Consider the following 56,000-nt stretch of genomic DNA (forward strand, 5'->3'; position numbering starts at 1 on the left):
GCGGCTCGGGCGAGGCGGCCAGCGCGGCGAGCAAGTCGCCGCGAATCGCCTCGAATGCAGAGCGGGCCGCGTCCGATCGCAGTGCGCGCATCCGCCCGCTGGTCCATCCCTCGACCCGCTCGGCCGTGGCCTCGGGATCGGCAAAACCCAGCTTCGCCACGGTCTCGGCCAAGGGTTCGGCGCTCCGGGTGCGGCCGCAATCGGTGGCGGCATGGGCATGGATCAGCCCATCGTAAAGGTCGCCCACCCGCGCGGTGATCGCCGCCACTTGCGCCACCAGCGCCGCGCCATCGGGCAGCCCGTCCAGCCGGGCGACATTGTCCAGCGCCTCGGCGGTCGCGGGCAGGGCGTGGGTCTGCTGGTCCTGCACCATCTGCAACCGGTGCTCGATCGTGCGCAGGCGATCATAGCTTTCGCCCAGCAGCAGCGCGGTGTCCGCGCCGATCAGGCCCGCCTGCGCCAGCGCGTCCAGCGTCGCGCGCGTGCCCCGCAGCCGCAAGTCGGGGTTGCGGCCGCCGTGGATCAGCTGGTGGATCTGCGCGTAGAACTCGATCTCGCGGATGCCGCCGCGCCCCTTCTTGAGGTCGAACCATGGGCCCGCCTCGGCCATGCCGCGCGCGCTGTCGCGGATACGCAGGGTGAGACGGCCAATATCCGCGATCGCGCCGAAATCCAGGCTGCGCCGCCACACGAACGGGCGAATCGCATCCAGGAAGCGCTGGCCCGCCCCGATGTCTCCCGCGCAGGCCCGTGCCCGGATGAAGGCCGCCCGCTCCCACGCGAGCGCGGAGGTCTCGTAATGAGTCAGTGCGGCATCGACCGAAATCGCCAGCGGGCTGACTTCAGAGGCGGGGCGCAGCCGCAGGTCGACGCGAAAGACGTAGCCTTCGGCGGTGACGCTGGAGAGTGTTTCCACCACGGTGCGCGCCACCCGCTGCGCCGCTTCGCCCGGCTCGTCCCGTTCGCGCCGGGGGAGGAGAGCGGGATCGTAAAGCAGGATCGGATCGATGTCCGAACTGTAATTAAGTTCGCGCGCGCCGTGCTTGCCCAGCGTCAACGCCAGAAAGCCGGTGGGCTGCGCGGTGGGATCGAAGTCAGGCGCGCGGCGGCGGATGCCCGCGGTGATCGCGGCATCCAGCGCACGGTCGGCAAAGTCGGACAGGGCGCCGGTCACCTGCAGGAGCGGGAACGCCCCCGCCAGGTCGCCGATCGCCAGCGCCAGCGCCAGCGCCTGCTTTTCACGCCGCAGCGCGGTGGCAACATCGCTCGCGCCGTCGCCCGCCGACTTGGCCCAGGTCAGCGCGGCCTCGCCCTCACCGGAGGCGAGCAACGCCGTAAGATTCGGCAAGCGGTCCAGCGCGCGCGACAAATACGGCGCATGGGCATGGGCGCGGGCAAGGGCGCCGGTCCAGTCATGGGCGGAGGGCGGCGTCTGGTTCATCGTTCCCCGTGTCGCACGATCCGCGCGAACAGTGCTAGAGGCGCCGGACGAAAACCCTCGTCAAAGCGATGTCGCATTCCTTTCGCGCCGGCCAAACAAAAACCCGGCCATCGCTGACCGGGTTCTCGAGATACGGTTGTGATCTGCGGATCAGAGCTTGCTTGTCAGCTCCGGCACGATCGTGAACAGATCGCCCACCAGGCCGATGTCTGCCACCTGGAAGATCGGTGCGTCCTCGTCCTTGTTGATGGCGATGATGGTCTTGGAATCCTTCATGCCGGCCAAGTGCTGGATCGCGCCGGAGATGCCCACGGCGATGTAGATTTCGGGAGCGACGATCTTGCCGGTCTGGCCGACCTGATAATCGTTGGGGGCAAAGCCTGCGTCCACCGCGGCGCGGCTGGCGCCGACGGCGGCGTGCAGCTTGTCCGCCAGCGGGAAGATGGTTGCCTGGAAGGTGTCCGCATCCTTGAGGGCGCGGCCGCCAGAGACGATGATCTTGGCGCTGGTCAGTTCAGGACGCTCGTTCTTGGCAAGTTCGGCGCCCACGAAGCTGGACAGGCCAGCATCGCCGGTGCCCGAGATCGCCTCGACCGCGGCCGAACCACCGGTGCTGGCGGCCTTTTCGAACGCGGTGCCGCGCACGGTGATCACCAGCTTGGCGTCGCTGCTTTCCACCGTGGCGATGGCGTTGCCGGCATAGATGGGGCGCGTGAAGGTCTTCTCACCCTCGACCGAGAGGATGTCGGAGATCTGCATCACGTCCAGCAGCGCGGCGACGCGCGGAGCGATGTTCTTGCCGTTGGTGGTGGCGGGTGCGAGGAACGCGTCGTGATCACCCATCAGCTGGGCGATCAGCGGCGCCACGTTCTCAGCCAGGTTGTTGGCATAGGCCGCGCCGTCCGCCAGGTGAACCTTGGCGACGCCCGCGATCTGCGCGGCGGCATCGGCGGCGGCTTGCGCGCCCTGGCCAACGACCAGCAGGTGAACTTCACCCAGCTTGGCGGCGGCGGTGACGGTGGAAAGCGTGGCGTCCTTGACGGAGGCGTTGTCGTGCTCGACCCAGACTAGCGTCTTCATTGTCTTGTCCTTTCAGCCCTCACCGTTCGGTCTTTCGCGTGGCCCGGCCCTGGTCTGCGAGGGCCCGATCCGAACGGGAGGAGATATCAGAGGAACCGGCCTTAGTTGGCGATGCCCATGTCCTTGAGCTTGGCGACCAGCGTGTCGACGTCGGGCACCTTGATGCCGGCGCTGCGCACCGCAGGCTCCGTGACCTTGAGGGTCTTGAGGCGCGGGGCGGTGTCGACGCCGTAATCGGCGGCGCTCTTGGTATCGAGCGGCTTCTTCTTCGCCTTCATGATGTTGGGCAGCGAAGCGTAGCGCGGCTCGTTCAGGCGCAAGTCGGTGGTGACGATCGCGGGCAGCGAGAGCTTCACCGTCTCCAGGCCGCCATCGACCTCGCGCGTGACAGAAACCGAATCGCCCTCGATCTCGACCTTGCTGGCGAAAGTGCCCTGCGGACGGCCGAGCAGCGCGGCGAGCATCTGGCCGGTCTGGTTCGAATCGTCATCGATCGCCTGCTTGCCCAGGATCACCAGGCCGGGGTTCTCCGCCTCGACGATTCCCTTTAGGATCTTGGCGACGGCCAACGGCTCAACCTCGGTCTCGCTTTCCACCAGGATCGCGCGATCGGCGCCCATGGCGAGCGCGGTGCGCAGCGTTTCTTGCGCCTTGGCCGGACCGACCGAAACCGCGATGATTTCCTCGGCCTTGCCCGCTTCCTTCAGGCGAATGGCTTCTTCGACTGCGATCTCGTCGAAGGGGTTCATGCTCATCTTGACGTTCGACAGGTCGACACCGGTGCCGTCCGCCTTGACGCGCGGCTTGACGTTATAATCGATCACCCGCTTCACGGGGACGAGGATCTTCATGTGGTTCGGTCCTCTTTCTGCGGCGGCGCGGCATCGCAAGAGCCACGCGGATAAACGGTTTTGTGCCGCCGCCATTGCGCTCCTTGTGCGCTGCGTCAAGCCCTGCAAAAGGGCGGGAGGGCCGCATCGGCACCGCCAGCCACACTCCAAAAAGCGCGCAAAAAGAAAGGGGGCCGCCGTTTCCGGCGCACCCCCATTCCGTCACTTCGCATTCGTGATGTTGATCAGGCGACCGCCTTGACCTCCGCCACGATCTTCTTCGCCGCATCGCCCAGGTCGTTGGCGGGCACGATTGCCAGGCCGGAATTGGCCAGGATCTGCTTGCCCTGCTCGACGTTGGTGCCTTCGAGGCGCACGACGAGGGGAACCTGCAGGTTCACTTCCTTGGCCGCCGCGACGATACCGTCGGCGATGATGTCGCACTTCATGATGCCGCCGAAGATGTTGACCAGGATGCCCTTCACGTTGGGATCGCCCAGGATGATCTTGAACGCCGCGGTCACCTTTTCCTTGTTGGCGCCGCCGCCCACGTCGAGGAAATTGGCCGGGAAGCTGCCGTTCAGCTTGATGATGTCCATCGTCGCCATGGCCAGGCCCGCGCCGTTGACCATGCAGCCGATGTCACCGTCCAGCTTGATGTAGGCCAGGTCGTACTTGCTGGCTTCCAGCTCGGCCGGGTCTTCCTCGGTCTCGTCGCGCAGGGCCATCACTTCGGGGTGACGATAGAGCGCGTTCGAATCGAAGCTCATCTTGGTGTCGAGCACCAGCAGGTTGCCGTCCTTGGTCTCGACCAGCGGGTTGATCTCCACCATGTCGCAATCGAGGTCGAGGAACGCGGTGTACAGCTGCTTGGCCAGGGTCTGCGCCTGCTTGTTCAGCTCACCGGTAAGGTTGAGGCCGAACGCCACGGCGCGGCCGTGGTGCGGCTGGAAGCCTTCTGCCGGATCGATCGTGATGGTGTGGATCTTCTCGGGCGTGGAGTGGGCGACTTCCTCGATGTCCATGCCGCCTTCGGTCGAGACGATCATGGCGACGCGGCCGGTCGAGCGGTCGACCAGCATCGAGAGGTAGTATTCCTTCTCGATGTCGACGCCGTCGGTCACGTACAGGCGGTTCACCTGCTTGCCGGCATCGCCGGTCTGGATGGTGACCAGGGTGTTGCCCAGCATTTCCTTGGCATTCGCCTCGACCTCTTCGATCGACTTGGAAAGGCGCACGCCGCCCTTGGCATCTTGGCCCAGTTCCTTGAACTTGCCCTTGCCGCGACCACCTGCGTGGATCTGCGCCTTCACCACGTAGAGCGGCCCGGGCAGCTGCTTGGCGCCGGCGATCGCTTCTTCCACGGTCAGTGCGGCATGGCCGGCGGGGATCTTCACGCCGTACTTCGCGAGCAGTTCCTTGGCCTGGTATTCATGGATGTTCATCTGCGGTCGCTTTCTACATGGAGTTGCGAATGACAGGCGCGAGCAGGCCCGCGCGGGGAGGAATCCTTTTGCAGTGCCGCATAAGCACATCGGGGGCGCTTGAAAAGGGCCGTGGGGTGGTCGATTAAAGGTAGCGTGCCCGCTTTATCCTTATCTCGATGATTGATCGCGCTCGCCTGGAAGCCATCGTCCGCGAGGGCGGGCGCATCGCGCTCGATTCCTGGCCGGGTGACGGACACGCCTGCGAGGTGTGGGACAAGGCCGATACCAGCCCGGTTTCGGCGGCCGACATCGCGGTGGATACCTTCCTCAAGCGTGAGTTGAAGGCGCTGCTGCCCTCCGCCGGCTGGCTGTCGGAAGAGACGGCGGACAGCAGCGCCCGGATCGAGCGTTCGCTGACCTGGCTGGTCGATCCGATCGACGGCACCCGCGATTATGTGCGCGGAAGGCCGGGCTGGGCGATTTCGGTGGCGCTGGTCAGCGCTTCGCGACCGCTGCTCGCCTGCCTCTATGCCCCGGCCCGCCGGCGGGAGGAGGGCGGGGAGATCTGGCACGCCGAGGCGGGGCAGGGCGCGTGGCGCAATGGGGAACGGCTGCGCGCCAGCCACCGCCAGGCGCTGCCCGGCGCGCGGGTGCCCGCCAACGCGTTGATGAAGGAGGACGCCGACCTTACGCGAGTCGACCAGCCCAATTCGATCGCGCTGCGCATCGCCATGGTCGCGGCCGACGAAGCGGATCTCCTGGCGACGCTGCGATGGGGGTACGAATGGGACATCGCCGCCGCCGGACTGATCGCGCGCGAGGCTGGCGCGGCCGTGACGGATGCGTTCGGCAAGCCGCTGAACTACAACAAGCGCGATCCCCGGGCCTTCGGCGTGCTGGTGACCTCCGCCGCCATCCACACCGCCGCCGTGGAGCGCCTGGCCGAGCGGGCGAAACGGCTGGCCTAGACCGAGACGGGCGTGGTTTTCTGAGGGGATGAGCGGCAGACGTGCGCCGTCGCCCGCTGGCGAGCGCGGGATAACGCCAGGTTTGTTCAAGGCAGGCGTTGCGGCCGGCGCTGGCCTGGCGCGACAGGCTTGGCTCAGCATTCCATCGTGCGACCGGCGAGTGGGGGAACGCGAAAGCAGCACCACACGCTCGGCTTTCAACGTGCAAGACAACCGATGGGAAAAGCTCGCAAAAGCCCGCCGGCCCCATTTCCGGCGCTCGTGCCGGCGGGTTGAAGTCTTGCATCGCGGTGCAGGCGCCCGTCTTGAGCACCGGCCGCTTGGTGCGGAACGTCTGACGCCAGCTACGCGCCTTCCGCACCCGCCATGTCGGTCCATCTTGGGATTGATCCGACGGGTGGGGCGTATAACCCATATGGTTCTAAATGTCAAGGTTGCCAGAGCCGCGATAGACTCGTCACACGCACCTTCGCGGAAAATAACGAGGTTTCCGGCTACGATGCCGAGCGCAGAGTGCCGAATGCCGCGCGACACCTTGGTAAGACGAAGCGCAGGCAATCGCCCGCACCCGGCCACGAAAAAGGGCGGCACTCGCGCGCCGCCCTTTTCCTTCAACTCTTCGTACGAAAATCAGCGGGCGCGCTGGACGTCGTCCTGCGAAACCGGGGTGATCTTCACTTCGACGCGGCGGTTCTTGGCGCGGCCTTCTGCCGTCGCGTTGTCGGCCACCGGATAGTTCTTGCCCATGCCCTGCGTCTGGATGCGGGCCGAGGAGACACCGCGACCGATCAGGTAACGAGCCACCGCGTCAGCGCGGCGCTTGGACAAGTCCATGTTGTACTGCGCCGAACCGGTTGAATCGGTGTGGCCGTAAACGTCGATCAGGCTGTCCGGATACTGCACCATGCTCTGTGCCACGCGGTCCAGCGACGCCTGGAACGAGGGGCTGATCTCGGTCGAATCCACCGCGAAGGTCACGTCCGGCAGGTTGACCAGGATGCCGTCACCGCTGTCGGACACGTCGATGCCCGAACCGGCGGTCGATTCGCGCAGTTCGCGGATCTGTTTGTCCTTCTGGTAGCCGATCGCGCCGCCTGCGACGCCGCCGATGCCCGCACCGACGATGCGCGCGGTGCGCCCGCCGATCACGCTGCCCAGCAGATAGCCCAGGCCCGCACCGCCGACGCCGCCGATCGCGGTGCGCGAAACCTTGCGCTCACCGGTGTTGGGATCGGTGACACAGGCGGAAACCGTGACGAGGGAGAGGATTGCGGCAGCGGAAGTAAGCAAGCGGGAGGTCTTCATGGCAGGCCCTTTCTATTTTCCGGCGTGCGCCCTGTTGCGTCAGTCCCATGCAAACGCCGTCTTGGAACGATAGGCGCGGAACGGATTGCCTTGCGTAAGGTTCCAAACGCTGCGTGCAAAGGTGCACGTAGAAGTTGCGCTTCGCGTGTGCGGTATAGTCTGCTAGCTCTGGATCATTGTGACGCCGTTTCCCTGGACTGATCTCCTCATCATTGCCGCACTGATCCTGGTGAACGGCCTGTTTTCCATGTCGGAGTTGGCGATTGTCTCCGCCAAGCCCGCACGCCTGCGCATGGCGGCGGACAAGGGCAGCAAGGCCGCGCGCACTGCGATGGCCCTGGCGGAGGACCCCGGCCGCTTCCTGTCCACCGTGCAGATCGGCATCACGCTGATCGGCATCGTTGCGGGCGCCTACTCCGGCTCCAGCCTGGGCGGTCCGGTGGGAGAGCGGCTGACGGCGCTGGGCCTGCCGCCGCGCTACGCCGGTGAGGCGGGCTTCACCCTGGTGATCATCGCCACGACCTACGCCAGCGTGGTGGTGGGCGAACTGGTGCCCAAGCAACTGGCGTTGCGCACGGCGGAGCCGGTGGCGCTGCTGATGGCGCTGCCGATGGCGCTGCTGGCGCGGATCATGGGGCCGTTCGTCTGGCTGCTCGACAATTCCTCGGCGCTGATCCTCAGGCTGCTCTCGGTGCGGCGCGGCGGTGAAGATCAACTGACGGCGGAAGAGCTGCACATGATCTTCGCCGAAGCCACGCGTTCCGGCGTGATCGAGGAGGGAGAGCGGGCGATGATGGCGGGCGTGATGCGCCTGGCGGACCGCCCGATCCGCGAATTGATGACGCCCCGGCCCGAGATCCACTGGATCGACGCCGCCGCCACGCAGGAACAACTCCTCGCCCGGATCAAGGACACGCCGCACGCGCTGTTGCCGGTGGCGGAGGGTTCGCCCGACAACGTGGTGGGCGTGCTGCGCGTGCGCGAAGTGCTGGCCGCCATCGTCGAGGGCCGCCCGGCGGACATCACCGGCCTGATGCGCCGGCCCGAGGTGATCCCCGACCAGATCGACGCGATGGACGCGCTCAAGGTGCTGCAACGCGCCGAAGTGCCGATGGCGATGGTGCGGGACGAATATGGCCACCTTGAAGGCCTCGTCACCCCCAGTGACGTGCTGGCGGCTATCGCGGGCGATTTCGTCAGCCACCAGGACATCGGCGATCACCCGATGGTGGTGGAGCGCGAGGATGGCTCGCTGCTGATTTCCGGTGCGATGCCCGCGGATACGCTGGCCGATCGGCTGGGCATCGACCTGCCCGAAGACCGCGAATTCGCGACCGCGGCGGGCTATGTGCTGGCCGTGCTCAAGCACGTGCCGCAAGAGGGCGAGCACTTCGTCGAGCAGAGCTGGCGCTTCGAGGTGGTCGACATGGACGGCCTTCGGATCGACAAGCTGCTGGTATCGAACGAGAATGCCGACGATGAAGGCGATGGCGTAACCGGGGACGAGTAGGTCCGGGTTGCAACCGACTTCCCAGTTCCCAGCCCAAATCCGTTCGTGTCGAGCGAAGTCGAGACACGCAAACACGGCGCTGACGTATCTCGACTTCGCTCGACACGAACGTATCTGAGGTATCGTGCCTTAATCTCCCCTCCCGCTTGCGGGAAGGGGACTCATCGGTTCAGGCCCCGACCGAGGCCTGGGCATCGCGGCCGTCGCCCTCGGGCGCGGACAGGATCTGCTGGGTCACGCGGCCCTTGGCGACGGTGTGGGTCGCGGTGTCGCCCACGGTGGAGCGGATCGACGGGTCGGACTGGCCGGCCATGCTGAGCGCGTTGCTCTCCACGTCGCTGCGCTGTGCCGGGCCGCCGAACAGCGCGTCCAGCGTCTGGCCCTGAAGCGAATCGTCGGTGGGGCGGGGCACGCCCTGCTGCGGCGGCTTCAGCGCGAAATCGGGCGGCACCACCAGCGGCGACTGGCGCTGCACCGCGAATTCGTCCGGACGGCCACGGTTGAACAGGCCGCCGCTGGAGCAGCCCGCCAGCATCGATGCGCCCAGGCCCACGAGAGCCAGCTTCGCCAGGTTCGACTTCATCAATTCAACTCTCCGGAAGCGGGTGTCGCCTCGTCAGCCTGCGGCTTTTCGCGCGAAAGCAGGGAGCGGGCAAGGATTATCAGGACGCCGATGGTGATCGCGGCATCGGCGAAATTAAAGATCAGGAAGGGGCGGAACTCACCGAAGTGCAAGTCCGCATAGTCGACCACGAAACCGTGGTTCCAGCGATCGAGGATGTTGCCTGCCGCGCCGCCCAGCACCAGTGCCAGTGGCGCGATATCGGCCAGCAGGCGCTCCCGCAGCATCCACACCGCCACGAACAGCGCGATCGCGCTGGTCATCAGCATCAGCAGGAAGCGCATTTCCACCGAGCCCGCGGTCAACAGCCCCAGGGAGACGCCGTAGTTTTCGGTCCAGCGGAAATCGAAGAACGGCAGGACTTCCACCACGCGCACGTTGTAGAGGTTGAGGCCCCGGTCCACCCAGATCTTGATGCCCTGGTCAATCGCGAAGACCAGCAGCGCGATCAGGATGCCGATGCCCCGGCGGCGCCAGGCCAGCTTGCTGTCCACGGTCATGCTCATGCCGATGCTTCCAGCGTGCTCACCACATCCTCGCAGCGGGCGCAGAGGGCGCCATCGTCCTGAACCTCAGGGAGATGACGCCAGCAACGGCCGCATTTGTTCATCTCGGTGGGCGCGACCGCCACGCCCGCGCCTTGGCCGCGCGTGACTGTCGCCGTGATGAACAGTTCGGCCAGATCAGCGTCCGGCGCATCATCGGGCACGGTGACTTCGGCGGCGAGGCTGGAGCCGACGATCTTTTCGCGGCGCAGCGGCTCGATCGCTTCGGTGACTTGCTGGCGCAGTGCGCGCAAAGCTTCCCAGCGGGCGAGGTCGGCCTGCGCGGCGGGCACTTCGGGCCATTCGAGCAGGTGGACGCTGTCGGCGCCGGGATAGCGGCTTTGCCATACTTCCTCGGAGGTGAAGACCAGCACCGGCGCGGCATAGCGGATCAGCGCCTGGAACAGCGTGTCCAGAACGGTGCGATAGGCGCGGCGCTTCGGGTCCGAAGGCGCATCGCAGTAAAGGCTGTCCTTGCGGATATCGAAGAAGAACGCCGACAAGTCCTCGTTGCAAAAGTCGATCAGCGCGCGGACGTAGGTGTTGAAATCGAAGTCGGCGACGGCTGTACGCAGCGTGGCGTCCAGCCGCTCGAGCAGCGCCAGCACATAGCGCTCCAGCTCCGGCATCTCGGCCACGTCCACCGCTTCGGCGGGATCGTAGTCGGCCAGCGCGCCCAGCATGTAGCGGAAGGTGTTGCGCAGCTTGCGGTACTGGTCGGCCACGCCCTTCAGGATCTCGTCGCCGATGCGGTGATCCTCGGTGTAGTCGACCGAGAGCGCCCACAGGCGGATGATATCCGCCCCGTTGGTCTCCATCACCTTCAACGGGCTGACCGTGTTGCCCAGCGATTTCGACATCTTGAGGCCCTTGGCGTCCATCGTGAAGCCGTGGGTCAGGACCGCCTTGTACGGCGCGTGGCCGCGCGTGGCGCACGATTCCAGCAGCGAGGACTGGAACCAGCCGCGATGCTGGTCCGAGCCTTCGAGGTAGAGGTCGGCCGGCCATTGCAGCTCGGGCCAGCGCCCGCTTTCCAGCACGAAGGCGTGGGTGGAGCCGGAATCGAACCAGACGTCGAGGATGTCGGTGACGCGCTCGTAGTCGTCTGCCTGGTACTCGTCGCCGAGGTACTCCTGCGCGCGGGCATCGCTCCACGCGTCGACGCCCTCCTGCTTGACGGCGGCGATGATGCGGGCGTTGACCTCCGGGTCGACGAGGTACTGGCCGGACTTGCGATCGACGAACAGCGTGATCGGCACGCCCCATGCGCGCTGGCGGCTGAGCACCCAGTCAGGCCGCCCCTCCACCATCGCGCCGATGCGGTTGCGGCCCTTCTCGGGGATGAAACGCGTGTCGGCGATGGCCTTCAGCGCGGTGTCGCGGAGAGTGCGCTGCGAAGTCGAGACACGCTGCCCCATCTCCCGATCCATCGGCACGAACCACTGCGGCGTGCAGCGGTAGATCACCTTCGCCTTGGAGCGCCACGAGTGCGGATACGAATGCTTGTAGTCCGCGCTCGCCGCCAGCAGTCCGCCGGCCTCGCGCAAGTCCGAACAGATCGGCCCGTCGGGCGCGTTGAACTTGGGGTTGATGACCGAACCCTGCCCACCGAGCCAGGGCCAGTCGGCGCGGTACTTGCCGTCGGCCTCGACCACGAACTTGGGGCCGATGCCGTGCGCCTTGCACAAGTCGAAGTCGTCCTCGCCATGGTCGGGCGCCATGTGGACGAGGCCGGTGCCGCTGTCGGTGGTGACGAAATCGCCGGGTAGCAGCGGACGCGGCTCGGCGAAGAAGCCGCCGAGGTGGCGCATCGGGTGGCGGACCATGGTGCCGGCGAGATCGGAGCCTTTACCGCGCCAAAGTTCATCGGAACGGCAGATTGCAACTTCGTTTATCGACCGACGACCAAATCTCGATGCGGTAGTTCGTTGCAGAAATTCGCGCCAGCGATCAGGGTTCAATAGAACTTTTAGACTGGACCTATCGTCGAATCCTATATCGACCAAGACGTATTCAACCTCAGGCCCATACGCGAGCGCCTGATTCACCGGGATCGTCCAGGGCGTCGTCGTCCAGATCACCGCATGCGCGCCGACCAGTTCCGGGATCGGGCTCTCGATGATCTCGAACGCCACGTCGATCTGCGTCGAGACGATGTCCTCGTATTCGACTTCCGCCTCGGCCAGCGCGGTCTTTTCGACGGGCGACCACATCACCGGCTTGGCGCCGCGATAGAGCTGGCCGCTCTCCGCGAACTTGAGCAGTTCGGACACGATCGTGCCTTCGGCCTGCGGGTCCATCGTCAGGTAGGGCTTGTCCCAATCGCCGTTGATGCCCAGGCGCTTCAGCTGCTCGCGCTGGACGTTCACCCAGTTGGCGGCATAGGCGCGGCATTCGGCGCGGAACTCGACCGGGTCGACCTGGTCCTTGTCCAGCTTCTTCTTGCGGTACTGCTCCTCGACCTTCCACTCGATCGGCAGGCCGTGGCAGTCCCAACCGGGTACGTAGGGCGCGTCCTTGCCCAGCAGGGTCTGGGTGCGCACCACCATGTCCTTGAGGATGTGGTTCAGCGCGTGGCCGATGTGCATGTCGCCATTGGCGTAGGGCGGGCCGTCGTGAAGGATGAACTTTTCACGACCGGCGCGGGCGGCGCGCGTCTTCTCGTACAGGCCGGCTTCCTGCCAGCGCGCCAGGATAGCCGGCTCCTTCTGGGGAAGGCCTGCCTTCATCGGGAAGTCCGTCTTCGGCAGGAAGACAGTGGCTCGGTAATCGCGCTCTTGGGTCATGACCTGCGGCCCTTAGCGGGGCGTGCAGCTTGGCGCAATTTCTGGTTCATGCTGAGGCCGGCGACGGGGGAAGGAAGATTGTTTCGCGCAGAGGGCGCAAAGGCGCAGAGAAAAAGAAGAGGCGATCCTCTTGGCCGTCAGGCCCTTGCGTGGTGGTAGGTTGCAATTGGTGGGATTGTCGAGTCGATAGGCGGCTTCGCCGCGGAAGCCGGTTCTCTGCGCCTCTGCGAACTCTGCGCGAAACAAACTTCCCTTCTCATCCGCATGTAACCGATCAGGGCGCAACCGCCATGTTGTCGATCAACCGCGCCTTGCCGATCCGTGCCGCAACCAGCAAGCGCATCGGCTTGTCGGAGCGGGCGGGCAGGACGCTAAGGTCCGCCGCATCGCACAGCTCGGCATAGTCGACCGACAGGAAGCCCCCCGCCAGCAACGCGCGCGCCAGCGCTGACAGCGCATCGCCTACCGGCACTCCGCCCTCGATCTCGGCGATCGCCGCGCGCATCGCGGTCGGCAGGGCGACGGCGGCGGCGCGTTGCTCGCGCGTGAGGTAGGCATTGCGCGAACTCATCGCCAGGCCATCCGCCTCGCGCACCGTCGGCACGCCCAGGATCGCGTCGGCATGGGGGCGGGTGAGGTCCAGGTCGCGCGCCATGCGGCGGATGACGGCGAGCTGCTGCCAGTCCTTCTCCCCGAACAGGGCGACATCGGGCAGGACCTGGTTGAACAGCTTGCACACCACCGTCGCCACGCCATCGAAGTGGCCGGGCCGGGCCGCGCCGTCCAATCCCTCGCTGACGCCCGAGACCGAGATGTTGGTGGCGAACCCGGCCGGGTACATCGTCTCCACCTTTGGCGCCCACACCACCGCCACGCCTTCTGCCTCCAGCAGCGCGCAATCGCGTTCCAGCTGGCGGGGATAGGCGTCCAGATCCTCGTTCGCTCCGAACTGGAGCGGGTTGACGAAGATCGACACCACTACATGCGCCGCCTTGGCCTTTGCCTCGCGCACCAGCGTCAAATGGCCGTCATGCAAGGCTCCCATGGTGGGCACCAGGGCGATCGCGCCATCAGCGCGCAAGGCGTCGATCGCGCTTCGTAGTGGATCAAGGGCGTGGATCAATTGCATTGGAGGGGCGCGCTCCGATATGATGGGCCGTACCAGTTTGGGGTGCCGCGCGGGACTAGCCGTGCAAAGGCGCTTCGGGCAATAATTTTACGGCCAAAAGAACCGAGGGAACGACCGTGACAGCGCATCGCATCGTCTTCGCCAACGAGAAGGGCGGCACCGGCAAGTCCACCACTGCGGTCCACGTGGCGATCGCGCTGGCGTATCAGGGCGCGCAAGTCGCCTGCATCGATCTCGACCACCGCCAGCGCACGCTGTTCCGCTACATGGAAAACCGGCTCGATACCGAAAAGCGGCGCGGCATCAGCCTGCCTGGCACCCGCTTCACCTATTACGATGGCGACAGCGTGGACGAGCTGGAGGAAATCGCGGCGGAAATCGGAGAGGGGCAGGACTTCCTGCTGTTCGACACGCCCGGCAAGGACGATCCGCTGGCCCGGCACGTCGCCACCACCGCCGATACGCTGGTGACGCCGCTGAACGACAGCTTCGTCGATTTCGACCTGATCGGGCAGGTGGAGGGAGAGACCTTCAAGGTGAAGAAGCTCTCCTTTTATGCCGAGCTGATGTGGGAAGCGCGCAAGAAGCGCGCCCACTCCACCATCAACGATCAGCGGCGCGAGCTGGACTGGGTGGTGGTGCGCAACCGCACGCAGCAGCTGCAGGCGCGCAACATGAAGCGCCTGGACGGCGCGCTGCACGAATTGTCCAAGCGCGTGGGCTTCCGCGTCGCGGGCGGCTTGTCAGAGCGCGTGATCTTCCGTGAGCTGTTCCCCTCGGGCCTGACCCTGCTGGACAAGGGGCACCTGGGCGATCTGGGCACCAGCCACCTCGTGGCCCGGCAGGAGCTGCGCGGCCTCGTCGCGGGGCTGAACCTGCCGGTGCCGAGCCGGGCCGCTCCGGTGCAGGACTCCTCGGTGCAGGACGGGCCAGAGATGGCCATCGCCGCCGAGTGATCAAGCTTATCGTATTGCTGGCGCTGGCCGCCGTCGTCTGGAAGATGGCGATGGGCCGGTGGCCATGGCAACCGAAGATCGGCTCGGCGCGTTCAGCGGTGCGGCAGCAGGCACGCGCGCTGCTGGGCGTCGCCCCCGAAGCCGGGCGTCAGGATATCATAGAGGCGCATCGCCGTCTCATCGCCACGGTTCATCCGGACCGGGGCGGCAGCAACGAACTGGTTCACGAGGCTAACGCCGCGAGGGATGTCCTTCTCGCCGATCTGCCTCTTCATGTGCAGGAGTGACGATGAGCTACACCTTCGACCCCACGGTACTTCGCGAATACGACATCCGTGGCATCATCGGCGAGACGCTGAGCATCGATGATGCGCACGCCATCGGTCGCGGCTTCGGCACGCTGCTGGCGCGCGAAGGGGGCAAGAAGGTGGCGATCGGTTACGACGGCCGCGTCAGCTCGCCCATGCTGGAGAAGGGCCTGATCGACGGGCTGACGGCTTGCGGCCTGGACGTGGTCAGCGTCGGCATGGGACCCACGCCGATGCTGTATTACGCCGAAGCCTCAATGGAAGATGTGCAGGGCGGCATTCAGATAACTGGCAGCCACAATCCCGCCAATTACAATGGCTTCAAGATGGTATTTATGGGTCGGCCGTTCTTCGGTGCGGACATCCAGAAGATCGGCACGATGGCCGCTGAAGGGGACTGGGACGAGGCGGCCGCCCCCGGCACCAGCAGCCAGGTCGATATCCTGAACGAATACGTCACCCGCATGCTCAAGGGGCTGGACGGGTTGCCCGCCGACAAGCTCGACGGCCTGCGCATCGGCTGGGACGCCGGCAACGGCGCCGCCGGACCCGCCCTGGAATTGCTGACCAGCCGCATGCCCGGAGAGCATCACCTGCTGTTCACCGAAGTCGACGGAAACTTTCCCAACCATCATCCTGATCCTACCGAGGAAAAGAATCTCGCAGACCTGAAGGCGCTCGTCGCGGAGAAGAACCTCGACTTTGGCATCGCTTTTGACGGAGATGCTGACCGGATCGGCGCTATCGATGGCGAAGGCCGTGTGATTTGGGGCGATCAGCTGCTCTCGATCTACGCCGAGGATCTGCTGAAAGTGGTGCCAGGCGCCACCATCATCGCCGACGTCAAGGCCAGCCGTGCGCTGTTCGACAGCGTCAAGCAGCATGGCGGCGAACCGCTGATGTGGAAGACCGGCCACTCGCTGATCAAGTCCAAGATGAAGGAAACCGGCTCGCCGCTGGCCGGCGAGATGAGCGGCCACGTGTTCTTCAAGCACGAATATTACGGCTTCGACGATGCCCTGTATGCCGCGATCCGGCTGATCGCCGCCTCGATCCGCCTGGGCAAATCGGTCACGCAGCTGCGTGGAGAAATGCCGCAGATGCTGAACACGCCGGAGATGCGCTTTCAGGTGGACGAGAGCCGCAAGTTCGCTGCGATCGAGGAAGTGAAGGAGCGCCTGGCCAAGACCGACGCCGATGTGATCGGCATCGACGGCGTACGCGTCAACACGCCCGACGGCTGGTGGCTGCTGCGCGCCTCCAACACCCAGGACGTCCTCGTCGCCCGCGCCGAAAGCGAGACGCAGGACGGTCTCAACCGCCTGATGGCCCAGATCGACGAGCAACTGAAGCTCTCCGGCCTGGAACGCGGCCCGCAAGCCGGACACTGATCACCCAAAGCGGCGGCGGCTGGACAACCGGCCGCCGCTGCGTGTGATGATCCTGGTGAGCGACGGGTCTCTGACTTGGCGGTCTCAGCCCGCCGCCAAAAAAAGGGGAGCCATCAAGGCTCCCCTTTTCCGTTTGTCCTGATGTTAGCGATCAGGAGGTCTTGTCGGTAGTCCGGGTCGTGCTGGCCGAACCGATGCCGCTGGTCGTGCTGGCGCCCGTGGTGGCCGTGCCCGATGTTCCGGTGCTGGCCGAGCCCAGCGCGGACGAGCTCGCCGTGCTTCCGGTGCCCGACAGTGCGCTGGTGCTGGAAGAGCCCGGCGTTGCCGCGCCGGTGGTCGAGCCGGTATTCCAGCTGTTCGTACCCGATGATGCGCCATAGCCGGTGCTGCCCTGCCGTTCCTGAACCCGCAGGTTGTTCTGCACGTGCTTCACGCCCGAGATATGCTCGACCGCATCTTCGGCACGGCGCTTGGCGTCGCGGCTGTCGACCTTGCCGTCCAGGGTCACTTCGCCGTCCTTTACGCTGACGGTAATATCCGTGGCGTCGACGCGATGGTCATGCGTCAGCCGATCGTTGGCGTCCTCGCGGATGCGATCGTCCGAGCGGGTGTAGCCCGACGGGCCGCGGCCGCGATGGCCAAGCTGTTCCTGCCGATCATCATAGCGCTGATCCTGCTCCCGGCGGCGTGAGGCGTCCTCGTCACCGAACCAGCTGGCGATCTCGTCGCCGGCGCGCTGCAGGAAGCCCCGGCTCTCGCCGTAATGGCGCCAGCTGCCATAGTCCTCGCGCGACGTGTTGCGATTGCGGTCGCTGCGGCTGTCGTTGTCATCGCGGCCCCAGCTGCCGGGGCCGTAGCTGGGACGATAAGATTCGCTGGAACGCGCGCCGCCCGAAAGGCCGCTGCCGCCCCGGTTGGAGAAATCCCGGCCGCCGAAGTCTTCGCTGGTGAAGTTGCCGAAATCGTTGCCGCCGCTGGCGTCATAATCGCGGCCGGCATACGCGCTGGCCGAGCCGCTGGCGCCGTAGCGGTTGCGATCGCCCCGGTTTTCATACTGTCCATAGCCGCGCTGGCCGCGATTGTCGCCAAAGCCGCGATCCGACGATCCGCGATCGTAGGCGCCATAGCGACCTTCGTCCTGGCGCGCCGCATAGCCACCCTGGCCGTAGCTGCTGGACTGGCCGTAGCTGCCGCTGCCGGACCGGCCATAGCTCTGCGAGCCGCCGCGATCGTAATCGTAATTTGATCCCTGGCCCGAACTCTGGCCGGAGAAGCGATAATCGTGGGAATAATCATCCGAGCCATGCGCGCGCTGGCTGGAATCCTGCTGCCAATCGCCGCCTTGCTGGCTGCTGTCGTTTTGCCATTGATTGGCCTGGCGCGGCGAATCGTAGTTCTGTCCGTAGCGGCCACTGCCTTGCTGCGTGTTGCGGTCATATGGGTTTTGACGGTCACGATCACTCATCGGGATCTCTCCATTTCGCAGATGGGACGACGGCTGGTTTCGCCGCTGCCTGTGCATGATCAACGTGCTTTGGGCGCCTAACGGTCCACCGCCGGGCGCAGGCCGCGTTCGCTCCGGCGCAACATCGGTCAGGCTGGTTCGCCGTCGCGTCTTTGGGGAGCAGGGGGGCTGGGCGGCATCGCGCGCCTTGTGGACGTGCCGATCACTCGCCACCTTGCGTCCATGTCCAGCGCCACCGGCATACCTTCCGAGATCGATGCCTGGTTCGCGGGCCGTGGCTGGTCTCCCCGCAGCCATCAGCGCGAAATGCTGGCCGCCGCCGACGCCGGGCTGCACGCGATGCTGGTGGCGGACACGGGCGCGGGCAAGACGCTGGCCGGTTTCCTGCCGACCCTGGCCGCCTTCTGCCCCTCCCGGCTGGACGGCGCCGCCCCGCCCGATGGCCTGCACACCCTTTATGTCTCGCCGCTAAAGGCGCTGGCGCATGACGTGCAGCGCAATCTGCTCACCCCGGTGGAGGAGATGGGCCTGCCGCTGCGGATCGAGACGCGCAGCGGTGATACGCCGTCCGATCGCAAGGCCCGCCAGCGCGCCAGGCCGCCGCATGTATTGCTGACCACGCCCGAATCGCTCTCGCTGTTGCTGAGCTATCCCGAGGCGGCAACGCTGTTCGCCGGGCTGCAACGCGTGGTGATCGATGAGGTGCATGCCTTCGCCACGGGCAAGCGCGGCGATCTGCTGGCACTGGCGCTGTCCCGCCTGCAGGCGATTGCGCCCGCGATGCAGCGCGCGGCGCTTTCCGCCACCGTTGCCGATCCCGAGGAGTTTCGCGGCTGGCTGGCGCCGTGGGGCGATGTCGATAGCGTGGCGCTGGTGCAGGGCGAGCAGGGCGCGCAGCCCCACGTCGGGCTATTGCTGCCTACCGAAGAGCGCATTCCATGGAGCGGCCACGCCGCCACCTGGGCCATCCCGCAATTATACGAACAGATCGCCGCCCACCGCACCACGCTGATCTTCACCAACACCCGCTTTCTGGCGGAGTACATCTTTCAGTGGCTGTGGGACGCCAATGAGCTGACGCTGCCGATCGGCATCCACCACGGCTCGCTTTCCAAAGAGGCGCGACGCAAGGTGGAAGGGGCGATGGCGCGGGGCGAGTTGCGGGCTTTGGTCTGCACCGCCAGCCTCGACCTAGGCGTCGATTGGGGCGATATCGATCTGGTGGTGCAGATGGGGGCGCCCAAGGGGTCGTCACGCCTTTTGCAGCGGATCGGGCGCGCCAATCACCGGCTCGATCAACCCAGCAAGGCGCTGCTGGTGCCGGGCAACCGCTTCGAGTTCATCGAGGCGATCGCGGCGCAGGAGGCGGTGGAGCTGGGCGTGCGCGATGGGGAGGATTTTCGACCCGGCGGGCTCGACGTGCTGGCCCAGCATGTGATGGGGTGCGCCTGCGCCGGGCCGTTCCGCGAGGCGGAGCTGCTGGACGAAGTGCGCAGCTCGCTCCCCTACGCCTGGGTGGACGAGGAGATCTTCGCCCGCGTGCTCGATTTCGTGGCGACCGGCGGCTACGCGTTGCGTTCCTACGAGCGGTTCAAGCGGATCGTGAAGGACAAGGACGGCACTTGGCGGCTGGCCCACCCCGAACATGCCGCGCGGCATCGCCTGAACGCCGGGATCATCGTCGATAACGAAATGCTGGAAGTGCGCTTCCGCAATGGCCGGTCGCTGGGCAAGGTAGAGGAGATGTTCGGCGCGGGGCTGAAGACAGGCGATACCTTCCGCTTCGCCGGGATCGACCTGGAAGTGGAATCGATCAAGGACCTGGAACTGATCGTGCGCGCCGCGCGCAAGTCCGCTTCGATCCCCAGCTACTCCGGCCTGCGCCTGCCGATCACCGGCACTCTGGCGCAGCGCGTGCGCGAGATGATCGCCGATCGTGCGGGCTGGGCGCGTTTTCCGGACGATGTGCGCGAATGGCTGGAAGTGCAGGACTATCGCTCTCACCTGCCGGTGCCTGGCCGCCTGCTGGTGGAAAGCTTTCCGCACCGCGGGCTGGAATACACCACCTATTACACCTTCGAAGGGTGGAACGCGAACCAGTCGCTGGGCATGTTGCTGACCCGCCGGATGGAGGAGCGGGGGCTGGGGCCGCTGGGCTTTGTCGCCACGGATTACACTCTGGCGGTGTGGGGCGTGAAGCCGGTGGAGGACCCGGTGGCGTTGCTTTCTCCCGATATCCTGACGCACGAATTCGTGGACTGGGTGCAACAGTCGCACTTGCTGCGCCGGGCCTTTCGCGAAGTGGCGGTGATCTCCGGACTGGTCGAGCGCCAGCAGCCGGGCAAGCGCAAATCCGGCAAGCAGGTCACCTTCTCGACCGACCTGATCTATGACGTGTTGCGCAAGTATGAGCCCGATCACCTGCTGATCCAGGCGGCCTGGGCCGACGCTCGCCAGCGCATGACCGACGTGGGCCGCGTGGGCGACGTGCTGGACCGCGCCGCGCGGGAGATCGATCATGTGCAACTGGATCGGATCAGCCCGCTATCGGTGCCGGTAATCTCGATGGTCGGGCGCGAAAACCTGCCTTCCGGCGCGGCGGACGATGACTTGCTGCTGGAAGCGGAAAGCCTGGCATCCCTGGCCATGCGGGTGGAACCGCTGGAGGATGTGGGAGGGGACTGAGTGGGCCGGACGATTGGTTTGGCGCTGAAGTGTCTCGACTTCGCTCGACACGAGCGGGGGAGGGGCGAATTGCGTGATCCAACGCTCGTCGCGGATCTCCTAGCCGGCCCATGGAGATGGACGGCTTGCGCCCCTGCAAGATGGCGGCGGCTCGGCCGGCGAGGACAGGCGGATGGAGAGCGCGATCCTGGTTTGGCGAGGCGAAGGCCGTGGCATCGGTTTGTCGCAGCTACCTTCCGGTCTCATCCGGTGGCAGGCAGCTCAGACGAATCTGGCTGATCGCCCCTCATCCCCGAACAATTTATCGATCGTCCGGTGTACGCGCCGCTGCGCGCCGACAAAAAAGGGGCGGATCGCTCCGCCCCTTTCGAACCCTTGCGGGTAGTTTGCTGCCGGTCAGCTTACTTGCTGAACTCGGAGTATTGCTCGTTGCCGACAAAGCCGAACTTGGTGACCTGCGAAGCCTTGATGATCTGCAGCACCTTTGCCGACAGATCGTAGCTGGCTGCGCCGTCGGGCTGGAACTGAAGTTCCGGCTCGTTGGCGTAGGTCAGCGACTCCTTCAGGTTGTTCGCCAGCGTCGGGCCGTCGATCTGGGTGCCGTTCCAGAGCAGCTTGTCATCAGGAGTGATGACGAGCTTGTTCTTGATCGGGTCCACCGGCGGCGGCGGGCTGCTGGGCGGGGTCGCGACAGGCAGATCGATGTCGATCGAGTGCGTCGCGACGGGGATGGTGATGATGAACATGATGAGCAGCACGAGCATGACGTCGATCAACGGCGTCGTGTTCATCTCCATCATCGGCGAGCCGTCGTCCTTGCCGCCTGACATTGCCATGGGAATGGTCTCCTAAAATCGTGTCGGGAGCGGCCGTTAGCCGTTCGGATCGGTGGGGTTCGAGATGAAGCCCACAGTCGGATAGCCCGAGACCTGCACGTTATAGATGGCACCCGCGATGCAGCGCCAGGGAGCCTGGACGTCGCCACGGATGTGAACCTGCGGGATCGCGTCGGGGTTGTTCTTCAGCGCCTCCGGGCCGCCCTCGCGCTTGACGATGTCGTCGAGGCGCTTGAACGCACGGTCACGCAGCTCTTCCGAGCTGACGGGTGTGACGTTGTTGAAATAGACCCGGCACTCGCCGTTGCGCGATGCGCCTTCGAAGCCTGGCTCGCCGGCCGAACGGCCGCCCGCATCGGTGGTCGAGACGGTGAGGAGCAGGTTTTCGACCTTGTCCTTCGATTCGACCGATTCGATGATCGGGATACGTAGCTTCTCGATTGTCTGGATCGCGACCGGAACCGCGATCAAAAAGATGATCAGGAGCACCAGCATAACGTCGACGAGCGGCGTCGTGTTGATGTCGGACATCGGTGTATCTGCACCGCCTCCGCCCGTAGAAATCGCCATAGTCTTGTCCTAGTTCCTAGCCCTGGGCCTCAAGCCCAAATCCCCGAGGGAGCCCCCAGGGGCGAGAGCGGTGGATGCGCATGCCCACCCACCGCTTCGCGTGGTCGTCTTACGACTTGACCGGGGCGGCAGGCTTCGCCGGGGCAGCGGCAGGCTTGGCGGCGACAGCAGCGACCGCAGGCTTCACCGCACCACGCGAGGTGATGTTGGCGAGCACGTCGTTCGAGAAGCCGGTCAGCAGCTCGGCGATGCGCTTGTTGCGTGCCTGCAGGAAGTTGTAGGCCAGAACGGCGGGAACGGCGACGAGCAGACCAAGCGCGGTCATGATCAGAGCTTCACCGACCGGACCGGCGACCTTGTCGATCGAGGCCGAACCAGCAAGGCCGATGTTGATCAGAGCGCGATAGATGCCGACCACGGTACCGAACAGACCGATGAATGGCGAGGTCGCACCCACGGTGGCGAGGAACGGCAGACCCGACGCGAGACGGGCATTGACGGTCGCTTCCGAGCGAGCGAGCGAGCTGTGCATCCAGTCGTGCGCTTCCAGAGCGTCGGTCATCTTGGCGTGCTGTTCTTCAGCCGACAGGCCATCGTCCACGATCTGGCGCCATGCGCTGTTCTTCTCCAGCTTCGAGGTGCCTTCACGCAGGGTGGCGGCCCGCCAGAAGTTCGTGCGGATGGTGTTGTACTGGCGCAGGATCTTGGCCTGCTCGAAGTACTTCGTGAACAGGATGTAGAACGAGCCGAACGACATGATGCCCAGGATCACGACGGTAGCATAAGCGATGAAGCCGCCCTGCTGCAGTGCTTCAGCGAAACCGAACTTGTTCTGCGGCGCGCCCTGACCGGCGGCGGCGAGGAGGTTGATAAGCATGCGGTTAAGTCCTCTTGAAACAGAATAACGAAGAAAGATGGCGCAGGCGGTCCCACGCCGAAGAGATCACTCTGGCAATACCCACCGGATGCGGCTGGAGAACGAGCCTGCGACAGGCGTACCGTTCTGCACCGCCGGCTTGAAGCGGGCACGGCGTGACACCAGCTTGCAGGTGGCATCATCCAGTTCAGGCGAGCCGCTTGACGATGTGACCGTACAACCCGTCACGCGGCCATCCGGGCCGACGCTGAGGTTGAATCCGGTGGTACCCTGAGCTTCCTTGCGGATAGCAGCCTGGGGATAGTCGTCATTGGTCGCCCAGCTGGCGGGGCTGCCCTTGGGCTGCGCGCCGGAAGTGGGACCCGTGGGAGCCGGCGGGGCCGGAGGGGCCACGATCGGCGCAGGTGCGGCCAGGACAACAGGCGGAGCCGGCGGCGGGGCCGTCGTCACCGTCTGAATCTGCGGCGGTGTCGTCGCAACGTTGATCTTTACCGGGGGAGCGACCGGCGGAGGCGGAGCCTCAACCTTCTTCTCCGGAGGTGGCGGTGGCTCCTCCTTCTTCGGTTCCTCTTCCTTGATGTCGACGGTCGTCACCTTTTCGACGGCCTTCTTATATGCCTCATAGGCAAGACCGGTGACGAGCGCGTAACCAATGAAGACATGTATCAGCGCAACAATGACGATAGCGGTAACCTTGTTACCACTCATCGATTGGTCAGCGTAAGCCATTCAGATACATCACTCCATATAACAGGGCCCGGGCCTAAACCCGGGGGAGCCCATGATCGCCGCGCGAGCCGCAACCATGAAAAAACAGTTCATACCCACCCTGACGACTGACAGCCCAACCATTCCGGACCGGTGGCCGGAAAGGGCGGGCCATTGGGGAAATTTTATTATCATCCCCGCTTTTGTGCAATTCTTAGCGGCGATGCCGTACCCGTGCAACGCCCTATCTCAGCCATGGGTCTGTTAACCTTCGATTCACGGCTATGGAAGCGTAAGATGACAGCCGTTTGGCGTTCCCCTGCCGCCGTGGCATGAGGGTCGGGCTGCCGTTTCATGGAGATCGCACGAGATGTATCCGCTGCCTCGCCGCCTGCCGGTCATGCTGCTCGCCGCGCTGATGCCGCTGACCGGGTCGGTTCCCGCTATGGCACAACTGATCCCCGCGGCGAATCCCCCCAGCGGCTATGGCGCGCCGAAAGGCGCGGGGCAGGCAGCAGACGGTCCGACTTATGCCGATCTGGTCGCGCTCGCCGATTCGGCTCCGCTGGTCGTCCATGCCCGCATCCGCAAGATGGCGCGGGTGGAGGATCCGCGGATGCGGCCACCTGCCGCCGGCACGGGCCGCTTCTATATCCAGGCGGAGACTCGCGCGCTGATCACCGGACGCTCGGCCATCGGGCAGTCTTTCGCGTATCTGGTCGACTTGCCGCTGGACGCGAAGGGCAGGCCCCGCGCGCGCAAGAAGGATGAGGTGATCGTGTTCGCCCGCGCCGTGCCGCAGCGCCCGGAGGAGGTCCAGCTGGTGCGGCCCGATGCGCAGATCGCCTGGAGCCCCGAGGTGGAGGGGCGGCTGAAGCCCATCATCACCGCGCTGCTGGCGCCCGATGCGCCGGGCAAGATTACCGGCGTGCGCGAGATGAGCTACGTGCCCGGCAATCTGGCGGGGGAGGGGGAAACGCAGATATTCCTCAACACCGCAGACAACAGCGCCGCCAGCGTGACCGTGCGCCATCAGCCGGGGCAGCCGCCGCAATGGGGCGCGTCGTTCTCGGAACTGGTCGCCCAAGTCGGCAGGCCACCCGCGCCCGAGACGCTGGAATGGTACCGCCTCGCCTGCGGGCTTCCGCCGACGCCGGCAGGCGCCACCAATGGCTCCGATGGTCCGGCGGCGCAGGCGATGGCCGAAGCGGACTATCGCTTCGTGATCGAGGCTCTGGGGCCGTGCCGCCGATCTTCGTGATCGCGCCTTCGCCGGTTCAAATTGTTGGGCTGGCAATGTCAGGGAGGCTCGCTTAGGGCGCGGTCCCGAAAGGGAGTTTCATGGCAGAACCGCTGAACATCGCCCTCGCCGGGCTGGGCACCGTGGGCGCAGGCGTCGTGCGCCTGATCGAGACCAATGCGGAGCTGATCGCCCGCCGCGCCCGCCGTCCGATCCGCATCGCCGCCGTCAGCGCGCGCGATCGCAGCAAGGATCGCGGCGTCGATCTTTCGCCTTACCGCTGGCTGGACGATCCCGCCGAAGTGGCCACCCAGCCCGATATCGACGTGGTGGTGGAGATGGTCGGCGGTTCGGACGGGCCGGCGCTGGCTCTCGCCCGCAAGGCGATTTCGGGCGGCAAGTCGTTCGTCACCGCCAACAAGGCGATGATCGCGCACCATGGCCTGGAACTGGCGGCGGCGGCGGAAGCCGCAGGCGTGGCACTGAAGTTCGAGGCGGCGGTGGCGGGCGGTATCCCGGTCATCAAGGGCCTGAGCGAGGGCGCGGCGGCCAATGCGATCGAGCGGGTCTATGGCATCCTCAACGGCACCTGCAACTACATCCTCTCGACCATGGAAGACACCGGCCGCGACTTTGCCGACGTCTTGGGCGACGCGCAGCGGCTGGGCTATGCCGAGGCGGACCCGACGTTCGACGTCGAGGGAATCGATGCCGCGCACAAGCTGGCGATCCTGGCGGGAATCGCCTTCGGTACCCGCCTGCGCTTTGATGCGGTGGAAACCACCGGCATCACCGGCGTGATGGCGGCCGACATCGCGCAGGCGCGGGCGCTGGGCTACGTGATTCGCCTGATCGGCACGGCGGAGATCGACCGGGGCGGCGCCTCACCGGGCTTGTTCCAGCGCGTGCGGCCGCACCTGATCCATTGCGATCATCCTCTGGCGAGCGTGGACGGCGCGACCAATGCGGTCGTCGCCGAGGGCAATTTCATGGGCCGCCTGCTGTTCCAGGGCGCGGGCGCGGGCGCGGGGCCGACCGCCAGCGCGGTGGTCGCCGATCTGATCGACATCGCCCGGGGTGAAAAGGGCGCGGCGTTCTCCATGCCCTCGCACGAACTCGAATCGCTGGAGCCGGCGCAGTCCGGCCATCGCGTGGGCCGCTCGTATCTGCGCTTCATCGTGCCGGATCGTCCGGGCGTGCTGGCCGAGATCACTGCGGCGATGCGCGATGCCGGGGTCTCGATCGAAAGCTTCATCCAGAAGGGCCGGGGCGGCGACGCGGGCGAAGTGATCGTCGCGCTGGTCACGCATGAGGGGCCCGAATCCGGCGTCACCGAAGCGCTGAAAATCCTGGACGGCTCGGACAGCGTGGCCAGGCCGCCGCTGGTGATGCAGATCATCGGCGGGTGAGGTCACCTTCCCTCCCCCACGCCGGGGGGGGGAGGGCGAGCGCCTATCTAGGGCGCCCGGATCTCACCCTTGGCGATCTTGTCGGCATCGGAACCGACGGGCGCTTCGGGAATGGACTTGAGGTCGATCATATAGACCGGTGCCTTGGCGCAGGGCGGGATCAGGCACATGCCGCCCATCGTCGCCTTGCCCTTGAAGATGCCGTTGCCGGAGACATCCGGCGGGGTAAGCCGGCCATCGTTGGTGCCCGCCTTCCCCGTCGGGTCTTCGGCGCTGCTGGACTGGGCGCGAAACTGATCGTTGTTGCGCGCGCACACGACGATATCGTTGCCCTTGGGCGCCTCGCAGCGCGGCCGCGCCGGCGGGGCCAGCTTGCCCACCTTGAGCATCAGGCCCCGTGCCACTTCACGATCCGCCTCGGACACATCCTGCGCCGCGGCGGGCCACGATGTGAGTGATGCCAAGATCAGCGCAAGAGGTGCAGTGCATCGTCTCGACAATCCCTGTTCCTCTGTCTAAGCGCTTCGAGCGTAATTCATACCTATTCGCATTTACCCCGGAGTGAACATGCAGAACAAGTCGACTCCTGCCAGTCAAGTCCTCGATCGTGTTCTTGTTCTGGAAATGGTTCGCGTGACAGAGGCGGCCGCCATCGCCGCTTCCGAACTGATCGGTCGTGGTGACGAGAAGGCCGCCGATCATGCCGCGGTCGAAGCGATGCGCAAGGCGTTCGACGAACTTTACATGGACGGCACCGTGGTGATCGGTGAAGGCGAGCGTGACGAAGCGCCGATGCTGTTCATCGGCGAAAAGGTGGGCGGCGCGCCCGGCACCGGCCCCAAGATCGATATCGCGCTCGATCCGCTGGAAGGCACCACGATCTGCGCCAAGGCCGGCCCGAACTCGCTGGCCGTCCTCGCCGCCGGTGAGGAAGGCTGCCTGCTGAACGCGCCCGACGTCTATATGGACAAGCTGGCGGTCGGCCCGGGCTACCCCGAAGGCATCATCTCGCTGGACAAGAGCGTGACGCAGAACGTCGAGGCGGTGGCTGCCGCCAAGGGCGTCCAGCCCAAGGACATCATCGTCTGCGTGCTCGATCGTCCGCGTCACGAAGCGCTGATCGCTGAACTGCGCGGCATCGGCTGCGGCATCGTGCTGATCGGCGATGGCGACGTGGCCGGCGTGATCGCGGTGACGGATGAGAACACCACGATCGACATGTACATGGGTTCGGGCGGTGCGCCTGAAGGCGTGCTGGCGGCTGCGGCGCTGCGCTGTGTCGGTGGCCAGTTCAACGGCCGCCTGCTGTTCCGCAACGATGACGAGCGTGGCCGCGCCCGCAAGTGGGGCATCGAGGATCTGGACCGGATCTACACCCGCGACGATCTGGTGAAGGGTGACTGCATCTTCGCTGCCACCGGCGTCACCAGCGGCTCGCTGCTCGACGGCGTGAAGCGGCTGAAGAGCGGCAAGATGACCACCGAGAGCGTCGTCATGCGCGCCAGCTCGGGCACGGTACGCTGGATCAAGGGCGAACACCGCATCAAGTAAGCCATGCGGGGCGGGGGGCTTTGAGCCTCCCACCCCTGGCTTCCCATCCCCGTCCGTGTGGAGCGAAGTCGAGACACGCTGGCGCCGGGATCATGCGCGAGCGTGATTCGGCGAAAGACAATCACACCCTCTTTCGTCATTCCCGCCTTCACGGTGATGACGAGGTCGTCAGCTTTGATGGCGCGCCATCGATCCCCGGTTGCCGCGCTTAACGTGGCACTCTCGGGCCAGGCGATCCGCTCCGATCACCCGCGATCATCCCGCCGACCGATCCCACCTTATCTTGCAATCCCGTGACTCTCGGCTAGAGGCAGGCCGCGTCCTGGGTGGGTAAGGGAAGTCCTCGATGAAGATCATGTCCGGCAACAGCAACTTACCCCTCGCGCGTGCGGTGGCAGGTTATCTCGAACTGCCGTTGACCGATGCGAGCGTCCGCCGCTTCGCCGACGAGGAAGTCTTCGTCGAAATTCACGAGAACGTGCGCGGCGAAGACGTGTTCGTCGTTCAGCCCACCAGCTTCCCGTGCAACGACAACCTTATGGAACTGCTGATCTGCATCGATGCGCTGCGCCGCGCTTCGGCCAAGCGGATCACGGCGGTGGTGCCGTACTTCGGCTACGCCCGGCAGGATCGCAAGCCTGGTCCGCGCACGCCGATCTCGGCCAAGCTGGTCGCCAACCTGATCACCCAGGCCGGTGCCGACCGCGTGCTTTCGGTCGATCTGCACGCCGGCCAGATCCAGGGTTTCTTTGATATCCCGACTGACAACCTGTTTGCCGCCCCGGTGATGGCGGCGGATATCCAAGCCCGCTATGGCGACCAGGAACTGATGGTCGTCTCCCCCGACGTGGGCGGCGTGGTGCGCGCGCGCGCGCTGGCCAAGCGGCTGGACAACGCCCCGCTCGCCATCGTCGACAAGCGGCGTGACAAGCCCGGCCAGTCCGAGGTGATGAACATCATCGGCGACGTGAAGGATCGCACCTGCATCCTGATCGACGACATCATCGATTCGGGCGGCACCTTGTGCAACGCCGCGCAGGCCCTGCTGGACGAGGGCGCGAAGAGCGTGACCGCTTATATCACACACGGCGTGCTGTCCGGCGGGGCGGTGGCGCGAGTCAACAACTCGGCGCTGACCGAACTGGTGATCACCGATTCGATCCTGCCGACAGACGCCACCAAGGAATCGAACCGCATCCGCGCGCTGACCATCGCCCCCTTGCTGGGCGAAGCGATCCGCCGCATCGCCGACGAAAGCTCGGTCTCCAGCCTGTTCGACTGAGCCCGCGATCGGGCTGCCCGCGATCCGGCTGCCGGGGCAAGCTTGTTCCTGCGCGCCGGTTTATTGCCAGGGCCGGCGTTCGCCCGGTGCAAGGCGGCCCATCATCTCCAGCCGCCGGGCCTGGCGGGCCTCCAGCGTCATGGTCAGCAAGGGCTGGGGCAGCGCGGTGAACTGGCGTGGCGACATGCCGAACAATTCCACGAACTCGCGGATCAGGTGGCTCTCGTCATAATAGCGCAGCGCCAGCGCCTCCGCCTCGCCGTCATCCGCCACGCCGCGCAAGTAGCTCGCCATGTCGAGCGCGCGGGCGCGGCGCAGGACCTGCTTGGGCGGCAGGCCGAAATCGCGCACCACCAGTCGCTCCAGCCGCCGGCGATCCACGCCGATCTCACGCGCGGCCTGGGCGATCGACATCGCCGGATCGATGAAGGCGATTTCCTCGAAACGCGCGGTGATCGGCTCCGGCTGGATATCGCGCAAGGCGGCGACTCGTTCGCGAAACAATCCCTCGATTGCCTGAAGCTGCGCCTCCGGGTGATCGGACGTCTTGAACAGCCCCAGCAGCTGCTCTTCCGGCCAATACAATGCCGGCGTCACCCGATCGACCAATCGCGGCATGATCGGGCCGAGAAGAGGGGTGCAGGCGCTGGGCCGATACGCCACGCCAACGCTCACGAAATCCCCGCTTAGGCGAACGGGCAGGATTTTCGTCTGCGGCCCCATGAACACGGCGCTGCGTTCCTGATGCGTCACGCCGTGGACCGTGTCGACTTCGGCGTGGCCGCCCAGCTGGATACGGATCCCGGCGGCATCGGCAAACAAACCGCAAGCAAGAGTTTGCCCGGCCGCAAGTCGCATCCGCGTCACGGACAGTCTGGCAAGCCAGGGGGCAAGGTCTGGAGCGGGCGCACGGTTATAGGACAAGGGTTGCCCCTCGCGGGTTGTGCCGAAAACAGGCACGACACGTGGATCGACCGCTGGCCGCGAAATACGGATCATGCCTCCCTCATGATTGAGTGTTGCCCCTCATTATGGTTAGGAGAAACCAACTGGTTATTACAATTGTTTCACTAACGTAACTAAAGAAACGGCACGTTTTTGTCTTTCCTGCCTGCCGCTTGCTCTGGGGCGGGAGGGCTGGCAAGCACCGCGCATGAAACTAGACACCGAACTGGCGCTGGCCATGCGCCTTGCCGATGCCGCAGGCGCGGCGATCCGCCCGCACTTCCGCTCTGGCCTGGGGGCGGAGCGCAAGACCGACGCTTCGCCCGTCACCATCGCCGATCGCGCCGCCGAAGAGGCGATGCGCCGCATCCTCAAGGCCGAGGTACCGCGCGATGGCATCATCGGCGAGGAGTTTGGCGAGGATGCCGCCAGCAACAATCGCACCTGGGTGCTGGACCCGATCGACGGCACCGTTTCGTTCCTGGGCGGTCGCCCGATCTTCGGCACGCTGATCGCGCTGCTGGTGGACGGCTGGCCGGTGCTGGGCGTGATCGACCAACCGATCCTGGGCGAGCGCTGGGTGGGCGCCAGCGGCCGGGCGACCACGTTCAACGGCAAGGAGGTGCGCACCCGCGCCTGCCCACAACTCGACCAGGCGATGCTGGCCACCACCGGCCCGCAGTATTTCGACGATCATCAGGGCGAGCACTTCATGGCGCTGGCCGCCAAGACCGACCACAAACGCATGATGATGGGCGGGGACTGCTACAACTACGGCCTGCTGGCCAGCGGGCATCTCGATCTAATCTGCGAGGCCGGGCTGAAACTGCACGATTGGGCGGCGCTGGTTCCGATCGTCGAAGGCGCGGGCGGCACGATGTGTGACTGGAATGGGGAGCCGCTGCACCAGGGTTCAGGCGATCACGTGTTGGCGATCGGCGATCCGGCGCGGCTGGAGGATGTGATCGAGGCCATGGCCTGCCATCACTAGGGCGCATCGCATTCAGGCGATGGCGCGCCGACTTGCCCCAAGGCCGGCCGGGCCATTGACCCATAGCGGCGGCCCTGCCATCGGCCCGGGTCATGACCGCGAACAAACCCGGCGATCCCACCACGCTCAACCGCCTCTATGGCCGCGCCAAGGGCAAGACCCTGCGCGCAGGCCAGCAGGGTCTCGTCGACACGCTGCTGCCGCGCATCGCGGTGCCGGACGAAGGCCCGGTCACGGCTGAGCGGCTGTTCGGATCACCGCGTCCGCTGCATTTCGAGATCGGCTTCGGCGGTGGGGAGCACATGGCCGGCCGGGCGGACATGCTGCCCGATCACGGCTTCATCGGCTGCGAGCCCTTCATCAACGGCGTCGCCCAGGCGCTGACCCATGTGGATGGCGATAATGGCGCGGGCACTCCGCTGGGCAATGTGCGCATCCATCACGGCGATGCGCTGGAAGTGCTGGCGCGCGTGCCCGATGGGGCGCTCTCTTTCCTCTACCTGCTGCATCCCGATCCCTGGCCCAAGGCGCGCCATGCCAAGCGGCGGATGATGAACGACGGGCCGGTGCGCATGTTTGCTGCCAAACTCAAGCCCGGCGGCGAGTTCCGCTTCGGCACCGACCATCCGATCTACTTGCGCCACGCCCTGATGGTGATGCAGCGGCACACCGATACCTTCCAATGGCTATGCGAAAAGCCCGCCGATTTCCTCAACCGCCCCGGTGGCTGGCCCGAAACCCGCTATGAGGCGAAGGCGCGCAAGCTGGGGCATGAGGTCTGGTACTTTCGATACCGCCGTTCGTGACGAATGCAGGAGCGAGTGGCACGTAGGCCTGCGGTTTCAGGCTGCCGCCCACTCCTTTTTCAAAAGTGCGAACTGCATCGTATCGACATAGATCGGCTTTCCGGCTGCATCGTTTTCGAACGAGATGAATTCCTTGAACAGGCCTTCCTGCCGCATGCCCAACCGGGCGCACAATCGTTGTGAGGGCAGGTTGTCCGTCTCGACATAGGCATATACGCGCCGCACGTCGCGCTGCTGGAAAAGGTGATCAACGATCGCCTTCGCCGCTTCATGGGCCAAGCCCTGGCCCGCAAAATCGGGGTGGATCATCCAGGCGATCGAGAACGTGTCCGGCGGTTCGAGATGGCCGAAAACCTCGCCGATCACCCGGCCGCTGGGGTGATGCTCCAGGGCGTAGGTATCGGGTTCGCTGCTGCGCTTGATCGCGGCGGCGCGGGCGGCGGGCAGGTCATCCAGCTTCATCGACAGGAAGCAGCTGGCACCGGGCTGGTGCAGATAGCCGAGGAGATCCTGCGCATCATCCTCGCGAAAGGCGCGCAACGTCAGTCGGTCGGTATGGATGGCATCCACGGTCAATTCCTCTTCGGCGGCCACTGCGACGCAAGCCGCCACGCCCGATAGCCGGCCTTGCCGCGCCACAACAATAAGACACTGGCATTTGCCGAAATTATGTCTACCACTCCAATCGACATAATGTGGGGCAGGCATGGATTTCGGCGCAATCTTTGGTCAGTTTGATTTCGCTGCGTTGCTGCCGTTCATCGCCGTCGGGTTCGCCGCGCAGCTGGTGGACGGTGCTTTGGGCATGGCGTTCGGCGTGATCACCAACACCATGCTGGTCGGCGTGCTGGGGGTGCCGCCGGCCCTGGCCTCGCAGCGGGTCCACCTGGTGGAATGCTTCACCACTGCCACCAGTGGCATCAGCCATCTGCTGCACGGTAATATCGACAAGAAGCTGTTCTTCAGCCTGCTGATCCCCGGCATGATCGGCGGCATACTGGGCGCATACCTGCTGTCCTCGCTGGATGCTGGCGTGGTGAAGCCATTCGTGCTGCTATACCTAAGCGCGATCGGCATCTGGCTGCTGGTACGCGGCCTGCTCTATCCGCCCAAGCTGCGCGAAGCCAAGCTGATCGCGCCGCTCGGCCTCGTCGGTGGTTTCCTGGATGCGGCGGGCGGCGGGGGCTGGGGCCCGGTCGTCACCTCCAACCTGCTGATCCAGGGCGCGGACCCGCGCAAGGTGGTGGGCACGGTCAACTTGGTCGAGTTCTTCCTGACCGTGACCGTCTCGATCGCGTTCATCCTGCACATCGGCGTGGCGGATCTGGCCGGCGCAACCCTGGGTCTGCTGATCGGCGGAGTCATGGCGGCACCCATCGGGGCGTGGGCGGCCAAGCGTATTCCGGTAAAGCCGATGCTGATCCTGGTCGGCGTGGTGCTCACCGCAACCAGCGCGTTCGGGATTTATAAAGCCTGGTTCTGAGTGCGGGGGCTGCCGCCGAAATCAAGCGCGCCCCGTTTCCTGTCATCCCGCCGTCCCGTTTGTGTTCAGCGAAGTCGAGATACGCTGGCTTGGCGCTGCCGCGTCTCGAATTCGCTCGACACGAACGGTGAAGGGGGTGGGCTCAGCTAAACCTCACCCCACCACGCCTGACGCTGCCAGTACTGCGCTGGTCAGTACGTCGGGCGCGATCGCGGTCATCGGTACGACTTGCACGGGCTTTTCCATGCCGATCAGCATCGGGCCGATCGTGGTCGCCCCGCCGACTTCGCGCAGCAGCTTGGCCGAGATATTGGCCGATTGCAGCCCCGGCATGATCAGCACGTTCGCCGGCGCCGACAGGCGCGAGAACGGATAGAGCTTCATGATCTTGGGGTTGAGCGCGGCGTCCGGGGCCAGATCGCCTTCGTACTCGAAGTCCTGCGGCTCCTTGTCGAGGATGTGGACCGCCTCTCGCACCGTTTCCAGCCAGCGACCGGCGGGGTTGCCGAAAGTGGAGTACGAAAGGAACGCCACGCGCGGCTCATGGCCCAGGCGGCGGGCGACGGCGGCGGTCTCACGCGCGATCACCACCAGGTCGTCAGGGCCCGGACGCTCGTTGATCGTGGTGTCCGACATGAACACGGTGTGGTTCTTGGACACCAGCATGTGGATGCCGAAAGGCAGCGCGCCGGGCTTGGGGTCCAGCACCTGGCGCACTTCCTTGATAGACTGCGCGAAAGTGCGGGTCATGCCGGTGATCATGGCATCGCCCACGCCCAGCTTGAGCAGGCCGGAGGCGAAGACGTTGCGATCCTGGTTGACCATGCGGCGCACGTCCCGCTCCAGGAAGCCGCGACGCTGCAGGCGCTCATACAGCATCTGCACCATCGGCTCGACGTGTTCGGAGACGGCGGAATTTTCGATCGTGTAGCTTTCCGGGTCGCCGACGCCCAGTTCCTTCATCTTGTCGAGCACGGCCTGGGTGCGGCCGACCAGCACCGGCTCGCCATAGCCGAATTCACGGTATTGCACGGCGGCGCGCAGCACCACTTCGTCCTCGCCCTCGGCGAAGATCACGCGCTTGGGATCTTCCTTCACTTTGGCATAGACGTTGGTCAGCACCGAGGTGGTGGGGTTGAGGCGCGCCTTCAGGGCGTGACGGTAGGCGTCGAAATCCTCGATGTGCTTTTGCGCCACGCCGCTGTCCATCGCGGCCTTGGCGACGGCGGAGGACACGCGCTCCATCAGGCGCGGATCGAACGGCGCGGGGATGATATACTCGGGCCCGAACTGGTGGTTCTTGCCATAGGCGGCGGCCACTTCCTCCGGCACCTGCTCGCGCGCCAGCTCGGCGATGGCGCGGGCGGCGGCGATCTTCATCTCTTCGTTGATCGCGGTGGCGCGCACGTCCAGCGCGCCGCGGAAGATGAAGGGGAAACCAAGCACGTTGTTGACCTGGTTCGGAAAGTCCGAGCGGCCCGTGGCGATGATGGCGTCGGGACGCACGGCCTTGGCCTCGTCCGGCATAATTTCCGGCGTGGGATTGGCCATCGCGAAGATGATCGGGCTTTTGGCCATCTTCGCCACCCACTCGGGCTTCAGTGCTCCGGCGGCGGACAGGCCCAGGAAGATGTCCGCGCCCACCAGCGCTTCTTCCAGAGTGCGGGCCTCGGTGGGGATGGCGTGCGCGCTCTTCCACTGGTCCACATCGGCGCGGCCGGGATAGATCGGGCCGGAACGGTCGCACACGGTCACATTCTCATGCGGCACGCCCATGCCCTTGATCAGCGCGGTGCAGGCCAGCGCGGATGCGCCGGCGCCGTTCACCACCATCCGCACGTCCTTCAGCTTGCGCCCGGTGATGAGGCAGGCGTTGATCACGCCCGCCGCCGCGATGATCGCGGTGCCGTGCTGGTCGTCATGCATGACGGGGATGTTCATCCGATCGCGCAGTGCCTGCTCGATGATGAAGCATTCCGGGGCCTTGATATCCTCAAGGTTGATGCCGCCGAAGCTGGGCTCCAGCAGGGCGACGGCGTTGATGAACGCCTCGGGGTCTTCGGTGTCGACTTCGAGATCGATGGAATCGACATCGGCGAAGCGCTTGAACAGTACCGCCTTGCCTTCCATCACCGGCTTGGAGGCCAGCGCGCCCAGGTTGCCCATGCCCAGGATGGCCGTGCCGTTGGAGATCACGGCGACCAGGTTGCCCTTTGCAGTATACTCGTAAGCGTCGCCGGGATTGTCGGCGATGGCCTGTACCGGCACGGCGACGCCCGGCGAGTAGGCCAGCGAGAGGTCGCGCTGCGTCGTCATCGGCTTGCTGGCGATGATCTCGATCTTACCGGGGCGGATCGTCTGGTGATAGAACAGCGCTTCGCGGTCGGTGAACTGAACCCTGGTTTCGTCTGTCACGCCAAGTCTCCCGCTGTGGCGAAGCGCAGCCGCGATCCGGTGGCTGCATCTATCGGCCTGTATCTTTCGAGCTGCGCCCTAACCAAAGTTAGGCGTTCTTGGTAGGGGAAAGCTGCCCTGCGCCCGTTCCGAATCATGCAACTCGGCGCTAACCCGGCGCAACCATGGCCGATGCAGCTGCCCACACGCCGATGATGGCGCAATATCTCGCGCTGCGAGAAGAGGCGGGGGACTGCCTGCTGTTCTACCGCATGGGGGATTTCTTCGAGCTGTTCTTCGACGATGCGAAGACGGCGGCGGCGATCCTGGACATCTCGCTGACCAGCCGGGGCGAGCATAACGGCGCGCCGATCCCGATGTGCGGCGTGCCGGTGCACTCTTCGGAAGGGTATCTGGCGCGCCTGATCCGCGCAGGGTGCCGCGTCGCCATCGCCGAGCAGACCGAAAGCCCGGCGGAGGCCAAGAAGCGCGGAGGCTCCAAGGCGCTGGTGGCGCGGGACATCGTGCGCTTCGTGACGGCCGGCACCTTGACCGAGGAGGCGCTGCTCGAACCGCGCCGCGCCAATGTGCTGGCGGCGGTATGCGAGGTGCGCGGCACCGTTGGCATCGCCGCGTGCGACATCTCGACCGGGCGCATGGAGCTGGAGGAGTGCGCGCCAGATCGCATGGGCGCGGCGCTGGCGCGGCTGGGGGCAAGCGAACTGGTCTCGCCCGAGGATTGGGACGTGCCCGTCGATACGATCCCGCGCCCCGCGCGCGATTTTTCCAGCGAGGGCGGAGAGGCCCGGCTGAAGACGCTGCACGGCGTCGCCACGCTGGAAGGGTTCGGCATGTTCGGCCGCGCGATGCTGAGCGCGGCGGGCGGTCTGATCGCTTATCTGGAGCATGTCGGGCGCGGCAAGCTGCCGCTGCTGCTGCCGCCCGAAGCACGCGCCGGGGACACCGCGCTCGCCATGGACGAGGCGACGCGGGCGAGCCTGGAGATCCTGCAATCGGCGCAAGGCCAGCGCAAGGGCAGCCTGATCGACGCGATCGACCGCTGCGTCACCGGGGCGGGGGCACGCCAGCTGGCGGACGATCTTTCCGCTCCGCTGACCGACCGTGCGGCCATCGCCGAGCGGCTGGCGCTGGTCGGCTGGTGGCATGACGACGCCTTGCAGCGCGACGATGTGCGCGCGGCCTTGCGCGCGCTGCCCGATATCGGCCGTGCGCTGGGCCGGGTAGTGGCGGGGCGGGGCTCCCCGCGCGATCTGGGGCAATTGCGCGATGGCCTGGGCGGCGCGCGCGGCCTTCATGAGCGGCTGGCGCGGCATCAGGATATGCCGGGTCTGCTCGCCCGGCTGCTGCCCGCTCTGGCGGGGCATGGCGAACTGGTCGACTGGCTGAACCGCGCGCTGGTGGCCGCCCCGCCGACCGAGCGCGGGCAGGGCGGCTTCATCGCCGAGGGGTATGACGCCGCTCTGGACGAACTGCGCCGTACCTCCGGCAATGCCCGCCGCGCGATCGCCGCGCTGGAAGCCCGATACCGCGAAGAAACCGGCGTCGCCGCGCTGAAGATCAAGCACAACAACGTGCTGGGCTACTTCATCGAAGTGCCGCAGCGCCATGCCGACAAGCTGCTTCTGCCCGACAGCGGCTTCACGCACCGGCAGACGATGGCGGGGGCGATGCGCTTCAACGCGATGGCCCTGCACGAGGAAGCGAGCCGCATCGCCGAGGCGGGCGGGCATGCGCTGGCGGCGGAGGAATCGCATTTCGAGGAGCTGGTGGCCGCCGTGGTGGCTGCGCGCAACGCCATCGCGGCGACGGCGGCGGCGCTGGCCCGCATCGACGTGGCGGCGGGCCAGGCCGAGCGCGCGGCGCAAGGCGGCTGGACCGCGCCCGAGATCGTCGAGGCCACATGCCTGGAGATCGAGGGCGGGCGCCACCCCGTGGTCGAAGCGGCGCTGGCGGCACAGGGCGAACGGTTCGTGGCCAACGATTGCAAGCTGGCGGCCTATGATCGGCTCTGGCTGATCGGCGGGCCGAACATGGGCGGCAAGTCCACGTTCCTGCGCCAGAACGCCCTGATCGTGCTGCTGGCGCAAGCCGGTGGTTTCGTGCCCGCGAGCCGGGCGCGCATCGGCTTGGTGGACCGACTATTCAGCCGCGTGGGGGCTTCGGACAATCTGGCCAAGGGCCGCTCCACCTTCATGGTCGAAATGGTGGAGACCGCCGCGATCCTGGCGCAGGCGACGGAGCGCAGCTTCGTGATCCTGGACGAAGTGGGGCGCGGCACCAGCACTTATGATGGGCTGGCGCTGGCCTGGGCGGTGGCGGAGGCGGTGCATGAGACCAACCGCTGCCGCTGCCTGTTCGCCACGCATTACCACGAACTGGCCCGGCTGGCCGAGACGTGCGACGCGCTCTCGCTCCACCACGTCCGCGCGCGCGAGTGGAAGGGCGATCTGGTGCTGCTGCACGAGCTGGCGGAAGGCCCGGCGGACCGCAGCTATGGCCTGGCCGTGGCGCGGCTGGCGGGGGTGCCGGCCAAAGTGGTCAGCCGCGCCAAGTCTGTGCTCGACAAGCTGGAGAAGGGCCGCGCGCAAACCGGTGGGCTGGCGGCGGGGCTGGGCGACCTGCCGCTGTTCGCCGCCGCAGAAGCCGCGCGCGAGGAAGCCTGCGACACCATGCGCGATCGCATCAATGCGATCGACGCCGACGCCCTCACCCCGCGCGAGGCGCTGGAACTGATCTACGATCTGAAGCGCGAGGCAGGCACGGAGAATTAACGGTCTGTGGCTTAGACGTTGCTGATCCGTTCGTGTCGAGCGCGGTCAAGGCATGCTGGCGTCGCGCTAGTGTGTCTCGACTTCGCTCGACACGAACGGCTCTGAGAAAGTTGCCGCGCATGATCTCCACGCTTGGTCCATCGATCCGCACCGTGTTTCGCAGTCGCTGGCGGGCGCTGTGGTGGTCGGCGGGCGTGCTGGTGACGGCGTATTGCCTGGTCCCGTCACCCGATGATGACGATGCCAAGCCCGCCGCGCAGGCCCAGCATCATGCGAAGAGCCCCTGGGACAAGGACAGCGCGAACTAGGGCGTATCCCTGGGGCTCAGGCCTCCAGCTCGACATCCCAATAGAGCCAGTCCCGCCAGGTTTCGTGCAGGTGATTGGGGGGAAACGCGCGCCCGCGTTCCTGCAATTGCCAGCTAGTCGGGCGGATCGGCTGGACGATCGGCGGCATCTTCGCCTGCTTGGGCGTACGCCCGCCCTTTTTCATATTGCAGGGCGCGCAGGCGGTGAGGATATTCTCCCAGCTGGTGCGCCCGCCCAGCCGCCGGGGCACCACATGGTCGAACGTCAGGTGCTGCGGACTGCCGCAATACTGGCAGCTGAAACGATCGCGCAGGAATACGTTAAAGCGCGTGAAGGCGGGGAATTCGGAAGGCTTCACATATTGGCGCAGTGCGATCACGGAGGGGATCTGCATCGTCCAGCTGGGCGAATGCACCGCCCGGTCATAGACGCTGACCACGTCCACCCGCTCCAGCACGATCGCCTTGATCGCGGTCTGCCACGGCCACAAGCTGAGGGGGTAGTAGGAAAGCGGCGTGTAGTCCGCATTCAGAACCAATGCCGGACAGTCCGCAAGACTGCGGGAGGGATCCTCCTCCGCGCTGCGGAACCGGGCCGCGCGCTCGATCAGCTCCGACTTGAGCATGGCCTCCTGTCGCAGGCCGTCATTGCGGTTTGATGGCAAGGCATTGCATGATTGCAGCAGGTGTGTGCCGGGGCGTCAAGTTCCGGTTGAGGGAAGGTTGGCGGGAAATCCACAGCTCGATCTTTTGGGCTCGTGCGGAGACGCGAAGAAGGAAGGGGTGGTTCGCGCAGAGATCGCAGAGGCGCGGAGGGGGCAGTGGCGAAATCGGCCGTAAGGCCCTGATCCTATGCGGGGCGTTTGGCGCAATGGCAGAAGGTGAAAGCGGCTTCGCCGCAAAGCGCGACCCTCCTCTGCGCCTTTGCGATCTCTGCGCGAACCCATTCTCCGCGCCTTCGCGCCTCCGCGTGAACTATCTTGCGAACCTTCCCCCACCCCGCCACACCAGCCAACCAGATGATCCGAACCCGCTTTGCCCCCAGCCCCAATGGCCCGCTGCACCTAGGCCATGCCTATGCCGCGATCGTCGCGCATGATCTGGCGCGATCGCGGGGCGGCACGTTCGAGGTGCGGATTGAGGACATCGATGGTGAGCGTAGCCGGCCCGAGTTCATCGCCGGCTCGCTGGCCGATCTCGCCTGGCTTGGGCTGTCCTGGGATGGTGAGCCGGTGTTCCAGTCCCACCGTCTTTCCAGCTATGCCAAGGCCGCAGAGCGTCTGAAGGCGATGGGCCTGCTCTACCCCTGCCGCTGCACCCGTGCCGAGATCGCGGCGGCGGCGACCGAGGTCGGCCCGGACGGCCCGCTCTACCCCGGCACCTGCCGCCATCTCCCGGACAATAAGCACGCAATCGACCCGCAAGGCGCGGCGTGGCGGATCGACATGGCGGCGGCGGTCGCGCTGGCCGGGCCGCTGGAGTGGGTGGACGAACTGGCCGGCCCGCAGCGCGCCACGCCCGAAATCTTTGGCGACGTGGTGCTTTTGCGCAAGGACCTGCCCGCCAGCTATCACCTTGCCGCCACGCTGGACGACGCGGTGGACGGCATCACGCTGGTCACGCGCGGGATGGACTTGTTCGCCGCCAGCCATGTCCACCGGCTATTGCAGGCGCTGCTTGGCCTGCCGGTGCCCACCTGGCACCACCACGCGGTGCTGCTGGAGCCCGATGGCCGCAAGCTGGCCAAGCGGCGCGGCGCGCCCTCGCTCAGCGATCGGCGGCTGGCAGGAGAGGACGGCCCGGCGCTGGCCGCTGCCCTTCGGGACGGGCGCTTGCCCGCTGGTATTTCCCTGTCCTCAGGCCTACATGTAAAGGCATGAGCTACATCCTTATCCCTTTGATCGTCGTGCTGATGGTCATGGTTGTCGTCAGCCTCGTGCGGGGCATCGTCGCCTTCATGCAGAGCACCAAGATGGACCTGGAGGGCGATCCCAACGCCACGGGAGCCACGCCGGCCCAGATGATGCAGAACAAGATGATGTTCAACCGCATCAAGTATCAGGCTGCCGCCGTCGTGGTGGTGGCGTTGCTGATGGCAATGTCGAAGTAATCCGGCCGCACCTGACTTGGTCAAGCTGAACCGGATTTACACGCGCACGGGCGACGATGGCACCACCGGCCTCGTCGACGGATCGCGCGTGGCCAAGCACGACGCGCGCATGGCCGCGATCGGCGCGGTGGACGAAGCCAACAGCGCGATCGGCCTTGCCGTCTGCGCGTTGACCGGGTCTCCCCATGCCACGGCGCTGACGCGCATTCAGAACGATCTGTTCGATCTGGGCGCCGATCTTGCGACGCCGGGCGAGGATTTCGCGCCAGGTGAGATGACCTTGCGGATCGTCCAGAGCCAGGTCGAATGGCTGGAGCAGCAGATCGACGCGCTGAACGAAGGGCTTGAGCCGCTGCGCAGCTTCATCTTGCCCGGCGGCACCGAAGCGGCGGCGCGCATTCACATAGCCCGTGCCGTCACCCGCCATGCAGAGCGTGCGGCGACCAAGGCATCTGCGGAACAGCCGCTGAACCCCGCCGCGCTGGCCTACGTAAACCGCCTGAGCGATTATCTGTTCGTCCTGGCCCGCGCGGTCAACGCGGCGGCGGGCGGCGATGTGTTGTGGGTGCCGGGGGCCAATCGTTAGGGGTTTGTCCCCCCGTCAACTATCCGAACCATAGTTGCGTCCGCTGCCAATCCCGCTAGTCATCCCGCACCGCAGCATGGGAGAATTGGCAATGCAGACAGTCGGCATCATTGGGGCAGGCATCATGGGCGCGGGCATCGCCCAGACCGTCGCCAGCAAGGGCATGGATGTGATCCTGTCCGACGTCTCGGTCGAACTGGCAGAGAAGGGCAAGGCCGGCATCGCCAAGGGCCTGTCCAAGCTGGTGGCGAAAGAGAAGCTGACGCAAGCGGATGCTGACGCGCTGCTGGGCCGCATCACTCCCGTGGGCGACTATGCCACGATGACCAAGGCCGATCTGATTATCGAAGCCGCGACCGAGCGCGAGGATATCAAGGCCAAGATCTTCGAGGCGGCGGGCAAGGTGCTTGGCCCCAACGCGATCCTGGCATCCAATACCAGCTCCATCCCGATCACGCGCATGGCGGCCGGTTCGCCCGATCCGACCCGGTTCTGCGGGCTGCACTTCTTCAATCCCGTACCGGTGATGGGCCTGGTCGAAGTGATCCCCGGCCTCGCCACGTCGCAGGATACCATCGACAAGATGAAGGCGTTCGGCGAAGCGCTGGGCAAGACCGTGGTGATCGCGGGCGATGCGCCGGGCTTCGTGGTCAACCGCATCCTGTGCCCGATGCTGAACGAGGCGATCTTCGTGCTGGGTGAGGGGCTGGCCTCGGTCGAGGATATCGACGCGGGCTGCAAGATCGGCCTGAACCACCCGATGGGTCCGCTGACTCTGTGCGATTTCGTCGGCCTTGATACGCTCTACGAGATCATGAAGGTGTTCCACGCCACCACCGGCGATCCCAAGTACCGGCCCGCGCCACTGCTGCAGAAGTATGTCGAGGCCGGCTGGTATGGCCGCAAGTCCGGCAAGGGGTTCTACGACTACTCGGGCGAAAAGCCTGTCCCCTCACGCTAGGGCACGCGGAACCCGATCCTTCACCCGACGGTTGTGCGGGTGAAGGAGAATTTCGATGATGGATCAGGAACGCGACCTCTCGCGCGAGGATATCACGCCCGAGCAGGAGGACGAGGACACCCAGGCGCAGACCGTGGCCGACGAAGCGCTGGACGGCGTGGACGAGCGTTCCCCGTTGGACAGCGTCAAGGACGATAGCGGCCTGGAAGACGTGGATGCGCCCGACTTGATCGACCGCATGAAGCAGATGGAATCCAGCGGCAATATCGACATGGCCGCCTTCGATGGCGAAGAGACCATGGACGACCTGGAAAACCGGTATGGCTCACGCAATGCCGCCGATGAAGAGTTCGCCGGCGACGACAGCTGAGTTCTTCCCGGTTCGAAACATAAGGAAGGCCCTCTTGCTACGGCGAGAGGGCTTTTTTTTGTGCCTCCATGCCAAGCCCGGTTAGGGGGTCAATGCACCGTCCGTGGCGCGCCCTCGTCACCTTCCAGCCGATCCACCGTCGCCGTCACCGCCACGTCCATGCTGACATTGCCCAGGGTGCGCATCAGGTCGGGCAGCATCTCCACCGCCACCAATAGCGCCAGAGGCTCCACCGGCACGCCCATCGCGATCGCCACGGGGCCGCAGGATGTGACGAAGCTGATCGCGCCCGGTAAGGATACCGCGCCCATCGTCGTCGCGAAGGCGGTCAGGATGCCGGACGCCAGCACCAGCGGCGTCAGCGTCACCCCGGTCAGGTGCGCGGCATAGATGGCGACGGCCATGTTCATCGCCGGGCCGGTGGGGCGGAACAGCGCGACCGCCAGCGGCAGCACGAATTCTCCGGTCCGCTCGCGCACGCCCAGATTGCGGCAGGAGACCAGCATCGCGGGCAGGCTGGCGAGCGAGGACTGGGTGGAGAACGCCACCGTCTGCGCCGGCAGCATCGCGCGGGCATAGGCAAGCGGGCTGCGCTTGGCACCGAATACCGCCAGCAGGTAGGCCCCGATAAGAATCACGCCGCCCACTGCCGCGACGATCGAGACATAATGCGCCAGCGCGCCGATCGCCGCGCCGCCGCTGCCGGCCGCCACGCTGAAGGCCAGCCCGAATACGCCGATCGGCGCAACCGCCAGCACCCAGCCGATCACCACCATCATCGCGCCTGCGATCCCCTCGAACAGGGAGGCCAGGGTCTGGCGTGGACCGTCCGCCAGACGCGTGGAGGCCAGCGCGAACAGCGCGAAGAACACGATCACCGGCAGCATCGCGTTGTCCCCGGCCGCCGACACGATGTTGGAGGGGATCAGGCCGGTCAGAAAATCGGCGATGCCGGGCACGGGGCCAGGGTCAGCGCTTTGTGCGCCGATCGCGCGCGCAGCATCTGCGGGTACGGGGAACAGGCCCAGCAGCAGCGGGGTCAGCAGGCCGCCCAGGATTGCGCTGAACGCCAGGATGCCGAAGATCAGCCCCAGCGTGCGCCGTGCCATCGGTCCGGCGCGTGCCGCTGCCACGGTATCGACCACGCCGTTGAACAGCAGCGCCGCCACAAGCGGCAGGATCGTCATCGTCAGGCCCTGCAGCCACAGCTTGCCCACCGGACCCGCCACGGCGAGCAGAGGCCCGGATATCGCGGTCCCACTCAGCAACCAGCCCAGGGCGATACCCAGCGCCAGGCCCAGAAAGGTCCAGCCGGCCGGAACCGTGATCGGGGGCATGCGTGTGGCGCTGTTGTCAGCGGTTTCTGGCGTCATAGCCCTCCTGAACGCACCAAACGGCCCCTATGCTGCCACCCACGTGCTGGCGTATCGCCAAAAACCGGTTCGCGTGATCCGGCACAATGCTTTAGCACCCGATGACGACATCGCAATTCCACGGCAATCGCATGGTAAGCATCGCCGGGTTAGGGACGAGGCATGAGCAAGCAATTCTTCGGCACTGACGGCATCCGTGGCCGCACCAACGCAGGCGTGATGACCGCCGCCACCGCGATGAAGGTCGGCCAGGCGGCGGGCACCCGCTTTCTGCGCGGCAGCCATCGCCACCGCGTGGTGATCGGCAAGGACACGCGCCTTTCCGGCTACATGCTGGAAAACGCGATGGTGGCAGGCTTCACCAGCGTGGGCATGGACGTGGTGCTGCTGGGGCCGATGCCCACCCCCGCAGTCGCGCTGCTGACACAGGAACTGCGCGCGGACGTGGGCGTGATGATCTCTGCCAGCCACAATCCGTATGAGGACAACGGCATCAAGCTGTTTGGCCCCGATGGCTTCAAGCTCTCCGATGCAGACGAACTGGCGATCGAGGCGATGCTTTCGCAGGATCTGGCGCTTGCCGCCTCGGATGAGATCGGCCGCGCCCGCCGGATCGAGGACGCGCGCGGGCGCTATATCCACGCGGTGAAAGGTTCGCTCGCCAAGGAGATCCGGCTCGATGGGCTGAAGATCGCCCTCGATTGCGCGAACGGCGCGGCCTATCAGGTGGCCCCGTCCGCCTTCTGGGAACTGGGCGCGGAAGTGGTGACGCTGGGCGTCAGCCCCAATGGCAAGAACATCAATCTCAATTGCGGCTCAACCCATGTCGGCGCCTTGCAGGAGACGGTGGTCTCCTCCGGCGCGGATATCGGCGTCGCGCTGGATGGCGATGCCGATCGCCTGATCGTGGTGGATGAAAAGGGCAAGATCGTCGATGGCGATCAGATCATGGCGCTGATCGGCAGCGAATGGGCGCGGCAGGGCCGGCTGGCCGGCGGCGGCGTGGTGGCCACCGTCATGTCGAACCTGGGGCTGGAGCGTTTCCTCAAGGGGCAGGGCCTGGACCTGATGCGCACCGCCGTGGGCGATCGCCATGTGCTGGAGGCGATGCGCAAGGGTGGATACAACGTCGGCGGCGAGCAGTCGGGCCATATGATCCTGCTCGATCACGCGACCACCGGAGACGGCACCGTGGCGGCGCTGCAAGTGCTAGCGGCGCTGGTCCAGTCCGGCAAGCGGGCGAGCGAGCTGCTGCATCTGTTCGACCCGGTGCCGCAGCTGCTGCGCAACGTGCGCTTTGGCGGCGGCAAGCCGCTGGAGGCGGACAGCGTGAAGGCGGTGATCGCCGATGCCGAGGCTTCGCTGAACGGCAAGGGCCGCCTGGTCATCCGGCCTTCTGGCACCGAGCCGGTGATCCGCGTGATGGCGGAGGGTGACGATGCCGGTGAGGTCGAGGCGGCGGTCGCCTCGATCTGCGCCGCGGTGGAAAAGGCGGCGGCCTGACATGCTGGAAATGCGTCCCGATTGCGAGCGTTGCGGCACCGACCTTCCCGCCCAGGCGCCCGGTGCGTTCATCTGCAGCTTCGAATGTACCTTCTGCGCCGAGTGTGCCGAAGCGCTGGACGACCTGTGTCCCAATTGCGGCGGCGAACTGGTCGACCGGCCGACGCGATCGAAGAAGGCACAGGTGAAGAGCCCACCTTCGAACGAGCGACAGTTTCGGGGCTAGGTCCCGAGCGCATTTCCCCGTTCGTGTTGAGCGAAGTCGAGACACCTTTTACGCCACATCAGCAGTCTCGACTTCGCTCGACACGAACGGGTAGGAGAGGCGCATGATCTCGCCCGCCAAGCCGCCCCGCGTCCTCTCCATTGCCGGCTCCGATAGCTCGGGCGGTGCGGGCATCCAGGCGGACATCAAGACGATCACCATGCTGGGCGGCTTCGCGATGACCGCGATCACCGCCATCACCGCGCAGAATTCGCTGGGCGTGACCGGCGTGGAAGCTCTTTCGCCCGAGATGGTGGGTGCGCAGATCGACGCCTGCGTGTCCGACATCGGCGTGGATGCGGTGAAGATCGGCATGCTCGGCTCGGCGGCGATCGCCCATGTCGTGGCGGACCGGCTGGAGGCGCTGGACGTGCCGGTGGTGTTCGATCCGGTGATGATCTCCACCAGCGGATCGGTACTAGCAGACGCAGCGACAGTCGCCGCGTTCGAGCGATTGATGAAGCTCGCCGCGCTGACCACGCCGAACGTGCCCGAACTCGCAGCGCTGGGCGGCGCTGATGCAATGGCGGCGCGCGGCGTCAGCTACCTCGCCAAAGGCGGCGATGCGCCAGGCGACATCGTCCACGATCGCCTGATCCGCCCGGGCCAGGAGACGCTCGCTTGGAGCGCGCCGCGCATCGAAACGCCTCACACCCACGGCACCGGCTGCACCCTGTCCAGCGCCATCGCGACGGAACTGGGCCGCGGCATATCGCTGGTGCCCGCCATCGAAAACAGCCGCGCCTTCGTGCGAGCCGCGCTGCAAGCCACCCCGGGCTTTGGCGCAGGCCATGGGCCGATGGGGCATCAGGCGGTTCGTTGAAGCGGGGTGAGGTCTGTTTGCGCCCACTTGTAGTCATTGCGTGGTGACATGGCACGGCGCTTACAGTTATAATATGGCATGCACGGATTGCCTGCGATTGCTTGGATATGGACCGCTGGCATTGTTGTCACTCTGGGTGTGTTTTTCTGCGGCTTGATATTGTGGACCAGAAAGCGGAACACCTTTGGTCTTCAAAGACGATCTGAAGTGGTCTTATTCTGGATCGTGGCGGTCACCATCGGAAGCTGGCTGCTCTTTTTACGTGCTGACGCGGAAGCCTCAGCTATCCACCGGCAGAATATAGGCATCCCGATCATCTACTTTTACTTTTGGCTGCTTGCAGTTGCACCTGCGCCATTGTTCGGGTTTGCCCTTTCTCGCGTATTTAAAAGAGAAGCGTCATAGGTCCGCTCTCCACCCAAGTCCCCCGCTCAATCCCGGATCAGGCCTTTCAGCGTTTCGATCCGGTCCGCTTCGTGGGCGGGTTTGTCGGTGCGGATGCGGTTGATGCGGGGGAAGCGCATGGCGACGCCGGACTTGTGGCGCTTGCTCAGGTGGATGGAATCGAAGGCGATTTCCAGCACCAGTGAGCGCTCTACTTCCCGGACCGGGCCGAACCGGTTGAGCGTGTGCTGGCGCACGAACTTGTCGAGCATTTTCAGCTCCTCGTCGGTGATGCCTGAGTAAGCCTTGCCCACCGGAAGCAGCTCCGCGCCCTGATCGGGATCGCCGTCCCAGCAGCCGAAGGTGTAATCTGAATAGAACGAGGACCGCCGCCCGCTGCCGCGCTGGGCGTACATCATCACGCAGTCGACCAGCAGCGGATCGCGCTTCCATTTGTACCATAGGCCCGTGCGCCGCCCGGCGATGTACGGCGAGTCGCGGCGCTTGAGCATGACGCCCTCGATCGCGTCGTCGCGGGTGCGTTCGCGAATGCGGGCGAGATCGTCGAGCGTCGCTGCCTCGATCACCTGGCTCAAGTCGAAATCGTCCGGATCGAGGCGCGGCATCAGTGCTTCCAGGCGTAAGCGCCGCTGCTCCCAGGAAAGTTCGCGCAAGTCCTCGCCATCGACGATCAGCGCGTCGTAGAGCCGCACGAAGGCCGGGTACTCCGCCAGCATCTTCTTGCTCACCACCTTGCGGCCCAGACGCTGCTGCAGCGCGTTGAAGCTGGCCGCACCGCCTTCTTCCCCGCCCTGATGCGAGCCGCGCACCAGCAGTTCGCCGTCCAGCACCGCCGCGAACGGCAGCGAGGCGGCGACTTCGGGGAACGTGGCCGAGATATCGTCGCCCGAACGCGAATAGACGCGCGTCTCACCCGTGCCGTCCGCCTTGTCGGCGCGGACCAGCTGCACGCGGATGCCGTCCCATTTCCACTCGGCCGCGTAATCGGCCATGTCGACGATCGTCTCTTCGAGCGGATGGGCCAGCATGAACGGGCGGAACAGCGGAATACCCTCGGACGAAGGCGCATCCTCGCCATGCGCGGCCCAGGCGAACAGCGGCTGATAGGGCGGGGTCTGGCCGTGCCAATGCTCCTCCACCTCTTCCACCGTGACGCCGAACGCCTGCGCGAACGCGGTCTTGGCGAGGCGAGAGGAGATGCCGATCCGCATCGCGCCGGTCGCCATCTTGAGCAAGGCGTAGCGGCCATCGGAATCGAGCCGGTCCAGCATGCGCGGCAGTTCGGTAACGACGGTGGCGCGGGTCATCGCGGCCAGTGCATCGACCGCCTCGGTCACGGTCGGCGGGGTGGGGGGCGTGTCCGGTTCGGGCCACAGCAGGCTGGCGGTTTCGGCACTGTCGCCAACGAAATCGCGGCTGAGCGCGTAGAGTACAGGGTCCACCCGCTCGCTCAACAGATTGCGGATGGTGGAGGACTTCACCGCCGGAAAGTCGATCCCGTCGGTCAGGGCGGCCAGCGCCCAGCCGCGATCGGGGTCCGGCGTATCGCGCAGGTAATCGGCCAGCAGCTTGAGCTTGGCGTTGCGGCTGCGGGTATAGACAAGCGCATCCAGGAGGGCGGCAAACTCCTCCATCAATCGTCCTCGTCCTCGTAGCCCACGAGGGCCAACGCCTTGGCGCGCCGTTGGTGTAGCTGGCACCAGCGCAGCATCGCCTCCTCACGGCCGTGGGTGATCCAGGTTTCGTAGGGGTTCACGTCCACCACCGTCTGCGTCAGCTCGTCCCAATCGGCATGGTCGGAGATGACCAGCGGCAGTTCCACCATCCGCTGGCGGGCGCGTTGGCGCACCCGCATCCAGCCGGACGCCATCGCGGTGATCGGATCGGGCAGGCGGCGGCTCCAGCGATCGTTGAGCGCGGACGGCGGGCTGACGACGATATGGCCGACGATGTCTTCCTTCTTCGCGTCGCTGACGAGGCGCAAGTCTCCTAGATCGACGCCGAACTCCTGATAGAGCCGGCACATCCGCTCCATCGCGCCATGCAGGTAGATCGGCGCGCTATGGCCGGCGCGGCGCACTTCCGCGATCAGGCGCTGCGCCTTACCCAAGGCGTAAGCGCCGACCAGCACGCAGCGATCAGGGTTCTCGGCCAGCGCCTTGAGCAGCTTGCCGACCTCGTGCTCGACCGGGGGATGCCGGAAGACGGGCAGACCGAACGTTGCCTCCGTCACCAGCACGTCGCACGGCGTCACCGCGAACGGTGGGCAGGTGGGGTCCGCGCGGCGCTTGTAATCGCCGGTGACGATGATCCGCTCGCCCGCGTGTTCCAGCAGGATCTGCGCGGAACCCAGGACATGCCCGGCCGGGAGCCAGGTCGCATCGACGCCGCCGCCCAGGCTGATCGTCTCGCCATAAGCAGTCGGCTGCGCGCCCGCGTCCGTCTGGTAGCGCAGCTTCATGATCGCCAGCGTTTCGGGCGTAGCCAGGGTCGCGCCATGGCCGCCGCGTGCGTGATCGGCATGGCCATGCGTCACCAACGCGCGATCGACCGGTCGGGCAGGGTCGATCCAGCTGTCCGCCGGGACGACGTGGATCCCCCAGGGTTCGGGTTTGATCCAAGAGAAATCACGCGCCATCATAACAGAATGGGGCGGAACCGGTGTGGTTCCACCCCATGCTTGTGGGCAGTGCCCGACCGGGAGTTACTCGTCCGAGCTGGCTTCCGATTCCGAACCGGCATCCGGCGCGGTCTTCTTGGCGGGGGCTTTCTTCTTCGCCTTGGTCAGCTTGGGCGCCGCCGGGGTCAGTTCGAACGAGAGTGCGTTCTCCTTGATGGAGACGTGCACTTCGCCACCCGTTGCCAGCTTGCCGAACAGCAGTTCCTCGGCGAGCGGCTGCTTGACCTTCTCCTGGATCAGGCGGCCCATCGGACGCGCTCCGTAGAGCTTGTCGTAGCCGCGCTCACCCAGCCATTCCCGCGCATCGCTGTCGAACTGGATGTGGACGTTCTGGTCCGCGAGCTGCAGTTCCAGCTGGAGGATGAACTTGTCGACCACGCGGCTGATGGTGTCCTTGCCCAGGTAGGCGAAGGGCACGATCGCATCCAAGCGGTTGCGGAATTCGGGGGTGAACATCAGCTTCACCGCCTCCTCGCCCGCGTCGGCCTTGGATACATCGCCAAAGCCGATGCCCGAACGCGCCATGTCCGAAGCGCCCGCATTGGTGGTCATGATCAGCACCACATTGCGGAAATCGACGGTCTTGCCGTGGTGATCGGTCAGGCGGCCGTTGTCCATCACCTGCAGCAGGATGTTGAACAAGTCGGGATGCGCCTTCTCGATCTCGTCGAGCAGCAGCACGCAATGCGGGTTCTGGTCGATCGCGTCGGTCAGCAGGCCGCCCTGGTCGAAACCGACATAGCCCGGAGGCGCGCCGATCAGGCGGCTGATCGAATGGCGCTCCATGTATTCCGACATGTCGAACCGCTTCAGCTCGATGCCCATGATGTTGGCCAGCTGGCGCGCGACTTCGGTCTTGCCGACGCCGGTGGGGCCGGAGAACAGGAACGAGCCGATCGGCTTGTCCGGATCGCGCAGGCCCGCGCGGCTGAGCTTCATCGCCGTGGACAGTACGCCGATCGCCTTGTCCTGACCGAACACCACCCGCTTCAGATCGCGATCGAGCGATTCCAGCGCCTTCTTGTCGTCACTGCTGACGGACTTGGGCGGGATGCGCGCCATCGTGGCGATCACCGCCTCGATCTCACGCGCGGTGATCGTCTTCTTGCGGCGGCTGGGCGGCACCAGCATCTGCATCGCGCCGACTTCGTCGATTACGTCGATCGCCTTGTCGGGCAGCTTGCGGTCGTTGATGTAGCGGGCCGACAGTTCGACCGCGGTCTTGATCGCGTCGGGCGTGTACTTGACCTTGTGGTGATCCTCGAACGCGGTGCGCAGACCCTTCAGGATCTTGATCGTGTCCTCGATCGTCGGCTCGTTCACGTCGATCTTCTGGAAGCGCCGCAGCAGCGCGCGGTCCTTTTCGAAGTGGTTACGGAACTCCTTGTACGTGGTCGAGCCGATGCAGCGGATCGTGCCGCCCGACAGGGCGGGCTTCAGCAGGTTGGACGCGTCCATCGCGCCGCCGCTGGTGGCGCCGGCACCGATCACCGTATGGATTTCGTCGATGAACAGCACCGCGTGCGGCATCTTTTCGAGTTCAGAGACGACCTGCTTCAGCCGCTCCTCGAAGTCACCGCGATAACGGGTGCCGGCCAGCAGCGAGCCCATGTCGAGCGAATAGATGACCGCTTCTTCCAGCACCTCGGGCACTTCGCCCTCGACGATCTTGCGCGCCAGGCCCTCGGCGATGGCGGTCTTGCCCACGCCCGGATCACCCACGTAGAGCGGGTTGTTCTTGGAGCGGCGGCACAGGATCTGGATCGTGCGATCCACTTCGGGGCCACGACCGATCAGTGGATCGACCTTGCCCGACAGCGCCTTGTCGTTGAGGTTGACGCAGAACTGGTCGAGCGCGGATTCCTTCTTGTTGCCGCCTTTGCTGTCGCTCTTTTCCTCGGAGGCCTGGGGGGCCTGCTCTTCGGAGCCCTTGGCGTTCTTGTCTTCGATGCGGCGGCCGCCCTTGCCGATGCCGTGGCTGATATAGCTGACGGCATCCAGGCGGCTCATATCCTGCTGCTGCAGGAAGTAGACCGCATAGCTATCCCGTTCGGAGAAGAGGGCGACCAGCACGTTGGCGCCGGTCACGGTGTCCTTGCCGCTGGACTGCACGTGCAGGATGGCGCGCTGGATCACGCGCTGGAAACCGGCGGTGGGGGCAGGATCGCCCTTTTCCTCAGTTTTCAGCGATTGGTATTCCTGGTCAAGGTACTGGCGCACCACTTCGCTGAGGTCTCCCAGGTCGACGCCGCACGCGGTCATCACTTGGGCGCCATCGGCGTCGTCGATCAACGCGAGCAGCAGATGCTCGAGCGTTGCGTATTCGTGGCTGCGGTCCGACGCATGGGACAGCGCGGCATGCAGCGTCTTTTCCAGGCTTTGCGCGAAACTAGGCATTAGGGTTCTTTCGTTGGAAGGCTGGCGCTCCTTGTCGGGCTGGGAAGGTAATGCCCGAAGGTAAGCGATCGATTGCGACCGATATAGGGAGCCGCTTTTCCCGTTTCGAGATAACGCTCGACGTTCAAGGCTGTTTCGGCCTGAACAGCGCCTGCGCCGCCGTCATGTGCGCCGAGGATTTGTCGCGGTGCGCCTTGATGCGCGCGATCTCGTCTTCCAGAAGAGCGATGCGTGCATCGAGTTCGTCCAGCGAGTAGCGCTCCAGGCTTTCGCTGGTGAGGAGGCTGGCGGCACCGAAGTCACCCTCGGTCGACCGTCGCCGCGGTCGTTCGTCATCGTCCATTGCAGTGCAGCATCCGACTTGAAACTGTCACTGTCAACTGTCCGCGCAGGCTTGCACGAATTTCGTTTCGTCGCGCCGCGCGGCTGTGGCAGCAAGCGCCATGGACAACGCCGACGAACCGCAAATCCCCGCGACAATGACCGCGATCGCCATCGAAAAGCCCGGCGGGCCTGAGGTTCTGGTGCCGCGCGACGTCGCGGTTCCGCAGCCGGGGCCGCGCGAAGTGCTGATCAAGGTGGCCTTCGCCGGGGTGAACCGGCCCGACGTCGCGCAACGGACCGGCGCCTATCCGCCGCCGCCGGATGCCTCACCACTGCCGGGGCTGGAGATTTCGGGCACGGTCGCCCGCCTGGGTGCCGGGGTCGATTCGCTGCTGATCGGCGAGCGGGTCTGCGCCTTGGTCGCGGGCGGGGGCTATGCGCAATACTGCATCGCCGATGCCGCGCTGTGCCTGCCGGTGCCCGATGCCATGCCGCTGGCAGAGGCCGCGGCGCTGCCCGAGGGGCTGTTCACCGTGTGGCACAACGTGTTCGAACGCGGCTGGGCGAGCGAGGGGGAGACGATCCTGGTCCATGGCGGCACCAGCGGCATCGGCACGATGGCGATCAAGCTGGGCAAGCTTTTCGGGCTGACGGTGATCGTCACTTGCGGATCGGCGGCCAAGTGCGACGAGGCCCGCCGGATCGGCGCGGATCATGCGATCGACTACAAGGCGGACGATTTCGTCAAAGAAGTGCTGCGCATCACCGAGGACCGCGGCGTGGACCTGGTGCTGGACATGATTTCGGGTGACTATGTGCCGCGCAACCTCAAGTGCCTGGCCATGGATGGCCGCCACGTCACCATCGCCGCGCTGGGCGGGCCCAAGGCAGAGCTGAACATGGGCGTGATCATGAGCCGGCGCTATACGCTGACCGGCTCCACGCTTCGCCCGCGTTCGATCGCATTCAAGCGATTGCTGGCGCAGGAAATCGCCGCGAACGTATGGCCGCTGGTGGAAAAGGGCGAACTACGCCCCGAGATGGACGCGCGCTTCGCCCTGAAGGACGCGGCGGACGCCCACCGCCGAATGGAGGCGGGCGATCACGTCGGCAAGATCGTGCTGGAAGTGTAAGGAAAGGCTATAGGCGCCCGGAGTTGCGCCGTTTGCCCTCGCTTTCTGACCCAGCGGGTCAGAAAACCCCTATGGACCTTGCCTACAGTTGCTCGAATGACGCCCTGCTTGATACCGGTCAGAGTGGCTGACCGGCGAACTCTCGGGCACTTGATAAACAAAAAAAGGCTTCGGTATCCTGAGTCGAACTCAGAATGCCGAAGCCGTGATTTTTTTAGGCTGAAGTGAGCGATAAAGCCCTTGACGCTTCAGCGAATAAACTATGATCAGCCCGGGCTGCCGTTGCTGCCACCCGAAACCGCCGCAACCAGACCGATAACTGCGATCAGGCCAATCAGCGGAACCCAGATGGGAAGCGTACCGAACGCTTCGTCATGCTTCGCGACGCTGGGAGTGGCAAATTGAGTTACCTGACCAGCCGGATTGGCCACGCCTGCCACTGCCTGAGGAGCCTTGAACGCGATGTAGTCGGGGCGCTTCGGCGCGGCAATCGCCGTGCTCGCCACAAGACTGGTCGCAATGGCTAGTCCTAATGCCAGCTTCTTCATGATCAATCCCCTGAATCGGTAAATGCGTAAGTGAAAATTCTTATACGCCTTCGCTATCTCAGTACCAGCCGTCTACGTCAACCCTTGCTGTAAAGAATCGACGCCGCTTTATAAGCATGCGTCATGTTCAGGATCGTCTATCACCGCCTTTGAGAGTCCATGCCGACACAAAACCCATCAAATTGCGATCCACTAGGCATGCCCATTCCGCTATCGGTACCGTGACGCTTGCCGAATCTGCCGCGATTGCCTAGATCAGCCCGGTACGGCCGCTCCGCAAAGGGGCGGCCCTTGTTGTTTTTGCGCCGGATGCTCTCTCGTTCGTCCGGCATCGATCGGGACCAAGAGACATGAGCCAGCCCACTCCGCTGATGCCGCACGCGACCGCTTCGTGGCTGGTCGACACCACGGGCCTCACTTTTGAGCAGATCGCCGAATTCTGCGGCCTGCACATCCTGGAAGTGCAGGCGATGGCGGATGATCTGGCCTCCAGCAAGTACACCGGCCGTGACCCCGTCCGCTCGGGCGAGTTGACGATGGAAGAGATCGAGAAGGGCCAGGCCGATCCCGCCTACAAGCTGAAGATGCAGAAGGCGCCGGTCACCGTCAGCCGCACCAAGGGCGCGCGCTACACGCCGGTTTCCAAGCGGCAGGACAAGCCGGACGGCATCGCCTGGATCCTGCGCAACCACGCCGAAGTGTCCGATGCGCAGATCGGCAAGCTGATCGGCACCACCCGCAACACCATCGCCGCGATCCGTGATCGCAGCCACTGGAACATCAGCAACATCACGCCGAAGGACCCGGTGACGCTGGGCCTGTGCTCGCAGCGCGAGCTGGACGCGATCGTCGCCAAGGCTGCCAAGAAGGCCGGCATCGAGGACGATGGCCGCGATGACGAGCGTCTCGGCGATGATCGCCAGGCTCTGTTGGAAGAGCTGCGCCAGGAGCGTGAAGATGCGCGCGTCGCCGCCAGCGAAGCCGCACAGGAAGCCGAAGCCGCCGCCTGGCTTGAAGCCAAGCGCGCCGCAGAAGCGGAAGAACGCCGGGGTTGAGTTCTACGAGCGAGGGGCGGGTTGGCTCGCCTCTCGTTTGTCCCAAGAATCCATAACGCCGTTTGTGTCGAGCGTATCCGAGACAGTTTTGCGTAGGATTACTGTGTCTCGACTTCGCTCGACACGAACGGGATGCGGGATCAAGTGACGGCGGTCTTCGAGATAGCGCGTCCATTTAGCGCCAGAAAGTAGAGACCCCGAAGCGCTTTCAGGTTGATGGGGGGAGCGCCAAAGTCGCGGACGCCCCAGCCCCTTGTATAAACTCAGCCTTCGGCTTCCACGGTGGGAGAGGCCAGCACCAGTCGCGCCAATTCCGATGGCTGCTCCACCACGGCGGCAGGGCGGGATACCGGCTGGGCCTGATTCGAACGCGGGGTCAGCCGGCCGTCCAGCTGCGCGCCTTGTTCGATCGTCAGTGCATCGTAGATGATGTCACCGCGAATGCGTGCGGACTTCATGATCACGACCTCGCGCGCCGTCACCGAACCATCGATCCGACCGGCGATGCGGGCCGATTCGGCCATGATCGCGCCGATCACTTCGCTGCCCTCGCCCTGGATCAGCGCGGTGCAGGTGATGTCCCCTTCGACGCGCCCCTCGACGTGCAGGTCCGCCGTGGCGCTGATATTGCCCGAGATCGCGGTGTCGCCCCCCAGAATACTGGTGGTGGAGCCGTGAAGCGGGCGATGGCTGCCGATGGGCTTGGACATTGAAGAGGGAGTCCTTGGGGTTATCATGAGCGTGCCTGCGCCTTTTGAGCGGCATCCAGGAAGGGCCGCGGGTTCACCGGTTGGTCATTGATGCGCACTTCGAAGTGCAGGTGCGGGC

At 65.5% G+C, this 56,000-nt stretch carries 52 protein-coding genes (2 of these 52 cut by a window edge); 25 read left to right on the forward strand and 27 right to left on the reverse strand.

Translation table 11 applies throughout. The annotated features are described in order from the left end of the window. From GGR39_RS02765 to sucC, 4 genes are all read right to left on the reverse strand, one after another. Positions 1 to 1,441, reverse strand: partial view of a bifunctional [glutamine synthetase] adenylyltransferase/[glutamine synthetase]-adenylyl-L-tyrosine phosphorylase gene (locus GGR39_RS02765; RefSeq protein ID WP_183615761.1) — the 5' portion only. The gene continues 1,289 nt to the left of window position 1, outside the view; the window shows 1,441 of its 2,730 coding nt (coding positions 1-1,441); the start codon lies at positions 1,439 to 1,441; its stop codon lies off the left edge, out of view. 150 nt (positions 1,442 to 1,591) lie between these two features. After that, positions 1,592 to 2,521: an electron transfer flavoprotein subunit alpha/FixB family protein gene (locus tag GGR39_RS02770; protein ID WP_183615762.1), complete on the reverse strand. Its 930-nt coding sequence runs from the start codon at positions 2,519 to 2,521 to the stop codon at positions 1,592 to 1,594. A 101-nt stretch (positions 2,522 to 2,622) separates the two neighbouring features. Then, the gene (locus GGR39_RS02775; RefSeq protein ID WP_183615763.1) at positions 2,623 to 3,372 is read right to left on the reverse strand and encodes an electron transfer flavoprotein subunit beta/FixA family protein; all 750 of its coding nucleotides are present in this window, start codon (positions 3,370 to 3,372) and stop codon (positions 2,623 to 2,625) included. Between the two features lie 224 nt (positions 3,373 to 3,596). Next, positions 3,597 to 4,796 (reverse strand): ADP-forming succinate--CoA ligase subunit beta, encoded by a 1,200-nt coding sequence (sucC, locus tag GGR39_RS02780; protein ID WP_058735544.1) that lies wholly within the window; start codon positions 4,794 to 4,796, stop codon positions 3,597 to 3,599. A gap of 158 nt (positions 4,797 to 4,954) precedes the next feature. Here sucC and GGR39_RS02785 point away from each other — a divergent pair, with 158 nt between their 5' ends. Next, on the forward strand, positions 4,955 to 5,746 hold the full coding sequence (locus tag GGR39_RS02785; protein WP_058735543.1) for a 3'(2'),5'-bisphosphate nucleotidase CysQ: 792 nt from the start codon (positions 4,955 to 4,957) through the stop codon (positions 5,744 to 5,746). Positions 5,747 to 6,376: 630 nt separating this feature from the next. Here the strand turns inward: GGR39_RS02785 and GGR39_RS02790 are convergent. Further along, entirely contained in the window at positions 6,377 to 7,051 is a 675-nt protein-coding gene (locus GGR39_RS02790; RefSeq protein ID WP_058735542.1) for a YiaD family glycine zipper/OmpA-like lipoprotein, read from the reverse strand. Positions 7,052 to 7,229: 178 nt separating this feature from the next. On the opposite strand from GGR39_RS02790, the gene GGR39_RS02795 reads away from it, so the two are divergent. Beyond that, complete coding sequence (locus tag GGR39_RS02795; protein WP_183615764.1) at positions 7,230 to 8,561, forward strand: CNNM domain-containing protein; 1,332 nt, start codon at positions 7,230 to 7,232, stop codon at positions 8,559 to 8,561. A gap of 169 nt (positions 8,562 to 8,730) precedes the next feature. Here the strand turns inward: GGR39_RS02795 and GGR39_RS02800 are convergent, their stop codons facing one another. From GGR39_RS02800 to panC, 4 genes are all read right to left on the reverse strand, one after another. After that, positions 8,731 to 9,144: a DUF3035 domain-containing protein gene (locus GGR39_RS02800; RefSeq protein WP_183615765.1), complete on the reverse strand. Its 414-nt coding sequence runs from the start codon at positions 9,142 to 9,144 to the stop codon at positions 8,731 to 8,733. Next, on the reverse strand, positions 9,144 to 9,683 hold the full coding sequence (lspA, locus tag GGR39_RS02805) for a signal peptidase II (protein WP_183615931.1): 540 nt from the start codon (positions 9,681 to 9,683) through the stop codon (positions 9,144 to 9,146). The genes GGR39_RS02800 and lspA overlap by 1 nt, the downstream gene beginning before the upstream one ends. A 2-nt stretch (positions 9,684 to 9,685) precedes the next feature. Further along, complete coding sequence (gene ileS, locus GGR39_RS02810) at positions 9,686 to 12,514, reverse strand: isoleucine--tRNA ligase (RefSeq protein WP_183615766.1); 2,829 nt, start codon at positions 12,512 to 12,514, stop codon at positions 9,686 to 9,688. 274 nt (positions 12,515 to 12,788) lie between these two features. Next, entirely contained in the window at positions 12,789 to 13,643 is an 855-nt protein-coding gene (gene panC / locus GGR39_RS02815) for a pantoate--beta-alanine ligase (protein WP_183615767.1), read from the reverse strand. Positions 13,644 to 13,759: 116 nt separating this feature from the next. Between panC and GGR39_RS02820 the strand changes: the two genes are divergently transcribed. Genes GGR39_RS02820 through pgmG form a run of 3 tightly spaced genes read left to right on the forward strand, consistent with a single transcriptional unit; the run spans position 13,760 to position 16,298 of the window. Next, positions 13,760 to 14,599 carry a division plane positioning ATPase MipZ gene (locus GGR39_RS02820; protein WP_183615768.1) on the forward strand — a complete coding sequence of 280 codons (840 nt, stop codon included), beginning with the start codon at positions 13,760 to 13,762 and terminating at the stop codon, positions 14,597 to 14,599. Next, a complete protein-coding gene (locus tag GGR39_RS02825) occupies positions 14,596 to 14,886 on the forward strand; it encodes a molecular chaperone DnaJ (RefSeq protein ID WP_183615769.1) in 291 nt (96 codons plus the stop codon). The genes GGR39_RS02820 and GGR39_RS02825 overlap by 4 nt, the downstream gene beginning before the upstream one ends. 2 nt (positions 14,887 to 14,888) lie before the next feature. Continuing rightward, the gene (pgmG, locus tag GGR39_RS02830) at positions 14,889 to 16,298 is read left to right on the forward strand and encodes a phosphoglucomutase/phosphomannomutase PgmG (protein ID WP_183615770.1); all 1,410 of its coding nucleotides are present in this window, start codon (positions 14,889 to 14,891) and stop codon (positions 16,296 to 16,298) included. Positions 16,299 to 16,449: 151 nt separating this feature from the next. Here pgmG and GGR39_RS02835 read toward each other — a convergent pair whose 3' ends face one another. Continuing rightward, positions 16,450 to 17,763, reverse strand: a complete 1,314-nt coding sequence (locus GGR39_RS02835; RefSeq protein WP_183615771.1) for a BON domain-containing protein — start codon at positions 17,761 to 17,763, stop codon at positions 16,450 to 16,452. Positions 17,764 to 17,985: 222 nt separating this feature from the next. Here GGR39_RS02835 and GGR39_RS02840 point away from each other — a divergent pair, with 222 nt between their 5' ends. Further along, on the forward strand, positions 17,986 to 20,448 hold the full coding sequence (locus GGR39_RS02840; RefSeq protein ID WP_183615772.1) for a ligase-associated DNA damage response DEXH box helicase: 2,463 nt from the start codon (positions 17,986 to 17,988) through the stop codon (positions 20,446 to 20,448). Positions 20,449 to 20,849: 401 nt separating this feature from the next. Here the strand turns inward: GGR39_RS02840 and GGR39_RS02845 are convergent, their stop codons facing one another. From GGR39_RS02845 to GGR39_RS02860, 4 genes are all read right to left on the reverse strand, one after another. Further along, complete coding sequence (locus GGR39_RS02845) at positions 20,850 to 21,284, reverse strand: ExbD/TolR family protein (RefSeq protein ID WP_183615773.1); 435 nt, start codon at positions 21,282 to 21,284, stop codon at positions 20,850 to 20,852. Between the two features lie 36 nt (positions 21,285 to 21,320). Then, a complete protein-coding gene (locus GGR39_RS02850) occupies positions 21,321 to 21,854 on the reverse strand; it encodes an ExbD/TolR family protein (protein WP_183615774.1) in 534 nt (177 codons plus the stop codon). A 109-nt stretch (positions 21,855 to 21,963) separates the two neighbouring features. Continuing rightward, positions 21,964 to 22,731, reverse strand: coding sequence for a MotA/TolQ/ExbB proton channel family protein (locus GGR39_RS02855; RefSeq protein ID WP_058737381.1), 768 nt, complete (start codon positions 22,729 to 22,731; stop codon positions 21,964 to 21,966). Positions 22,732 to 22,797: 66 nt separating this feature from the next. Further along, complete coding sequence (locus GGR39_RS02860; protein WP_183615775.1) at positions 22,798 to 23,460, reverse strand: energy transducer TonB; 663 nt, start codon at positions 23,458 to 23,460, stop codon at positions 22,798 to 22,800. Between the two features lie 349 nt (positions 23,461 to 23,809). On the opposite strand from GGR39_RS02860, the gene GGR39_RS02865 reads away from it, so the two are divergent. Both GGR39_RS02865 and GGR39_RS02870 read left to right on the forward strand, forming a co-directional pair. Then, complete coding sequence (locus tag GGR39_RS02865) at positions 23,810 to 24,700, forward strand: hypothetical protein (protein WP_246388195.1); 891 nt, start codon at positions 23,810 to 23,812, stop codon at positions 24,698 to 24,700. Between the two features lie 80 nt (positions 24,701 to 24,780). After that, positions 24,781 to 26,088 carry a homoserine dehydrogenase gene (locus GGR39_RS02870; protein ID WP_058737383.1) on the forward strand — a complete coding sequence of 436 codons (1,308 nt, stop codon included), beginning with the start codon at positions 24,781 to 24,783 and terminating at the stop codon, positions 26,086 to 26,088. Between the two features lie 47 nt (positions 26,089 to 26,135). Here the strand turns inward: GGR39_RS02870 and GGR39_RS02875 are convergent, their stop codons facing one another. Beyond that, on the reverse strand, positions 26,136 to 26,552 hold the full coding sequence (locus GGR39_RS02875) for a hypothetical protein (protein ID WP_242867183.1): 417 nt from the start codon (positions 26,550 to 26,552) through the stop codon (positions 26,136 to 26,138). A 103-nt stretch (positions 26,553 to 26,655) separates the two neighbouring features. Between GGR39_RS02875 and glpX the strand changes: the two genes are divergently transcribed. Together glpX and GGR39_RS02885 are read left to right on the forward strand one after the other, a co-directional pair. Next, positions 26,656 to 27,639 carry a class II fructose-bisphosphatase gene (glpX, locus tag GGR39_RS02880; protein WP_183615776.1) on the forward strand — a complete coding sequence of 328 codons (984 nt, stop codon included), beginning with the start codon at positions 26,656 to 26,658 and terminating at the stop codon, positions 27,637 to 27,639. Positions 27,640 to 27,985: 346 nt separating this feature from the next. After that, on the forward strand, positions 27,986 to 28,921 hold the full coding sequence (locus GGR39_RS02885; RefSeq protein ID WP_183615777.1) for a ribose-phosphate pyrophosphokinase: 936 nt from the start codon (positions 27,986 to 27,988) through the stop codon (positions 28,919 to 28,921). Between the two features lie 60 nt (positions 28,922 to 28,981). Here GGR39_RS02885 and GGR39_RS02890 read toward each other — a convergent pair whose 3' ends face one another. After that, positions 28,982 to 29,920, reverse strand: coding sequence for a helix-turn-helix domain-containing protein (locus GGR39_RS02890; protein WP_183615778.1), 939 nt, complete (start codon positions 29,918 to 29,920; stop codon positions 28,982 to 28,984). A gap of 154 nt (positions 29,921 to 30,074) precedes the next feature. Here GGR39_RS02890 and hisN point away from each other — a divergent pair, with 154 nt between their 5' ends. Together hisN and trmB are read left to right on the forward strand one after the other, a co-directional pair. After that, a complete protein-coding gene (hisN, locus tag GGR39_RS02895) occupies positions 30,075 to 30,857 on the forward strand; it encodes a histidinol-phosphatase (RefSeq protein WP_183615779.1) in 783 nt (260 codons plus the stop codon). Positions 30,858 to 30,949: 92 nt separating this feature from the next. Continuing rightward, on the forward strand, positions 30,950 to 31,663 hold the full coding sequence (gene trmB / locus GGR39_RS02900) for a tRNA (guanine(46)-N(7))-methyltransferase TrmB (RefSeq protein WP_183615780.1): 714 nt from the start codon (positions 30,950 to 30,952) through the stop codon (positions 31,661 to 31,663). A 36-nt stretch (positions 31,664 to 31,699) separates the two neighbouring features. On the opposite strand, the gene GGR39_RS02905 is transcribed toward trmB, so the two are convergent. Beyond that, on the reverse strand, positions 31,700 to 32,275 hold the full coding sequence (locus GGR39_RS02905) for a GNAT family N-acetyltransferase (RefSeq protein ID WP_221225902.1): 576 nt from the start codon (positions 32,273 to 32,275) through the stop codon (positions 31,700 to 31,702). A 94-nt stretch (positions 32,276 to 32,369) separates the two neighbouring features. On the opposite strand from GGR39_RS02905, the gene GGR39_RS02910 reads away from it, so the two are divergent. Further along, positions 32,370 to 33,146, forward strand: coding sequence for a sulfite exporter TauE/SafE family protein (locus tag GGR39_RS02910; protein ID WP_183615781.1), 777 nt, complete (start codon positions 32,370 to 32,372; stop codon positions 33,144 to 33,146). A gap of 153 nt (positions 33,147 to 33,299) precedes the next feature. Here GGR39_RS02910 and GGR39_RS02915 read toward each other — a convergent pair whose 3' ends face one another. Next, the gene (locus GGR39_RS02915; protein ID WP_183615782.1) at positions 33,300 to 35,561 is read right to left on the reverse strand and encodes a phosphate acyltransferase; all 2,262 of its coding nucleotides are present in this window, start codon (positions 35,559 to 35,561) and stop codon (positions 33,300 to 33,302) included. A gap of 164 nt (positions 35,562 to 35,725) precedes the next feature. On the opposite strand from GGR39_RS02915, the gene mutS reads away from it, so the two are divergent. Both mutS and GGR39_RS02925 read left to right on the forward strand, forming a co-directional pair. Continuing rightward, positions 35,726 to 38,332: a DNA mismatch repair protein MutS gene (gene mutS / locus GGR39_RS02920; protein ID WP_484549385.1), complete on the forward strand. Its 2,607-nt coding sequence runs from the start codon at positions 35,726 to 35,728 to the stop codon at positions 38,330 to 38,332. A gap of 119 nt (positions 38,333 to 38,451) precedes the next feature. After that, entirely contained in the window at positions 38,452 to 38,640 is a 189-nt protein-coding gene (locus tag GGR39_RS02925; RefSeq protein ID WP_183615783.1) for a hypothetical protein, read from the forward strand. A gap of 16 nt (positions 38,641 to 38,656) precedes the next feature. Here the strand turns inward: GGR39_RS02925 and GGR39_RS02930 are convergent, their stop codons facing one another. Further along, entirely contained in the window at positions 38,657 to 39,265 is a 609-nt protein-coding gene (locus tag GGR39_RS02930; protein ID WP_058737392.1) for an HNH endonuclease, read from the reverse strand. Positions 39,266 to 39,658: 393 nt separating this feature from the next. On the opposite strand from GGR39_RS02930, the gene gluQRS reads away from it, so the two are divergent. From gluQRS to GGR39_RS02955, 5 genes are all read left to right on the forward strand, one after another. After that, entirely contained in the window at positions 39,659 to 40,519 is an 861-nt protein-coding gene (gene gluQRS, locus GGR39_RS02935; protein ID WP_183615784.1) for a tRNA glutamyl-Q(34) synthetase GluQRS, read from the forward strand. Next, entirely contained in the window at positions 40,516 to 40,749 is a 234-nt protein-coding gene (locus tag GGR39_RS02940; protein WP_183615785.1) for an HIG1 domain-containing protein, read from the forward strand. The genes gluQRS and GGR39_RS02940 overlap by 4 nt, the downstream gene beginning before the upstream one ends. A 16-nt stretch (positions 40,750 to 40,765) precedes the next feature. Beyond that, entirely contained in the window at positions 40,766 to 41,335 is a 570-nt protein-coding gene (locus GGR39_RS02945; RefSeq protein WP_183615786.1) for a cob(I)yrinic acid a,c-diamide adenosyltransferase, read from the forward strand. A 91-nt stretch (positions 41,336 to 41,426) separates the two neighbouring features. After that, positions 41,427 to 42,296 (forward strand): 3-hydroxyacyl-CoA dehydrogenase family protein, encoded by an 870-nt coding sequence (locus GGR39_RS02950; RefSeq protein ID WP_183615787.1) that lies wholly within the window; start codon positions 41,427 to 41,429, stop codon positions 42,294 to 42,296. 55 nt (positions 42,297 to 42,351) lie between these two features. After that, positions 42,352 to 42,666 carry a hypothetical protein gene (locus tag GGR39_RS02955; protein ID WP_183615788.1) on the forward strand — a complete coding sequence of 105 codons (315 nt, stop codon included), beginning with the start codon at positions 42,352 to 42,354 and terminating at the stop codon, positions 42,664 to 42,666. 89 nt (positions 42,667 to 42,755) lie between these two features. Here GGR39_RS02955 and GGR39_RS02960 read toward each other — a convergent pair whose 3' ends face one another. Continuing rightward, positions 42,756 to 44,039, reverse strand: coding sequence for a dicarboxylate/amino acid:cation symporter (locus tag GGR39_RS02960; RefSeq protein ID WP_183615789.1), 1,284 nt, complete (start codon positions 44,037 to 44,039; stop codon positions 42,756 to 42,758). 162 nt (positions 44,040 to 44,201) lie between these two features. Between GGR39_RS02960 and glmM the strand changes: the two genes are divergently transcribed. From glmM to thiD, 3 genes are all read left to right on the forward strand, one after another. After that, a complete protein-coding gene (gene glmM / locus GGR39_RS02965; protein ID WP_183615790.1) occupies positions 44,202 to 45,542 on the forward strand; it encodes a phosphoglucosamine mutase in 1,341 nt (446 codons plus the stop codon). Position 45,543: 1 nt separating this feature from the next. Beyond that, complete coding sequence (locus GGR39_RS02970) at positions 45,544 to 45,768, forward strand: DUF1272 domain-containing protein (RefSeq protein WP_183615791.1); 225 nt, start codon at positions 45,544 to 45,546, stop codon at positions 45,766 to 45,768. Positions 45,769 to 45,871: 103 nt separating this feature from the next. Then, positions 45,872 to 46,630 (forward strand): bifunctional hydroxymethylpyrimidine kinase/phosphomethylpyrimidine kinase, encoded by a 759-nt coding sequence (gene thiD / locus GGR39_RS02975; protein WP_183615792.1) that lies wholly within the window; start codon positions 45,872 to 45,874, stop codon positions 46,628 to 46,630. A 431-nt stretch (positions 46,631 to 47,061) separates the two neighbouring features. On the opposite strand, the gene GGR39_RS02985 is transcribed toward thiD, so the two are convergent. From GGR39_RS02985 to GGR39_RS03000, 4 genes are all read right to left on the reverse strand, one after another. Next, positions 47,062 to 48,669: a cisplatin damage response ATP-dependent DNA ligase gene (locus GGR39_RS02985; RefSeq protein ID WP_183615793.1), complete on the reverse strand. Its 1,608-nt coding sequence runs from the start codon at positions 48,667 to 48,669 to the stop codon at positions 47,062 to 47,064. Beyond that, positions 48,669 to 49,673: a ligase-associated DNA damage response exonuclease gene (locus GGR39_RS02990; RefSeq protein WP_183615794.1), complete on the reverse strand. Its 1,005-nt coding sequence runs from the start codon at positions 49,671 to 49,673 to the stop codon at positions 48,669 to 48,671. The genes GGR39_RS02985 and GGR39_RS02990 overlap by 1 nt, the downstream gene beginning before the upstream one ends. A 66-nt stretch (positions 49,674 to 49,739) precedes the next feature. Further along, positions 49,740 to 52,112, reverse strand: coding sequence for an ATP-dependent Clp protease ATP-binding subunit ClpA (gene clpA, locus GGR39_RS02995; protein ID WP_058737404.1), 2,373 nt, complete (start codon positions 52,110 to 52,112; stop codon positions 49,740 to 49,742). Between the two features lie 124 nt (positions 52,113 to 52,236). After that, on the reverse strand, positions 52,237 to 52,455 hold the full coding sequence (locus GGR39_RS03000; RefSeq protein WP_058737405.1) for a DUF1192 domain-containing protein: 219 nt from the start codon (positions 52,453 to 52,455) through the stop codon (positions 52,237 to 52,239). 100 nt (positions 52,456 to 52,555) lie between these two features. On the opposite strand from GGR39_RS03000, the gene GGR39_RS03005 reads away from it, so the two are divergent. Next, on the forward strand, positions 52,556 to 53,569 hold the full coding sequence (locus GGR39_RS03005) for an NAD(P)H-quinone oxidoreductase (protein ID WP_183615936.1): 1,014 nt from the start codon (positions 52,556 to 52,558) through the stop codon (positions 53,567 to 53,569). Between the two features lie 266 nt (positions 53,570 to 53,835). Here the strand turns inward: GGR39_RS03005 and GGR39_RS03010 are convergent, their stop codons facing one another. Continuing rightward, positions 53,836 to 54,117 (reverse strand): hypothetical protein, encoded by a 282-nt coding sequence (locus GGR39_RS03010; protein ID WP_058737407.1) that lies wholly within the window; start codon positions 54,115 to 54,117, stop codon positions 53,836 to 53,838. 350 nt (positions 54,118 to 54,467) lie between these two features. Between GGR39_RS03010 and GGR39_RS03015 the strand changes: the two genes are divergently transcribed. Beyond that, positions 54,468 to 55,172, forward strand: a complete 705-nt coding sequence (locus GGR39_RS03015; RefSeq protein ID WP_058737408.1) for a DUF1013 domain-containing protein — start codon at positions 54,468 to 54,470, stop codon at positions 55,170 to 55,172. Positions 55,173 to 55,435: 263 nt separating this feature from the next. Here the strand turns inward: GGR39_RS03015 and GGR39_RS03020 are convergent, their stop codons facing one another. Together GGR39_RS03020 and GGR39_RS03025 are read right to left on the reverse strand one after the other, a co-directional pair. Then, the gene (locus GGR39_RS03020) at positions 55,436 to 55,882 is read right to left on the reverse strand and encodes a bactofilin family protein (RefSeq protein WP_183615795.1); all 447 of its coding nucleotides are present in this window, start codon (positions 55,880 to 55,882) and stop codon (positions 55,436 to 55,438) included. Positions 55,883 to 55,905: 23 nt separating this feature from the next. Then, positions 55,906 to 56,000: the end of a M23 family metallopeptidase gene (locus tag GGR39_RS03025; protein ID WP_183615937.1), read on the reverse strand. 967 nt of this gene lie beyond the right edge of the window; 95 of the gene's 1,062 nt are visible here — the last part of the coding sequence; its start codon lies off the right edge, out of view; it ends in the stop codon at positions 55,906 to 55,908.

The sequence above is a fragment of the Novosphingobium fluoreni genome, from assembly GCF_014196615.1.
GTDB classification, from domain to species: Bacteria; Pseudomonadota; Alphaproteobacteria; order Sphingomonadales; family Sphingomonadaceae; genus Novosphingobium; species Novosphingobium fluoreni.

What these genes read in the sequence shown, in the direction of transcription:
- GGR39_RS02770 (WP_183615762.1), bottom strand. Translation starts at nt 2,521, where the DNA reads ATGAAGACGCTAGTCTGGGTCGAGCACGACAACGCCTCCGTCAAGGAC.
- GGR39_RS02775 (WP_183615763.1), bottom strand. Translation starts at nt 3,372, where the DNA reads ATGAAGATCCTCGTCCCCGTGAAGCGGGTGATCGATTATAACGTCAAG.
- sucC (WP_058735544.1), bottom strand. Translation starts at nt 4,796, where the DNA reads ATGAACATCCATGAATACCAGGCCAAGGAACTGCTCGCGAAGTACGGC.
- GGR39_RS02785 (WP_058735543.1), top strand. Translation starts at nt 4,955, where the DNA reads ATGATTGATCGCGCTCGCCTGGAAGCCATCGTCCGCGAGGGCGGGCGC.
- GGR39_RS02790 (WP_058735542.1), bottom strand. Translation starts at nt 7,051, where the DNA reads ATGAAGACCTCCCGCTTGCTTACTTCCGCTGCCGCAATCCTCTCCCTC.
- GGR39_RS02800 (WP_183615765.1), bottom strand. Translation starts at nt 9,144, where the DNA reads ATGAAGTCGAACCTGGCGAAGCTGGCTCTCGTGGGCCTGGGCGCATCG.
- lspA (WP_183615931.1), bottom strand. Translation starts at nt 9,683, where the DNA reads ATGACCGTGGACAGCAAGCTGGCCTGGCGCCGCCGGGGCATCGGCATC.
- ileS (WP_183615766.1), bottom strand. Translation starts at nt 12,514, where the DNA reads ATGACCCAAGAGCGCGATTACCGAGCCACTGTCTTCCTGCCGAAGACG.
- panC (WP_183615767.1), bottom strand. Translation starts at nt 13,643, where the DNA reads ATGCAATTGATCCACGCCCTTGATCCACTACGAAGCGCGATCGACGCC.
- pgmG (WP_183615770.1), top strand. Translation starts at nt 14,889, where the DNA reads ATGAGCTACACCTTCGACCCCACGGTACTTCGCGAATACGACATCCGT.
- GGR39_RS02835 (WP_183615771.1), bottom strand. Translation starts at nt 17,763, where the DNA reads ATGAGTGATCGTGACCGTCAAAACCCATATGACCGCAACACGCAGCAA.
- GGR39_RS02840 (WP_183615772.1), top strand. Translation starts at nt 17,986, where the DNA reads ATGTCCAGCGCCACCGGCATACCTTCCGAGATCGATGCCTGGTTCGCG.
- GGR39_RS02845 (WP_183615773.1), bottom strand. Translation starts at nt 21,284, where the DNA reads ATGGCAATGTCAGGCGGCAAGGACGACGGCTCGCCGATGATGGAGATG.
- GGR39_RS02850 (WP_183615774.1), bottom strand. Translation starts at nt 21,854, where the DNA reads ATGGCGATTTCTACGGGCGGAGGCGGTGCAGATACACCGATGTCCGAC.
- GGR39_RS02855 (WP_058737381.1), bottom strand. Translation starts at nt 22,731, where the DNA reads ATGCTTATCAACCTCCTCGCCGCCGCCGGTCAGGGCGCGCCGCAGAAC.
- GGR39_RS02860 (WP_183615775.1), bottom strand. Translation starts at nt 23,460, where the DNA reads ATGGCTTACGCTGACCAATCGATGAGTGGTAACAAGGTTACCGCTATC.
- GGR39_RS02865 (WP_246388195.1), top strand. Translation starts at nt 23,810, where the DNA reads ATGTATCCGCTGCCTCGCCGCCTGCCGGTCATGCTGCTCGCCGCGCTG.
- GGR39_RS02870 (WP_058737383.1), top strand. Translation starts at nt 24,781, where the DNA reads ATGGCAGAACCGCTGAACATCGCCCTCGCCGGGCTGGGCACCGTGGGC.
- glpX (WP_183615776.1), top strand. Translation starts at nt 26,656, where the DNA reads ATGCAGAACAAGTCGACTCCTGCCAGTCAAGTCCTCGATCGTGTTCTT.
- GGR39_RS02885 (WP_183615777.1), top strand. Translation starts at nt 27,986, where the DNA reads ATGAAGATCATGTCCGGCAACAGCAACTTACCCCTCGCGCGTGCGGTG.
- GGR39_RS02890 (WP_183615778.1), bottom strand. Translation starts at nt 29,920, where the DNA reads ATGATCCGTATTTCGCGGCCAGCGGTCGATCCACGTGTCGTGCCTGTT.
- hisN (WP_183615779.1), top strand. Translation starts at nt 30,075, where the DNA reads ATGAAACTAGACACCGAACTGGCGCTGGCCATGCGCCTTGCCGATGCC.
- trmB (WP_183615780.1), top strand. Translation starts at nt 30,950, where the DNA reads ATGACCGCGAACAAACCCGGCGATCCCACCACGCTCAACCGCCTCTAT.
- GGR39_RS02910 (WP_183615781.1), top strand. Translation starts at nt 32,370, where the DNA reads ATGGATTTCGGCGCAATCTTTGGTCAGTTTGATTTCGCTGCGTTGCTG.
- mutS (WP_484549385.1), top strand. Translation starts at nt 35,726, where the DNA reads ATGGCCGATGCAGCTGCCCACACGCCGATGATGGCGCAATATCTCGCG.
- GGR39_RS02925 (WP_183615783.1), top strand. Translation starts at nt 38,452, where the DNA reads ATGATCTCCACGCTTGGTCCATCGATCCGCACCGTGTTTCGCAGTCGC.
- GGR39_RS02930 (WP_058737392.1), bottom strand. Translation starts at nt 39,265, where the DNA reads ATGCTCAAGTCGGAGCTGATCGAGCGCGCGGCCCGGTTCCGCAGCGCG.
- gluQRS (WP_183615784.1), top strand. Translation starts at nt 39,659, where the DNA reads ATGATCCGAACCCGCTTTGCCCCCAGCCCCAATGGCCCGCTGCACCTA.
- GGR39_RS02940 (WP_183615785.1), top strand. Translation starts at nt 40,516, where the DNA reads ATGAGCTACATCCTTATCCCTTTGATCGTCGTGCTGATGGTCATGGTT.
- GGR39_RS02950 (WP_183615787.1), top strand. Translation starts at nt 41,427, where the DNA reads ATGCAGACAGTCGGCATCATTGGGGCAGGCATCATGGGCGCGGGCATC.
- GGR39_RS02955 (WP_183615788.1), top strand. Translation starts at nt 42,352, where the DNA reads ATGATGGATCAGGAACGCGACCTCTCGCGCGAGGATATCACGCCCGAG.
- GGR39_RS02960 (WP_183615789.1), bottom strand. Translation starts at nt 44,039, where the DNA reads ATGACGCCAGAAACCGCTGACAACAGCGCCACACGCATGCCCCCGATC.
- glmM (WP_183615790.1), top strand. Translation starts at nt 44,202, where the DNA reads ATGAGCAAGCAATTCTTCGGCACTGACGGCATCCGTGGCCGCACCAAC.
- GGR39_RS02970 (WP_183615791.1), top strand. Translation starts at nt 45,544, where the DNA reads ATGCTGGAAATGCGTCCCGATTGCGAGCGTTGCGGCACCGACCTTCCC.
- thiD (WP_183615792.1), top strand. Translation starts at nt 45,872, where the DNA reads ATGATCTCGCCCGCCAAGCCGCCCCGCGTCCTCTCCATTGCCGGCTCC.
- GGR39_RS02985 (WP_183615793.1), bottom strand. Translation starts at nt 48,669, where the DNA reads ATGGAGGAGTTTGCCGCCCTCCTGGATGCGCTTGTCTATACCCGCAGC.
- GGR39_RS02990 (WP_183615794.1), bottom strand. Translation starts at nt 49,673, where the DNA reads ATGGCGCGTGATTTCTCTTGGATCAAACCCGAACCCTGGGGGATCCAC.
- clpA (WP_058737404.1), bottom strand. Translation starts at nt 52,112, where the DNA reads ATGCCTAGTTTCGCGCAAAGCCTGGAAAAGACGCTGCATGCCGCGCTG.
- GGR39_RS03000 (WP_058737405.1), bottom strand. Translation starts at nt 52,455, where the DNA reads ATGGACGATGACGAACGACCGCGGCGACGGTCGACCGAGGGTGACTTC.
- GGR39_RS03005 (WP_183615936.1), top strand. Translation starts at nt 52,556, where the DNA reads ATGGACAACGCCGACGAACCGCAAATCCCCGCGACAATGACCGCGATC.
- GGR39_RS03010 (WP_058737407.1), bottom strand. Translation starts at nt 54,117, where the DNA reads ATGAAGAAGCTGGCATTAGGACTAGCCATTGCGACCAGTCTTGTGGCG.
- GGR39_RS03015 (WP_058737408.1), top strand. Translation starts at nt 54,468, where the DNA reads ATGAGCCAGCCCACTCCGCTGATGCCGCACGCGACCGCTTCGTGGCTG.
- GGR39_RS03020 (WP_183615795.1), bottom strand. Translation starts at nt 55,882, where the DNA reads ATGTCCAAGCCCATCGGCAGCCATCGCCCGCTTCACGGCTCCACCACC.